General features: G+C 61.8%; 54 protein-coding genes, 2 tRNA genes and 1 pseudogene (1 of these 57 only partly in view). 22 read left to right on the top strand and 35 right to left on the bottom strand.

The annotated features are described in order from the left end of the window. Positions 1 to 257 precede the first annotated feature (257 nt). The 5 genes from ACF8R4_RS13885 to ACF8R4_RS13905 all read left to right on the top strand — a co-directional run bounded on the left by ACF8R4_RS13885 (position 258) and on the right by ACF8R4_RS13905 (position 6,747). Positions 258 to 1,871: an APC family permease gene (locus ACF8R4_RS13885; protein ID WP_060498649.1), complete on the top strand. Its 1,614-nt coding sequence runs from the start codon at positions 258 to 260 to the stop codon at positions 1,869 to 1,871. Between the two features lie 23 nt (positions 1,872 to 1,894). Further along, positions 1,895 to 2,821: a 4-hydroxyproline epimerase gene (locus ACF8R4_RS13890; RefSeq protein ID WP_060498648.1), complete on the top strand. Its 927-nt coding sequence runs from the start codon at positions 1,895 to 1,897 to the stop codon at positions 2,819 to 2,821. 41 nt (positions 2,822 to 2,862) lie between these two features. After that, the gene (locus tag ACF8R4_RS13895) at positions 2,863 to 3,810 is read left to right on the top strand and encodes a dihydrodipicolinate synthase family protein (protein ID WP_060498647.1); all 948 of its coding nucleotides are present in this window, start codon (positions 2,863 to 2,865) and stop codon (positions 3,808 to 3,810) included. Positions 3,811 to 3,919: 109 nt separating this feature from the next. After that, entirely contained in the window at positions 3,920 to 5,497 is a 1,578-nt protein-coding gene (locus tag ACF8R4_RS13900) for an aldehyde dehydrogenase (NADP(+)) (protein ID WP_104833272.1), read from the top strand. 2 nt (positions 5,498 to 5,499) lie between these two features. After that, positions 5,500 to 6,747, top strand: a complete 1,248-nt coding sequence (locus ACF8R4_RS13905) for an FAD-binding oxidoreductase (RefSeq protein ID WP_060498645.1) — start codon at positions 5,500 to 5,502, stop codon at positions 6,745 to 6,747. A gap of 121 nt (positions 6,748 to 6,868) precedes the next feature. Here the strand turns inward: ACF8R4_RS13905 and xenA are convergent, their stop codons facing one another. Beyond that, positions 6,869 to 7,960, bottom strand: a complete 1,092-nt coding sequence (gene xenA / locus ACF8R4_RS13910) for a xenobiotic reductase XenA (RefSeq protein ID WP_060498644.1) — start codon at positions 7,958 to 7,960, stop codon at positions 6,869 to 6,871. Between the two features lie 85 nt (positions 7,961 to 8,045). On the opposite strand from xenA, the gene ACF8R4_RS13915 reads away from it, so the two are divergent. Beyond that, complete coding sequence (locus tag ACF8R4_RS13915; protein ID WP_060498643.1) at positions 8,046 to 8,345, top strand: helix-turn-helix transcriptional regulator; 300 nt, start codon at positions 8,046 to 8,048, stop codon at positions 8,343 to 8,345. 56 nt (positions 8,346 to 8,401) lie between these two features. On the opposite strand, the gene mqo is transcribed toward ACF8R4_RS13915, so the two are convergent. Further along, the gene (gene mqo, locus ACF8R4_RS13920; RefSeq protein WP_060498642.1) at positions 8,402 to 10,039 is read right to left on the bottom strand and encodes a malate dehydrogenase (quinone); all 1,638 of its coding nucleotides are present in this window, start codon (positions 10,037 to 10,039) and stop codon (positions 8,402 to 8,404) included. Between the two features lie 332 nt (positions 10,040 to 10,371). Between mqo and ACF8R4_RS13925 the strand changes: the two genes are divergently transcribed. From ACF8R4_RS13925 to ACF8R4_RS13935, 3 genes are all read left to right on the top strand, one after another. Continuing rightward, complete coding sequence (locus ACF8R4_RS13925) at positions 10,372 to 10,902, top strand: sigma-70 family RNA polymerase sigma factor (RefSeq protein WP_060498641.1); 531 nt, start codon at positions 10,372 to 10,374, stop codon at positions 10,900 to 10,902. A gap of 4 nt (positions 10,903 to 10,906) precedes the next feature. After that, positions 10,907 to 11,872, top strand: coding sequence for a FecR domain-containing protein (locus tag ACF8R4_RS13930; RefSeq protein ID WP_060498640.1), 966 nt, complete (start codon positions 10,907 to 10,909; stop codon positions 11,870 to 11,872). A 120-nt stretch (positions 11,873 to 11,992) separates the two neighbouring features. After that, positions 11,993 to 14,434 carry a TonB-dependent siderophore receptor gene (locus ACF8R4_RS13935; protein ID WP_164524208.1) on the top strand — a complete coding sequence of 814 codons (2,442 nt, stop codon included), beginning with the start codon at positions 11,993 to 11,995 and terminating at the stop codon, positions 14,432 to 14,434. 89 nt (positions 14,435 to 14,523) lie between these two features. Here ACF8R4_RS13935 and ACF8R4_RS13940 read toward each other — a convergent pair whose 3' ends face one another. Beyond that, a complete protein-coding gene (locus ACF8R4_RS13940) occupies positions 14,524 to 14,715 on the bottom strand; it encodes a YhfL family protein (protein ID WP_003254720.1) in 192 nt (63 codons plus the stop codon). Positions 14,716 to 14,904: 189 nt separating this feature from the next. Here ACF8R4_RS13940 and ACF8R4_RS13945 point away from each other — a divergent pair, with 189 nt between their 5' ends. Beyond that, positions 14,905 to 15,522, top strand: coding sequence for a LysE family transporter (locus ACF8R4_RS13945; RefSeq protein WP_060498638.1), 618 nt, complete (start codon positions 14,905 to 14,907; stop codon positions 15,520 to 15,522). Here ACF8R4_RS13945 and ACF8R4_RS13950 read toward each other — a convergent pair. Beyond that, entirely contained in the window at positions 15,500 to 16,450 is a 951-nt protein-coding gene (locus ACF8R4_RS13950; RefSeq protein ID WP_082426371.1) for a LysR family transcriptional regulator, read from the bottom strand. The genes ACF8R4_RS13945 and ACF8R4_RS13950 overlap by 23 nt on opposite strands. Before the next feature lie 106 nt (positions 16,451 to 16,556). On the opposite strand from ACF8R4_RS13950, the gene ACF8R4_RS13955 reads away from it, so the two are divergent. After that, on the top strand, positions 16,557 to 17,555 hold the full coding sequence (locus tag ACF8R4_RS13955) for an aldo/keto reductase (protein ID WP_104833274.1): 999 nt from the start codon (positions 16,557 to 16,559) through the stop codon (positions 17,553 to 17,555). Positions 17,556 to 17,820: 265 nt separating this feature from the next. Here ACF8R4_RS13955 and ACF8R4_RS13960 read toward each other — a convergent pair whose 3' ends face one another. The 6 genes from ACF8R4_RS13960 to dapA form a co-directional block, all read right to left on the bottom strand. Beyond that, on the bottom strand, positions 17,821 to 18,240 hold the full coding sequence (locus ACF8R4_RS13960; RefSeq protein WP_392492717.1) for a hypothetical protein: 420 nt from the start codon (positions 18,238 to 18,240) through the stop codon (positions 17,821 to 17,823). A gap of 619 nt (positions 18,241 to 18,859) precedes the next feature. Beyond that, a tRNA-Ser gene (locus tag ACF8R4_RS13965) sits at positions 18,860 to 18,949 on the bottom strand. A gap of 91 nt (positions 18,950 to 19,040) precedes the next feature. Then, complete coding sequence (gene purC / locus ACF8R4_RS13970; RefSeq protein ID WP_011535129.1) at positions 19,041 to 19,751, bottom strand: phosphoribosylaminoimidazolesuccinocarboxamide synthase; 711 nt, start codon at positions 19,749 to 19,751, stop codon at positions 19,041 to 19,043. Positions 19,752 to 19,781: 30 nt separating this feature from the next. Beyond that, positions 19,782 to 20,540 carry an MBL fold metallo-hydrolase gene (locus ACF8R4_RS13975; protein ID WP_060498635.1) on the bottom strand — a complete coding sequence of 253 codons (759 nt, stop codon included), beginning with the start codon at positions 20,538 to 20,540 and terminating at the stop codon, positions 19,782 to 19,784. Beyond that, on the bottom strand, positions 20,541 to 21,662 hold the full coding sequence (gene bamC / locus ACF8R4_RS13980; RefSeq protein ID WP_060498634.1) for an outer membrane protein assembly factor BamC: 1,122 nt from the start codon (positions 21,660 to 21,662) through the stop codon (positions 20,541 to 20,543). A 15-nt stretch (positions 21,663 to 21,677) separates the two neighbouring features. Beyond that, positions 21,678 to 22,565, bottom strand: a complete 888-nt coding sequence (gene dapA / locus ACF8R4_RS13985) for a 4-hydroxy-tetrahydrodipicolinate synthase (RefSeq protein WP_060498633.1) — start codon at positions 22,563 to 22,565, stop codon at positions 21,678 to 21,680. A gap of 259 nt (positions 22,566 to 22,824) precedes the next feature. Between dapA and ACF8R4_RS13990 the strand changes: the two genes are divergently transcribed. Together ACF8R4_RS13990 and ACF8R4_RS13995 are read left to right on the top strand one after the other, a co-directional pair. Then, complete coding sequence (locus tag ACF8R4_RS13990; RefSeq protein WP_003254741.1) at positions 22,825 to 23,385, top strand: glycine cleavage system protein R; 561 nt, start codon at positions 22,825 to 22,827, stop codon at positions 23,383 to 23,385. Positions 23,386 to 23,395: 10 nt separating this feature from the next. After that, on the top strand, positions 23,396 to 23,869 hold the full coding sequence (locus ACF8R4_RS13995) for a peroxiredoxin (RefSeq protein ID WP_060498632.1): 474 nt from the start codon (positions 23,396 to 23,398) through the stop codon (positions 23,867 to 23,869). Positions 23,870 to 23,903: 34 nt separating this feature from the next. On the opposite strand, the gene ACF8R4_RS14000 is transcribed toward ACF8R4_RS13995, so the two are convergent. Both ACF8R4_RS14000 and ACF8R4_RS14005 read right to left on the bottom strand, forming a co-directional pair. Then, positions 23,904 to 24,974: an AI-2E family transporter gene (locus ACF8R4_RS14000; protein WP_019098477.1), complete on the bottom strand. Its 1,071-nt coding sequence runs from the start codon at positions 24,972 to 24,974 to the stop codon at positions 23,904 to 23,906. Between the two features lie 20 nt (positions 24,975 to 24,994). After that, positions 24,995 to 25,234 carry a sulfurtransferase TusA family protein gene (locus ACF8R4_RS14005; RefSeq protein ID WP_008097503.1) on the bottom strand — a complete coding sequence of 80 codons (240 nt, stop codon included), beginning with the start codon at positions 25,232 to 25,234 and terminating at the stop codon, positions 24,995 to 24,997. A gap of 121 nt (positions 25,235 to 25,355) precedes the next feature. On the opposite strand from ACF8R4_RS14005, the gene ACF8R4_RS14010 reads away from it, so the two are divergent. Continuing rightward, positions 25,356 to 26,792: a M48 family metalloprotease gene (locus ACF8R4_RS14010; RefSeq protein WP_016711983.1), complete on the top strand. Its 1,437-nt coding sequence runs from the start codon at positions 25,356 to 25,358 to the stop codon at positions 26,790 to 26,792. Positions 26,793 to 26,901: 109 nt separating this feature from the next. Here the strand turns inward: ACF8R4_RS14010 and nadA are convergent, their stop codons facing one another. Beyond that, the gene (gene nadA / locus ACF8R4_RS14015; RefSeq protein ID WP_016711984.1) at positions 26,902 to 27,960 is read right to left on the bottom strand and encodes a quinolinate synthase NadA; all 1,059 of its coding nucleotides are present in this window, start codon (positions 27,958 to 27,960) and stop codon (positions 26,902 to 26,904) included. 233 nt (positions 27,961 to 28,193) lie between these two features. Continuing rightward, positions 28,194 to 29,702, bottom strand: a complete 1,509-nt coding sequence (locus tag ACF8R4_RS14020) for a YdgA family protein (protein WP_060498631.1) — start codon at positions 29,700 to 29,702, stop codon at positions 28,194 to 28,196. Between the two features lie 441 nt (positions 29,703 to 30,143). Between ACF8R4_RS14020 and ACF8R4_RS14025 the strand changes: the two genes are divergently transcribed. The 4 genes and pseudogenes from ACF8R4_RS14025 to ACF8R4_RS14040 all read left to right on the top strand — a co-directional run bounded on the left by ACF8R4_RS14025 (position 30,144) and on the right by ACF8R4_RS14040 (position 34,743). Then, positions 30,144 to 31,496 (top strand): APC family permease, encoded by a 1,353-nt coding sequence (locus ACF8R4_RS14025; RefSeq protein ID WP_060498630.1) that lies wholly within the window; start codon positions 30,144 to 30,146, stop codon positions 31,494 to 31,496. A 285-nt stretch (positions 31,497 to 31,781) separates the two neighbouring features. After that, a pseudogene (locus ACF8R4_RS14030) lies at positions 31,782 to 32,771 on the top strand (HAMP domain-containing protein); the annotation flags it as partial. A gap of 102 nt (positions 32,772 to 32,873) precedes the next feature. After that, positions 32,874 to 33,629, top strand: a complete 756-nt coding sequence (locus ACF8R4_RS14035) for a methyl-accepting chemotaxis protein (protein WP_374754789.1) — start codon at positions 32,874 to 32,876, stop codon at positions 33,627 to 33,629. Positions 33,630 to 33,783: 154 nt separating this feature from the next. Further along, positions 33,784 to 34,743: a cation diffusion facilitator family transporter gene (locus tag ACF8R4_RS14040; protein ID WP_060498628.1), complete on the top strand. Its 960-nt coding sequence runs from the start codon at positions 33,784 to 33,786 to the stop codon at positions 34,741 to 34,743. Positions 34,744 to 34,818: 75 nt separating this feature from the next. Here the strand turns inward: ACF8R4_RS14040 and ACF8R4_RS14045 are convergent. The 18 genes from ACF8R4_RS14045 to ACF8R4_RS14130 all read right to left on the bottom strand — a co-directional run bounded on the left by ACF8R4_RS14045 (position 34,819) and on the right by ACF8R4_RS14130 (position 48,482). After that, positions 34,819 to 34,894: transfer RNA gene (locus ACF8R4_RS14045), tRNA-Lys, on the bottom strand. A 63-nt stretch (positions 34,895 to 34,957) separates the two neighbouring features. Then, positions 34,958 to 35,632, bottom strand: a complete 675-nt coding sequence (queC, locus tag ACF8R4_RS14050; protein WP_060498627.1) for a 7-cyano-7-deazaguanine synthase QueC — start codon at positions 35,630 to 35,632, stop codon at positions 34,958 to 34,960. Positions 35,633 to 35,649: 17 nt separating this feature from the next. Beyond that, complete coding sequence (gene queE, locus ACF8R4_RS14055; RefSeq protein ID WP_392492723.1) at positions 35,650 to 36,297, bottom strand: 7-carboxy-7-deazaguanine synthase QueE; 648 nt, start codon at positions 36,295 to 36,297, stop codon at positions 35,650 to 35,652. A 168-nt stretch (positions 36,298 to 36,465) separates the two neighbouring features. Further along, positions 36,466 to 37,272 carry a tol-pal system protein YbgF gene (ybgF, locus tag ACF8R4_RS14060; protein ID WP_016711991.1) on the bottom strand — a complete coding sequence of 269 codons (807 nt, stop codon included), beginning with the start codon at positions 37,270 to 37,272 and terminating at the stop codon, positions 36,466 to 36,468. Positions 37,273 to 37,278: 6 nt separating this feature from the next. Next, entirely contained in the window at positions 37,279 to 37,779 is a 501-nt protein-coding gene (gene pal, locus ACF8R4_RS14065; RefSeq protein WP_012273762.1) for a peptidoglycan-associated lipoprotein Pal, read from the bottom strand. Positions 37,780 to 37,833: 54 nt separating this feature from the next. Next, positions 37,834 to 39,105, bottom strand: coding sequence for a Tol-Pal system beta propeller repeat protein TolB (tolB, locus tag ACF8R4_RS14070; RefSeq protein WP_019098470.1), 1,272 nt, complete (start codon positions 39,103 to 39,105; stop codon positions 37,834 to 37,836). 26 nt (positions 39,106 to 39,131) lie between these two features. Next, the gene (gene tolA / locus ACF8R4_RS14075) at positions 39,132 to 40,250 is read right to left on the bottom strand and encodes a cell envelope integrity protein TolA (RefSeq protein WP_016711993.1); all 1,119 of its coding nucleotides are present in this window, start codon (positions 40,248 to 40,250) and stop codon (positions 39,132 to 39,134) included. Then, positions 40,250 to 40,702 (bottom strand): protein TolR, encoded by a 453-nt coding sequence (gene tolR / locus ACF8R4_RS14080; RefSeq protein ID WP_003254760.1) that lies wholly within the window; start codon positions 40,700 to 40,702, stop codon positions 40,250 to 40,252. Before tolR ends, tolA begins: the two co-directional genes overlap by 1 nt. A 14-nt stretch (positions 40,703 to 40,716) precedes the next feature. Then, entirely contained in the window at positions 40,717 to 41,412 is a 696-nt protein-coding gene (gene tolQ, locus ACF8R4_RS14085) for a protein TolQ (RefSeq protein WP_010952367.1), read from the bottom strand. A gap of 2 nt (positions 41,413 to 41,414) precedes the next feature. Next, complete coding sequence (gene ybgC / locus ACF8R4_RS14090; protein ID WP_016711994.1) at positions 41,415 to 41,867, bottom strand: tol-pal system-associated acyl-CoA thioesterase; 453 nt, start codon at positions 41,865 to 41,867, stop codon at positions 41,415 to 41,417. A 125-nt stretch (positions 41,868 to 41,992) separates the two neighbouring features. Beyond that, on the bottom strand, positions 41,993 to 43,039 hold the full coding sequence (gene ruvB / locus ACF8R4_RS14095) for a Holliday junction branch migration DNA helicase RuvB (RefSeq protein WP_060498625.1): 1,047 nt from the start codon (positions 43,037 to 43,039) through the stop codon (positions 41,993 to 41,995). Beyond that, a complete protein-coding gene (gene ruvA, locus ACF8R4_RS14100) occupies positions 43,036 to 43,653 on the bottom strand; it encodes a Holliday junction branch migration protein RuvA (protein ID WP_016711996.1) in 618 nt (205 codons plus the stop codon). The genes ruvB and ruvA overlap by 4 nt, the downstream gene beginning before the upstream one ends. A 109-nt stretch (positions 43,654 to 43,762) precedes the next feature. After that, positions 43,763 to 44,287, bottom strand: coding sequence for a crossover junction endodeoxyribonuclease RuvC (gene ruvC / locus ACF8R4_RS14105; RefSeq protein WP_003254769.1), 525 nt, complete (start codon positions 44,285 to 44,287; stop codon positions 43,763 to 43,765). A gap of 122 nt (positions 44,288 to 44,409) precedes the next feature. Then, entirely contained in the window at positions 44,410 to 45,156 is a 747-nt protein-coding gene (locus ACF8R4_RS14110; protein WP_060498624.1) for a YebC/PmpR family DNA-binding transcriptional regulator, read from the bottom strand. A 113-nt stretch (positions 45,157 to 45,269) separates the two neighbouring features. Next, entirely contained in the window at positions 45,270 to 47,045 is a 1,776-nt protein-coding gene (aspS, locus tag ACF8R4_RS14115) for an aspartate--tRNA ligase (protein ID WP_019098464.1), read from the bottom strand. Positions 47,046 to 47,138: 93 nt separating this feature from the next. Then, positions 47,139 to 47,360, bottom strand: a complete 222-nt coding sequence (locus ACF8R4_RS14120) for an FmdB family zinc ribbon protein (protein ID WP_003254776.1) — start codon at positions 47,358 to 47,360, stop codon at positions 47,139 to 47,141. A 92-nt stretch (positions 47,361 to 47,452) separates the two neighbouring features. Continuing rightward, complete coding sequence (locus ACF8R4_RS14125) at positions 47,453 to 47,782, bottom strand: ribbon-helix-helix domain-containing protein (protein ID WP_060498623.1); 330 nt, start codon at positions 47,780 to 47,782, stop codon at positions 47,453 to 47,455. 226 nt (positions 47,783 to 48,008) lie between these two features. After that, positions 48,009 to 48,482, bottom strand: a complete 474-nt coding sequence (locus ACF8R4_RS14130) for a Dps family protein (protein WP_003254783.1) — start codon at positions 48,480 to 48,482, stop codon at positions 48,009 to 48,011. A gap of 281 nt (positions 48,483 to 48,763) precedes the next feature. On the opposite strand from ACF8R4_RS14130, the gene ACF8R4_RS14135 reads away from it, so the two are divergent. After that, complete coding sequence (locus ACF8R4_RS14135; protein WP_104833283.1) at positions 48,764 to 49,357, top strand: cold-shock protein; 594 nt, start codon at positions 48,764 to 48,766, stop codon at positions 49,355 to 49,357. A 60-nt stretch (positions 49,358 to 49,417) separates the two neighbouring features. Here ACF8R4_RS14135 and ACF8R4_RS14140 read toward each other — a convergent pair whose 3' ends face one another. After that, positions 49,418 to 49,624, bottom strand: coding sequence for a SlyX family protein (locus ACF8R4_RS14140; RefSeq protein ID WP_016712002.1), 207 nt, complete (start codon positions 49,622 to 49,624; stop codon positions 49,418 to 49,420). A 1-nt stretch (position 49,625) separates the two neighbouring features. Then, positions 49,626 to 50,045 (bottom strand): HIT domain-containing protein, encoded by a 420-nt coding sequence (locus ACF8R4_RS14145; protein ID WP_060498621.1) that lies wholly within the window; start codon positions 50,043 to 50,045, stop codon positions 49,626 to 49,628. 693 nt (positions 50,046 to 50,738) lie between these two features. Between ACF8R4_RS14145 and ACF8R4_RS14150 the strand changes: the two genes are divergently transcribed. The 3 genes from ACF8R4_RS14150 to ACF8R4_RS14160 all read left to right on the top strand — a co-directional run bounded on the left by ACF8R4_RS14150 (position 50,739) and on the right by ACF8R4_RS14160 (position 54,856). Next, complete coding sequence (locus ACF8R4_RS14150) at positions 50,739 to 52,007, top strand: OprD family porin (protein ID WP_060498620.1); 1,269 nt, start codon at positions 50,739 to 50,741, stop codon at positions 52,005 to 52,007. A 159-nt stretch (positions 52,008 to 52,166) separates the two neighbouring features. Continuing rightward, entirely contained in the window at positions 52,167 to 53,882 is a 1,716-nt protein-coding gene (locus tag ACF8R4_RS14155; RefSeq protein ID WP_060498619.1) for a proline--tRNA ligase, read from the top strand. Positions 53,883 to 53,902: 20 nt separating this feature from the next. Further along, positions 53,903 to 54,856 (top strand): hypothetical protein, encoded by a 954-nt coding sequence (locus ACF8R4_RS14160; RefSeq protein WP_060498618.1) that lies wholly within the window; start codon positions 53,903 to 53,905, stop codon positions 54,854 to 54,856. A gap of 27 nt (positions 54,857 to 54,883) precedes the next feature. Here the strand turns inward: ACF8R4_RS14160 and dinB are convergent, their stop codons facing one another. After that, positions 54,884 to 55,479: the 3' portion of a DNA polymerase IV gene (gene dinB / locus ACF8R4_RS14165; RefSeq protein ID WP_164525228.1), read on the bottom strand. It continues 463 nt past the right edge of the window; 596 of the gene's 1,059 nt are visible here — the last part of the coding sequence; the start codon falls outside the window, past its right edge; the stop codon is at positions 54,884 to 54,886.

Here is a 55,479-nt window from a genome sequence, read left to right on the forward strand (position 1 = left end):
GCACTACCAACACATCTCTACAGCCCTTATTCGCTAAGGCCTACAGCCTATCCAGCACCCCACCCTCGCCGCCAGCATTTTTTGCAACTGTGCCGATTTCGTCATTCCCTCTGCAGAAAACCATCAAGAACCGCCGCCCTGACCGGTTCACTCTATGCCCCACGCAAGCCGCCCAAGTCCTACAAGCGCGCGGCCCACAAAGCCGCATCTCGTGACATCAGACCTGCCTATCCAATAACCAACAAAAAGGCGAACCCATGTCAGGCAAATTCAAGAAACAGTTATCACTGCTGGACCTCACCTTCATCGGCCTGGGGGCCATCTTTGGCTCCGGCTGGCTGTTCGCCGCCAGCCACGTCTCGGCCATCGCTGGCCCGGCCGGCATCCTGTCCTGGTTCCTCGGCGGGTTCGCCGTACTGCTGCTGGGCATCGTCTACTGCGAACTGGGCGCCGCCCTGCCCCGCGCCGGTGGCGTGGTGCGCTACCCGGTTTACTCGCACGGCCCGCTGCTGGGCTACCTGATGGGCTTCATCACCCTGATCGCCTTTTCCAGCCTGATCGCCATCGAAGTGGTCGCGTCACGCCAGTACGCCGCCGCCTGGTTTCCCGGGCTGACCCAAACCGGTTCAAGCGACCCGACCGTGCTTGGCTGGCTTGTGCAGTTCGCGCTGTTGGGGCTGTTCTTCTTCCTCAATTACCGCAGCGTGAAAACCTTCGCCAAGGCCAACAACCTGGTCAGCGTGTTCAAGTTCATCGTGCCACTGCTGGTGATTGGTGTGCTGTTCACCTTCTTCAAGCCAGAAAACTTCGAGGTCCACGGTTTTGCCCCGTTCGGCCTGTCCGGGGTGGAAATGGCCGTGTCGGCGGGCGGCATCATCTTCGCCTACCTGGGCCTGACACCGATCATTTCGGTGGCCAGCGAAGTGAAGAACCCGCAGCGCACCATCCCGATTGCGCTGATCCTTTCGGTGCTGCTGTCCACCGCCATCTACGCCCTGCTGCAACTGGCCTTCCTCGGCAGCGTACCGACCGAAATGCTCACCAACGGCTGGGCTGCGGTCACCAAGGAACTGGCCCTGCCCTACCGTGACATCGCCCTTGCCCTGGGGGTGGGCTGGCTGGCCTACCTGGTGGTGGCGGACGCGGTGATCTCGCCCAGCGGCTGCGGCAACATCTATATGAACGCCACCCCGCGCGTGATCTATGGCTGGGCGCAGACGGGCACCTTCTTCAAGTACTTCACCCGCATCGATGCAGAGTCCGGCATTCCGCGCCCGGCCCTGTGGCTGACGTTTGCCCTGTCGGTGTTCTGGACCCTGCCATTCCCATCGTGGGAAGCGCTGATCAACGTGGTTTCCGCTGCCCTGGTACTGAGCTACGCCGTGGCCCCGGTCACCGTCGCCGCCCTGCGCCGCAATGCGCCAGACATGCCACGCCCGTTCCGGGTCAAGGGCATGGGCGTGCTCGGGCCGCTGTCGTTCATCATCGCCGCGCTGATCGTGTACTGGTCCGGCTGGAATACCGTGTCGTGGCTACTGGCCCTGCAAATCGTGATGTTCGTGCTGTACCTGCTGTGCGGTCGCTTCGTGCCCACCCAGCACCTGTCACTGGCCCAGCAAGTGCGCTCGTCGGCATGGCTGATCGGCTTCTACGCAGTAACCATCCTGCTGTCGTGGCTGGGCAGCTTCGGCGGCCTGGGGGTCATCGGCCACCCGCTCGACACCGTAGCCGTGGCGGCTTGTGCCCTGGGCATCTACTACTGGGGAGCGGCCACTGGCGTGCCTGCACACCTGGTGCGCCTGGAAGGCGAGGACGAAAGCGAAACCACCGCTGACACCTATGCCGGCCGCCCTGCTGCCGTCGCCTCCTGATCTTTTACGTAAGGGACAAGCCCATGAAACAGATTCACGTCATCGACTCCCACACTGGCGGCGAACCGACCCGCCTGGTGATGAAGGGCTTCCCGCAACTGCATGGCCGCAGCATGGCCGAACAGCGCGACGAACTGCGCGAGCTGCACGACCACTGGCGCCGTGCCTGCCTGCTGGAGCCTCGCGGCAACGATGTGCTGGTGGGCGCGCTGTACTGCCCACCCGTGTCGGCCGACGCCACGTGCGGGGTGATCTTCTTCAACAATGCCGGCTACCTGAACATGTGCGGCCACGGCACCATCGGCCTGGTCGCCTCGTTGCAGCACCTGGGCCTGATCGCGCCCGGCGTGCACAAGATCGACACCCCGGTCGGCCAGGTCAGCGCCACTCTGCATGAAGATGGCGCCATCACCGTCGGCAATGTGCCCTCTTACCGCTACCGCCAGCAGGTGGCGGTGGATGTGCCCGGGCACGGCGTCGCGCACGGCGACATTGCCTGGGGCGGCAACTGGTTCTTCCTGGTTTCCGAACACGGCCAGCGCATCGAGCTGGACAACCGGGAAGCGCTCACCGAGTACACCTGGGCCATGCTCAAGGCCCTCGAAGCCCAGGGCATCACCGGTGAAAACGGCGCCCCCATCGACCACGTCGAGTTGTTCGCCAACGACGCCAACGCCGACAGCCGTAACTTCGTGATGTGCCCAGGCAAGGCCTACGACCGTTCACCTTGCGGTACCGGCACCAGCGCCAAGCTGGCCTGCCTGGCCGCCGACGGCAAGCTTGCCGAAGGCCAGACCTGGGTGCAGGCGAGCATCACCGGCAGCCAGTTCCACGGCCGCTACGAGCGCGACGGCGAACACATTCGCCCGTTCATCACCGGTCGCGCCTACATGACCGCCGACAGCACCCTGCTGATCGACGAACAAGACCCGTTCGCCTGGGGCATCTGACCCCGACTTTTTCCGACTGAACATTGCGAGGAGTGACAACAATGACTGACAACATCTTCACCGGCACCATGCCCGCCTTGATGACCCCATGCACCGCCGACCGCAAGCCGGACTTCGACGCCCTGGTGCGCAAGGGCCGAGAGCTGATCGAGGCCGGCATGAGCGCCGTGGTGTACTGCGGCTCGATGGGTGACTGGCCGCTGCTGACCGAAGCCGAGCGCCAGGAAGGCGTCGCGCGCCTAGTGGCCGCCGGCATTCCGACCATCGTCGGCACGGGTGCGGTGAACACCCGCGAAGCGGTTTCCCACGCTGCCCATGCCGCCAAGGTCGGTGCCGCCGGCCTTATGGTCATCCCCCGCGTGCTTAGCCGTGGTGCCTCGTTGATCGCCCAGAAACACCACTTCTCGGCCATCCTGGCTGCTGCGCCGAAGCTGCCGGCAGTCATCTACAACAGCCCCTACTACGGTTTTGCCACCCGTGCCGATCTGTTCTTCGAACTGCGCAGCGAGTTCCCCAACCTGATCGGCTTCAAGGAGTTCGGCGGGGGTGCCGACCTGCGTTATGCCGCCGAGCACATCACCTCCAAGGATGAGGCTGTGACCTTGATGGTTGGCGTGGACACTCAGGTGGTGCACGGCTTCGTCAACTGCAACGCCACCGGTGCCATCACCGGCATCGGCAACGCCCTGCCGCGTGAAGTGCTGCATTTGGTGAGCCTGAGCAAGCAGGCGGCCAAGGGCGACGCCAAGGCCCGCCGCCTGGCGCGTGAACTGGAGGCGGCACTGGCGGTGCTGTCGTCGTTCGATGAGGGTTGCGACCTGGTGCTGTACTACAAGCACCTGATGGTGCTGAACGGTGACAGCGAGTACAGCCTGCACTTCAACGAGACCGACGTGCTGACCGATGCCCAGCGCAACTATGCCGAGCAGCAGTACGCGCTGTTCCGTAGCTGGTATGCGAGTTGGTCGGCTGAGCAGAACGTCGCCTGACTTTAGTCCTGCGCGGACTCTTGTAGGACCGGTCCGGCGCCCCGGCAAGGCCGCTCCTACAGGGGCTGCGGTTTCCCTTGATACCCGTATTTGATTCCAAGGAGGCTACATGCCCCTCACAGGCAACCTGCTGATCGGCCAGACGCCGGTAACCGGCAGCCGCGAAGCCATCCGCGCCATCAACCCGGCTACCGGCCAAACGCTGGAACCGGCCTACCTCGGCGGCACCGGCGAACACGTGGCCCAGGCCTGTGCCCTGGCCTGGGCGGCATTCGACGCCTACCGCGAAACCTCGCTCGAACAACGGGCACAATTTCTCGAAACCATCGCCGCGCAGATCGAAGCCCTCGGCGATGCCCTGATCGACCGCGCCGTGGCCGAAACCGGCCTGCCCAAAGCACGCATCCAGGGCGAACGTGGCCGCACCTGCACCCAGTTGCGCACTTTCGCCCGGGTGGTGCGGGCTGGTGAATGGCTGGATGTGCGGGTCGACAATGCCCAGCCCGAACGCCAGCCCCTGCCCCGCGCCGACCTGCGTCAGCGCCAGGTGGCCCTGGGGCCGGTGGCCGTGTTCGGCGCCAGCAATTTTCCGCTGGCGTTCTCGGTGGCCGGTGGCGACACCGCGTCAGCATTGGCCGCTGGCTGCCCGGTGGTGGTCAAGGCCCACAGCGCCCACCCTGGCACCAGCGAACTGGTCGGCCAGGCCGTGGCGCAAGCGGTGAAGCTGTGCGGTTTGCCGGCCGGCGTGTTCTCGCTGCTGTACGGCTCTGGCCGAGAAGTGGGCATCGCCCTGGTCAGCGACCCGCGCATCAAGGCAGTGGGTTTTACCGGCTCGCGCAGCGGTGGTGTCGCACTGTGCCAGGCCGCTCAGGCACGCCCGGAGCCGATCCCGGTGTACGCCGAAATGAGCTCGATCAACCCGGTATTCCTCTTCGAGGCGGCTCTAGAGGCCCGCGCCGAAGCGCTGGCGCAAGGCTTCGTTGCGTCGTTGACCCAAGGTGCTGGCCAGTTCTGCACCAACCCCGGCCTGGTGATCGCCCGGCAAGGGCCCGCGTTGCAGCGCTTCATCGCTGCCGCCAGCGAGCACGTACAACAGGCCGCCGCGCAGACCATGCTCACCCCGGGCATCTTCAGTGCTTACCAGGCCGGTGTCGGTGCCCTGGCGGTAAACGCCAATGCCGAGGCGGCAGCCAGTGGTCAGGCCGGGCAAGGCCCCAACCAATGCCAGGCCCAGTTGTTCGTGACCCAGGCCGAAGCCTTCCTGGCAGACCCGGCGTTGCAGGCCGAAGTATTCGGCGCCGCGTCACTGGTAGTGGCGTGCAAGAGCGATAAGCAGGTACGCCAGGTGGCCGAGCATCTGGAAGGCCAACTGACCGCTACCTTGCAACTGGACGATGCCGACATCGCCAGCGCCCGCGCCCTGCTGCCAACCCTTGAACGCAAGGCCGGGCGCATTCTGGTCAATGGCTGGCCGACGGGCGTTGAGGTGTGCGATGCGATGGTCCACGGCGGACCGTTCCCGGCCACCTCCGATGCCCGCACCACCTCGGTGGGCACGGCGGCGATCCTGCGCTTCCTGCGCCCGGTGTGCTACCAGAACTTCCCCGAAGCCTTGCTGCCGTCGGCGTTGCAGCACGGCAACCCGCTGCAGCTGCGGCGCCTGCTTGACGGTAAACGGGAAGGCTGAGCATGCTCAAAACCGCTGAAACCGATATCGCGGTGGTTGGCGCCGGCATTGTCGGCGTCGCTTGCGCCCTGCAACTGGCCCGTCAGGGCCGCCGAGTGCTGCTGGTCGACCGTCAGGCGCCCGGCCAGGGCGCATCCTATGGCAATGCCGGGCACCTGGCGACCGAGCAGGTGTTCCCGATTGCCGACCTGTCCATCCTCAAGCGCCTGCCGCGCATGCTGCTGGACCCGATGGGCCCCCTGCGCCTGGACTGGAAGTACCTGCCCAAGGCCATGCCGTGGTTCACCCGACTGCTGCTCAACCTGCGCCCGGCGCCGTTCCAGCGCAGCGTGGCCGGCATCCGCACACTGAACGAAGGCAGCCTGAGTGCCTGGCAGCGCCTACTGGGCTCGATCGGGCGCAGCGAGCTGTTCCAGGAAGATGGCTCACTGCTGGTGTTCGAGAAGCCTGAATCACGCCAGGCGCTGGAGGCCTTGCGCGCACGCATGCAACAACAAGCGGTGCCGGTGGACTTCTGGTCGGCCGAGACCGTACGCGAAGCGGCACCTCAGTTGAATCCGTCATTGCTCGGCGGGCTGTTCTTTCCGAAGACCGGTCATTTCATCGATCCATACAGGGTGGTGTGCGAGCTGTTCGAAGCGGCCAAAGCCAGTGGCGTACGGTTTGCCCAGGCGCAGGTCGAGGGTGGCCGGTTGCACAGCGGCGGGGTCACCCTGGTCAGCGACCAGGGCACGTTCAATACCCGTCAGGTGCTGATCAGCTGTGGTGCGCACTCTGCGAAACTGACCGCCGCACTGACGGGCAAACGGGTGCCGCTGGACACGGAGCGCGGTTACCACCTGATGCTGCCGAGTGAGCACCAGCGCCTGCCGTTTGCGGTCACGTCGCTGGAACGCAAGTTCATCATGACGCCCATGGCCGACGGCTTGCGCCTGGCCGGCACGGTAGAATTCGCCGGGCTGGAGGCACCGCCGAGCATGCAACGCGCCTGGCAGTTGCACCATTTGAGCAAGGGGTTGTTCCGGCAAGACTTGAGTGCCGAAGGGGCTACGCCGTGGATGGGCTTCAGGCCTTCGCTGCCAGACTCGTTGCCGGTGATCGACAGGGTGTGTGACGGGCGGGTGCTGTTGGCGTTTGGGCATCAGCATTTGGGGCTGACCCAGGCAGCGGTGACGGCGGAGTGGGTGGGGCGGTTGGCTGAGCAGGCCAGTAGGCCTGAGAGGGAGGCCTACCGGTTGGATCGGTTTTAGCCTGTTCTGGCCCATTCGCGGGCAAGCCCGCTCCCACAGTATGGCGCAGGGTCTGAAACCTGTGGTGTCCTGTGGGAGCGGGCTTGCCCGCGAATAGGCCAGCAAGGCAGCCCGTCAAACCTCAGCGATAGCGCTCAAGCCAGTGCGCATACGGCGCCGGCAAGGTCCAGGAAGCTTTCTCCACCCCCAGCTCCTTGGCCGCAAAGTACGCCCAGTGCGGATCAGCCAAATGCGCACGCCCTACCGACACCAGGTCCAGCTGGTTGGCCTGCAACGCGGCCTCAGCCAGTTGCGGCGTACCAAAGCCCCACGCCGAGGTCACCGGCAGCTTCGCCTCACGGCGCACGCGTTCGGCAATCGGCCCCATGAATGCCGGTCCCCACGGAATGTTGGTCTCAGGGATGGTGAAACCGACGCTCACGCTCAGCAGGTCCAGGCCACCGGCCTTGAAGCGGCGCGCCAACTCGATCGACTCTTCCAGGGTCTGCTCATCGCGGCCATCGTACTCCAGCACACCAAAACGCGCGGTCAGCGGCAGGTTCTCCGGCCATACTTCACGCACTGCAGCCAGGGTTTCCAGCAGGAAACGGCTGCGGTTGTCGAAGCTGCCGCCGTAGGCATCGGTACGCTTGTTGGCATGCTCGGAGAAGAAGCTCTGGCCCAGATAGCCGTGGGCAAAGTGCAGTTCGATCCACTCAAAGCCGGCATCACGCGCACGGCGGGCGGCATCGACGAAGTCCTGCTTGACCCGGGCGATGTCGTCCAGGGTCATTGCGCGCGGCACGTTTGGCAGGTGCGCGCCAAAGGCAATGGCGGACGGGGCGATAGTCTCCCAGCCACGCGCGTCATCAGCACCCATGTGGTCGTCCCCCTCCCACGGGCGGTTGGCGCTGGCCTTGCGGCCGGCGTGCGCAATCTGGATGCCCGGCACCGAACCGGCCGCCTTGATGGCCTGCACCACCGGCACGAAAGCCTGGGCGTGGGCATCGCTCCAGATACCGGCACAACCGGGGGTAATGCGCCCTTCCGGTGCCACCGCCGTGGCTTCGACCACCAGCAGGCCGGCACCGCCACGGGCCATGCTGGCGTAATGCACCTGGTGCCAGTCGTTGATCAGGCCATCCTCGGCCATGTACTGGCACATGGGCGGAATGGCGATGCGGTTGCGCAGGGTGACGTCTTTTAGGGTATAGGGTTCGAACAGTGCGGACATGGGAAACTCCGGGTTTATCTGAATACTGTTGTTCGATCATAATCGAACTATGGCAATTAATGAAACCGCCGTTATCATGTGAGCCATGCGAGCCTACAAACACCCCACCGCTGAAGACCTGATCCTCGAACGCCTGCTCTATGCGCTGAGCGACCCCGTGCGCCTGGAAATCGTCCGACACCTGGCCGGTGTCACCGAAGCCAGCTGCGGCGAGCTGGACGGCGGCCGGCCAAAGTCCAGCATGTCCCACCACTTCCGTGTGTTGCGCGATGCGGGGTTGGTGCATACCCGCAACGTGGGAACAACCCACATGAATTCGCTGCGTAGCGAAATGCTGGGTGAGCGGTTTCCCGGGTTGCTGGAGTGCATTCTTCGGCAACAGTGAAAGGCAAAAAAAAGCCACGAGGTCTCCCCCGTGGCTTCTTTCACAACAATGGCCGATTACAGCGCCATGTCGTTCTCCGGCTTGCTCTCAACCGGCTTGCTCACATCGCCACCGAAGTCGACGCTGGCGTCAATCACCGGCGGTTTCTCCAGTTGCAGCACTTCAGCGGTGTAGTTCCACTCTTTCTGGGTGGCCGCCGCCGAATCGTTCAGCTTGGTGCCGTAGCTTGGCACGATTTCCTTGATCTTGGCCTGCCACTCAGGGGTAGCGACCTTCTCCTTGAACACGGTTTCCAGCACGTTCAGCATGATCGGTGCAGCCGTCGAGGCGCCTGGCGATGCCCCCAGCAGGCCAGCGATGGTGCGGTCTTCGGACGCTACCACTTCGGTACCCAGCTTCAGCACGCCGCCCTTCTCGGCATCACGCTTGATGATCTGCACACGCTGGCCGGCCTGCCACAGGCGCCAGTCTTCTTTCTTGGCGTTCGGGAAGTAGGTGCGCAGGGCTTCGAAGCGGTCGTCATCCGACAGCATCAGCTGGCCAGCAAGGTACTCGACCAGCGGGTACTGCTCGATACCCACCTTGGTCATTGGCCACACGTTGTGGGTGGTGGTGCTGCTCAGCAGGTCCAGGTACGAGCCGTTCTTCAGGAACTTGGTCGAGAAGGTGGCGAACGGGCCAAACAGGATCACGCGCTTGCCGTCCAGCACGCGTGTGTCCAGGTGTGGTACCGACATGGGTGGTGCGCCAGTCGAAGCGATGCCGTAGGCCTTGGCCATGTGCTGCATGGCCACGGTCGGGTTCTCGGTCACCAGGAACGAACCGCCCACCGGGAAGCCTGCGTATTCCTTGGCTTCAGGAATGCCCGACTTCTGCAGCAGCTTCAGTGCGCCGCCGCCGGCACCGATGAACAGGAACTTGGCGTCGGTGGCCGATTCGGTACCGTCCTTCAGGTTCTTGTACTCGACGTGCCAGGAGCCGTCCTTGTTGCGGGTGATGTCCTGCACTTCGCTGGACAGCTTCAGGTCGAAGCCTTTCTGGGTTTGCAGGTGGCCAACGAACTGGCGGGTGATCTCGCCGAAGTTCACGTCGGTGCCGATCGGCGTCCAGGTCACGGCCAGCTTCTGGTTCGGGTCGCGCCCTTCCATCATCAACGGGACCCACTTGGCGATCTGCGCGTGGTCCTCGGAGTACTGCATCGGGCGGAACAGCGGGCTGGCCTGCAGCGCGTCGTAGCGTTTCTTCAGGAACTTGATGTTGTCATCGCCCCACACGAAGCTCATGTGCGGGGTGGTGTTGATGAACGAGTGTGGGTTCTTCAACACGCCCTGGCGTACCTGCCACGACCAGAACTGGCGGGAAATCTGGAAGGCTTCGTTGATTTCGATGGCCTTGGCGATGTTGACGTTGCCGTCTTTGTCTTCCGGGGTGTAGTTCAGCTCGGCCAGCGCGGAGTGGCCGGTACCGGCGTTGTTCCAGCCGTTGGAGCTTTCTTCGGCCACGCCGTCCAGGCGCTCGACCATTTCCATCGACCAGCTTGGCTCCAGCTCATGCAGCCACACGGCCAGGGTGGAGCTCATGATGCCGCCGCCGACCAGCAGCACGTCTACTTTCTTGGTTTCTGCGGCGTGCGCTTGCATGAAGCTTGCAGCGACAGCCAGACCCAGCAAGGTCTTGCCAGCTTTCTTGAACATTGATCAATTCCAGTCAGGAGAACAGAGGGCGGGCCTGTGGCTGGCCCAGGTAAAGCGTGTTCTTCAGCGCAGGCTTGTTGTTGATCATTGTTCAGCAGCCAGAGAACCAGAAAACGACTCGGCCTTTTGTCGAATTGACCGACAACGCTGAATCGTTTTTTTGATTGTATATGAAATGCCAGCACAAACAAATTGCCGGTCCTCGCGTCAAGGTGACGGGTTGTCCCAGGGGATAACAGCAAGCATTACGACGATTGCAGTATTTTTCTGGCACCCCTACTATCGCGATCACTTCTCATTTACACCAGTATGCGCTCGCGCCGGATGCCGCCGTGGTTTCGATCCCAGAGTTGAACACCTCGCTCCATACCCTGTACCACAGCCATTCACGCTGGTTGCTGGGTTTTCTATACCGTCGGCTGGGCAGCCGTTGCGATGCTGCCGACCTGGTGCAGGACACGTTCGTGCGCATCCTCAACCGCCCGAGGCAGTTCGACGGTGAACGCGGTGAGCGCTCGTACCTGGCCACCATCGCTCGCGGCCTGTGTGTGGACCACTGGCGGCGGCAGAAGCTGGAACAGGCCTGGTTGCAGCAGTTGGTCTTGCAGCCCGAGGCATTGCAGCCCTCCCCCGAACAGCGCGCAATCATTGTCGAAACCCTGCACGAGGTGGACGCGATGTTGCTGCGTTTGCCCGGCAAGGTGCGCCAGGCATTCCTGCTGGCGCAGATCGATGGCCTGGCCTATCGCGATATTGCTGCGCATATCGGCGTGAGCGAACGCATGATCAAGAAGTACCTGGCCCAGGCGTTTCTGCATTGCGCCATTCTTGAAGCCGAACTCGACGGGTTGCTGGTGGAGTGACGCCATGACCCCATCCGCACAAAAGCTCAGCCATGCCAGCCTGCAACAAGCCGCGCGGTGGTATGTGCAGTTGCAGGACGACAACGTCAGCCCTCACCTGCGCGCACAGTGGCAGCATTGGCTGGGCCAGCACAGTGACCATCAGGCGGCCTGGCACTATGTGCAACGTGTCGGTCAGCGCTTTACCCCCTTGCAGGGCGAAGGCGCGGCGGCGGGCCGGGCACTGCGTGAGCACGACGCACACCGCTTCAGCCGGCGCACCGGGCTCAAGTCGCTGCTGGTGCTGGGCGCCAGCTCGTTACTGGGCTGGCGGGCCTGGCACGGTGCCCCCTTATCGGGCTGGGGCGCCGACATGGCCACGGGCATTGGGGAAATCCGCGAGACGCGCCTGGCCGATGGCAGCCAGCTGTGGCTGGGCGCACAGAGTGCCGTGGACATGGAGTTCTCCACCTTCAGCCGGGTGCTGAAACTGCGTTTTGGCGAACTGTTGGTGGAAACCGCCCACGACCCGCGTCGCCCCTTCTTCGTCGACACCGCGCAAGGGCGCATGCAGGCGCTGGGAACCCGCTTTGCGGTGTGCCAGCAAGGCGAGAACACCAGGCTGGATGTGTACGCCGGCGCCGTGGAGGTGAGCACCGCGCTCAGCGGAGAGCGCTGCATCGTCCAGGCCGGCCAGCAGGTGGACTTCAGTGCCGAAGGCATCGGCAGTACCCGCCCGGCACAAAGCGCAGGCGAGTCGTGGATTCACCACCGCCTGAATGCCGAAGACATGCCCTTGGCGCACTTGCTGCAAACGCTCGGGCGCTATCGCCATGGGCATCTGGGCTGGCACCCGGAGGTGGCGAATTTGTCAGTGATGGGGGCGTTTCCGCTCAACGATACCGATCGGGCGCTGGAATTACTGCAAGCGGCACTGCCAGTGCGGGTGCAGCGGCTGACGCCGTGGTGGGTCACAGTCGAGCCTGCCTGACCCGCTACACACCCTCCTGTGGGAGTAAAAATATCTGCCAAGCCAGTTCCCTTTTTCCAATCTCGTTCGGTTAACCCGGCATAGCCCTTCCAACTCACCTTACCGACTCCAGAGACCCGCATGCCGACGCCCTTCCACCCCGCGCTTCGCCTGGCGCTTGCCGCCCCGCTTTCACTGTGTGCCGCCACACCGCTGATGCTGTCAGCAAGCCTGGCCCACGCCGAACAGGCGGCCAGCGCCGAAACCAGCTTCAACATCGCCCCCGGCTCGCTCACCCGCGCACTCAACCAGTTCAGCAGCCAGGCCGGCATCTACCTGGCCGGCAGTAACGAACTGGCCGCCGGCAAGACCAGCCCTGGGCTGCAAGGCCGCTACAGCGTCGCCCAAGGCCTGGCCCGGCTGCTGCAAGGCAGCGGCCTGCAAGCCGTGCCGCAAGGTAGCGCCGGCTACGTGCTGCAACCCCTTGCCGATGGCACGGCACTGCAACTGGACGCCACCTCGATCAACGCCGCAGCCCTGCTCGCCAGCAACGGCCAGGGTGATAGCGGCTACCGCGCGGTATCCAGCGCCACCGCCAGCAAGACCAGCAGCGCCCTGGCTGACACCCCGCGCTCGGTTTCGGTAGTCACCCGCCAACGCATGGACGACCAGCAATCGCAAACCCTCACCGAAGTGCTGGGCTACGTCCCAGGCATTTTCTCCCCGCCCTTTGCTGGCGGTGATGGCCAGGCGGGTGACCTGTTCTTCATCCGTGGTTTCAATGCCACTGACTATGGCTACGGCCTGTTGCGCGATGGCCTGCGAGTGCAGGGCAACCGCTACGACACCAGCAGTGAACCTTACGGCCTGGAGCGGGTAGAAGTATTCCGTGGCCCGACGTCGATCCTGTATGGCGAAAACGCCCCCGGCGGCGTGGTCAACCTGGTCAGCAAGCGGCCTACTGCCGAAGCGCGCGGCGAAGTGCAACTGAGCTACGGCTCGCATAACCGCCGCCAGTTGGGCGTGGATGTGTCCGGCCCGCTCACCGATGAGGGCAATGTGCTTGGCCGGCTGGTGATGATGGGCCGCAATTCCGATACCCAGGTTGACCATCAACCTGATGATCGCCTGTACCTTGCGCCGTCCCTGACCCTGAACTTCGACGATTTCAACAGCCTGACGGTGCTGGCCACCTACCAGCGCGACCGCACCTTGATGGAGCTTGGTTACCCGGCCGCCGGTACCCTGCTGCACAACCCCAACGGCAAGATCGACAAGGACCAGTTGTCCGGCAACCCGGACTGGGACAACTTCGAACGCGAAACCTGGAGCCTAGGCTACGCGTTCAGCCACCGTTTCAACGACACCTGGCAGTTCCGCCAGAACTCGCGCTACATGCAATCGCGCATCGACCGCCAGGAAATGTGGCCAGGCAGCCTGAATAACGGCGGCTTCGGTACCACCCTGAGCAACACGGCCTACGACCGCTACAACAAGTCCATCGCCTACTCGCTGGACAACCAGTTCGAAGGCCACTTCACCCAAGGTGCGTTCGACCACACCTTCCTGGTGGGGGCAAGCCTGGACCGCACCTCATTCAACCAGGACTGGGACGCGGGCAACGGTGGCACCATCAACGTGTTCGACCCGGTGTGGAACGGCAAGCCGAGCACACCCCTGCATGTGCAGAACGCCCTGCTTGAACAGACCATGTACGGCCTTTACAGCCAGATGCAAACCAAGGTGGACAACTGGGTATTGCTGCTGGGCGGGCGCCTGGACCGGGTAAACAGCCAGTTCCGCAACAAGGCCGGCACCCTGAACGCACAAGCCGACATGGACAGCTGGGACAGCAAGTTCACCTGGCAGACCGGCGTGATGTACCCGTTCGAAAACGGCCTGTCGCCGTACTTCAGCTACTCCACCGCCTTTGCCCCGACCCAGCAGACAGAAAGCAAGAGCGGCCCGCTGGACCCGACCACCAGCGAGCAGTACGAAGTGGGTATCAAGTACGAGCCCAAAGGCTGGAACACCGCCTTCACAGCGTCGGTGTACGACCTGCGCAAGAAGGACGACGTGTTGTTCGATTCCACCGTGGGTGACTACCGCCAGATCGGCGCCAGCCGAGCCAAGGGCGTGGAGCTGGAGCTGAACAGCGACCTGAGCGAAAACCTCAACCTCACGGCCGCCTACACCTACACCGATTCGCGCATCACCAAGGACGTGGCCGGCTCACTGTACGAAGACCACCAGATGACCGGTGTACCCCGTAACCAGGCGTCGGTGTGGAGCACGTACCGCTTCCGGGACGGCCTGCTCAAAGGCCTGCAGATCGGCGGCGGCGTGCGCCACTTCGACAGCACCTTCGCATACACCCCGGCGAGCCTGTACGGCAAGCTGGATACCGGCGACGTGACGCTGGTGGATGCCAAGGTCGGCTATGACATCGACGAGAACTGGTCGGTCGAGGTCAATGCCCGCAACCTGTTCGACAAAGAGTATGTGGCAGGCTGCAACAACGCAGGCCGTTGTTACTGGGGTGAAGAGCGCACCCTGCTGGGAACAGTGTCGCTGCGCTGGTAAGTGGCCCATCAACAAAAAACCCCCGGCCATGTACATGACCGGGGGCCTTGGATCACGCCGCAAGCGTCGCGATCAGGGTACCGCCAAGATTACTGCTGCTGAGGCAGTTTATCGATCGGGCCGCAGCCACCGATGATCTTGGAGATGGAAACCGAAGGGTGGAACAGGTAGTCGTAGGTGCAGTTTTTCGGCTGGTTGTAAACCTGGCCAGTGCAACCCGACAGCAGGGCAACACCCGAAACTACAGCAACGGCTACGGTGGCCTTGAACAGCTTTTTCATTACTAAGTCCTTTAAATGAATCATCTTCGACCATCGTCTGATGGCGGCGGGATGATACAGAAAACAGGCATTGGATCCAAGTCGCGCTTGGCAATGATGGATTGCGAATGTGCAACAACAGGTTGTAAAGCACGCGGTTGGCGACGATAGTCATGACTCTGCCTTTGCACTGCTCTACAGGAGCTCACCATGCTCGGCGTCACCGACTACGGCGCATTCGTCATCGCCTTCATCATTCTTCTGGCCATCCCGGGCCCGGGCAATTTTGCCCTGATCACTGCCACCGGCAAGGGCGGCATCAAGGCAGGCCTGGCCGCGACCTGTGGGGTGATCGTCGGTGACCAGGTCCTGTTGTGGCTGGCGGTAGCTGGCGTCGCCACCTTGCTGGCCACCTACCCTGCAGCCTTCCACATCGTGCAATGGGCCGGCGCCGCGTACCTCGCCTACCTGGGCCTGCGCATGCTGTTGAGCAAACCGGGTGACGCGCCGCGCACCAGCCGCATGGACAACGGCCAATACCTGCGCCAGACCCTGCTGATCACCCTGCTCAACCCCAAGGCGATCATGTTCTACATGGCGTTCTTCCCGCTGTTCATCGACCCGGTGAAGCACCAGGGGCTGGTGACCTTCGGTTTCATGGCCGCGACGGTGGCTGTGGTGACGTTCCTGTACGGGTTGATTGCCGTGGTACTGACGCACCGGCTGGCCGAACGCATGCGCGCCAACCCCCGGATTACCAACCTGTTCGAGCGGCTGGCAGGGGCTTGCCTGGTAGGGTTTGGCATCAAGCTGGCGGCAATGCGCTGAGTGGTTCGGGCGCAAGCTCGGGCCGCCAGGGTGCCAGGTGCTGGTAATACTGATTGCACCACTCAATGAAGACCCGCAGTACGGCGGAGTTGTGTCGGTGGCGGGGATAGTACAGGTAGTAGCCCGGGATGGGGTTACACCATTCTTCTAGCACGCTGACCAGCGCGCCGCTTTCGAGGTGCTCGGTGGCATAGGTCCGGTGCACGTAGGCCAGGCCGACGCCGCTGATCGCCGAACGGATCATCAACTCGTCGTCATCCAGCGTTAGCGGCCCCTGTACGCGCACGGTCATGAACGCGTCGCGGTGCTGGAACTCCCAGCCATACAGCACGCCGCTGGGAAAGCGCCTGCCAATGCACGGAAACTGGCGCAGGGCTTCAGGGCTGGCCGGGCGGCCATGGGCTTCGATGAAGGCCGGCGAAGCCACCACCGCGAAGCGTTGAGGCGGGCCAATGGGGATAGCAATCATGTCCAGCGCCACACTCCCGCCAAAACGCAAGCCGGCATCGAAGCCCTTGTCGACGATGTCGATGATGCTGTCATCGCTGACCATCTCAATCTGCACATCCGGGTATTGCGCCAGAAACCCGTTGATGATCGGTTCGATCAATACACGGCCGCCTGGGCGCGGCACGTTCAGGCGCAAGGTGCCTTTGACCGAAGCGGTGAACGCATGCACCTCATCCAGGGTTTGTGACAAGTGACGCAAAATGGGCTCGACTTTCCCAAACAGCAAGCCACCGGCCTCGGTCAGCACTACACTGCGGGTCGTGCGATTTAGTAATTTGACCCCGAGGCGGTCTTCCAGCGTACGCATCGAGTGGCTGAGGGTGGAAGGTGTAACGTTGCGCTCTTCGGCAGCCTTGCGAAAGCTGCGGTGCTTGGCGACGGCCAGAAAATTGATCAGTTCATTGATGTCAGCAAGCATGGGATTGATGATTTTTTTTCACTGAGGCATGCCCGGGAATTTCAGTTCTTGCCCGTTTAACCGTACGTTAAGGTTTACGCATCAACCACTTACAGGGGGCTTGGGCGTGAAAAGACGTGTATTGGGCAAGGAAGGACTGAACGTTTCGGAATTGGGCCTTGGGTGTATGGGCATGAGCTTCGCCTACGGCGGCGCTCCCGAGCAGGAGTCGATAAACACCATTCACCAAGCGGTGGAACGGGGCATCACATTTCTGGATACCGCCGAAGTGTATGGTCCCTATACAAATGAAGAACTCCTTGGAAAAGCGATAAAGCCTATCAGGTCGAAAGTTCAGATCGCCACCAAATTTGGCTTCAAGATCCTCCCTCACGGCAGCGGCCTGAGCCGCATGGCTGGCGTTGACAGCCGCCCCGTGCACATTCGCCAGGCCGTGGATGCCTCGTTGCAGCGCCTGGGCATCGAAACCATCGACCTGTTGTACCAGCACCGCGTCGACCCTGCCGTGCCCATCGAAGATGTCGTCGGCACCCTGTCGGAGCTGGTGGCCTGTGGCAAAGTCCGCTTTATCGGGTTGTCCGAAGTCTCCACCGAAACGCTGGAGCGTGCCCACGCTGTGCACCCCATCGCGGCAGTACAAAGCGAGTATTCGCTGTGGTCCAGGGAACCGGAGGCCGGCATGTTGGCGCTGTGCAAACGCCTGGGGGTGGGTTTTGTGCCTTACAGCCCGCTGGGGCGCGGCTTTCTGACCGGGGCCATCAAGACCGCGCAGACCTTGGCCGAAGACGACTTTCGCAAGACCCTGCCACGCTTCCAGGAGCAGGCCCTGCAAGACAACCTGACGGTCTTGCAGCAGTTGCAGACGCTGGCAACGCAAAAAGGCTGCAGCCTTGCGCAGTTGTCGCTGGCCTGGCTGCTCAGCCAGGGTGAGCACATTGTGCCGATTCCGGGAGTACGCAAACTGGCGCACCTGGAAGACAACGTAGGAGCTACGCAGGTAGTGCTGAGCGCCAGCGACCTGTCCGCCATCGATCGTGTATTCGCGGCAGCGCCAATCAGCGGCGCGCGCTACCCCGATGCAGAGCTGGCACTGGTCAACCAGTAGCTTCGAACCTGCATCTTCAGGGCGGTGTGCCTGCTCCACCGCCCGCCTTCTAATTTCAAGGGAATGACGGAACATGGTGAATACCCCTACCGGACGCGCTCGCATGACGATTGCGATCTGGGCCGACCATGGTGCGCAAACACTACGGCCGCTGGATTTCTAAAGATACTAAGAGCATGGCAGATATTGTATCCAAGATGATGGGATTTGAGATCATCTTAGCAATCCAAAAAAAATGATCACTTTCGACCCTGCCTGATACGCTCTACAAGCGCTTCAAACTCATCAAACGAAAAGTAAGGCTTCTTAAGCGAATCAAACAACGTCGGATCAATTTTTTCATATTTGAAACTAGAGGTGCCATTGATTGAAATTTTTTATCCAAGGCGCCACCTATTTCAGTCAATGCCAAGTCTAATGTTTGTATAGACTCATCAATAACCGTAACACTCAATTCGCTAATTCTGTACAGCGCTAACAATCTTCCAGGCTCAACCGCGCCGACCACTTGCTGAAAGGTGCAGTTCATTTCGGTATTTAAACCAGCAGAGCTCACTGCTTCGCGATAACCCTCTAGCAACTTATTTCTCTCTTTAAAATTTGAGAAACATGCAAAGTAACGTTGATCGCCTAGCAGAATTGATTCTATAGCTTTGGCCGCTTTCTCGTTAGCGAGCAAGTCCAATATTTTATTATCTACGAAGTCCCGAATTCCTGGGGACTCGGGAAGAGGTTCGATTGCAAGAAAACGAAATTGATTATCATCAAAAGGAAGCAGCGAAGTTTTTTACAGATACCAGCTCACTCAACTTATGTAAAAGTTGAAATTTGACTATCCGCAAAACCCTAAGCGAATCATTAAATTCTCTAGTTGCCTCGGAATTCTTTTGAAATGCGTAAGCAGCGAAAGCACCAAGCATTGCACCGCCGAGACCTGTAAAAATTGGGCCCACTACATCCTTAGAATATGAAATTAACACCTGGTCAACGAGGCTGGTGGCTGGCGGGTAGAACGCAAAAAAAAAAACAAGACCAATTGAAACGCGAAGAAGAGACCAAATAAAACACCGATGCCGATATCTTTCCACATCATACAATTTTGCTACCACCGCAGGGCAGCCCTCCTCCATAAGTGAACCGCCCAGCCAGCCTCCCCAAGAAACGACCCGGCGTCTTGGACTGACAAGGTCCAACGCGGCCTATCGAGGCCAAATTATGCCCTAAATCTGCCCTAAACATCTGCTCGAAAACGACGAAGCCCCCGAAAACATCAACGTTTTCGGGGGCTTCGGCTACTTCGCGTATGGCGGAGAGATAGGGATTTGAACCCTAGGTACTGTTGCCAGTACAACGGATTTCGAATCCGTCCCGTTCGACCACTCCGGCATCTCTCCAATGCCGCGCATCTTACCAGCGTTTTTTTAAAACGCAAACCTTTTTTTCAAAAAAATCGCGTGGTATCAGGCGCTTGCGTGAACGCGCCGCTTACAGCGGCACGCCCAGGCGCTTGGCAACTTCTTCGTAGGCTTCGATCACGTCGCCCAGGCCCTGGCGGAAGCGGTCCTTGTCCATCTTCTTGCGGGTTTCTTTGTCCCACAGGCGGCAGCCGTCCGGGCTGAACTCGTCGCCCAGCACGATCTGGCCGTGGAAGACACCGAACTCCAGCTTGAAGTCGACCAGCAGCAGGCCGGCGTCATCGAACAGCTTGCTCAGCACTTCGTTGACTTTCAGCGACAGCTTCTTCATTTCGACCAGCTGCTCGGCGGTGCCCCAGCCGAACGCGACAACGTGGGATTCGTTGATGAAGGGGTCGCCCTTCTCGTCGTTCTTCAGGAACAGCTCGAAGGTGGACGGCTCCAGCTTGATGCCCTCCTCCACGCCCAGGCGCTTGACCAGGCTGCCGGCAGCGTAGTTACGCACTACGCATTCGACCGGGATCATGTCCAGCTTCTTCACCAGGCACTCGTTGTCGCCCAGCAGCTTGTCGAACTGGGTCGGCACGCCGGCTTCTTCCAGTTTCTGCATGATGAAGGCGTTGAACTTGTTGTTCACCATGCCTTTGCGGTCGAGTTGTTCGATGCGCTTGCCGTCGAACGCCGAGGTGTCGTTACGGAACAGCAGGATCAAGCGGTCGGCGTCGTCGGTCTTGTAAACCGATTTGGCCTTGCCGCGGTAGAGTTCGTCGCGTTTTTCCATGATTGGGCTCCGCTTGCTTGAGGTGTTGGGCTAGGCGATTTCGCGCCAGTCGAGCCCGTGTTCCTGATTCGCCACCTGGAGCCAGTCCGGGTCGCACCCTAGGGTGTCGACGAAGCACTGGCGGGCCAAGTGTGGCAGGTTGTTCTTGCTGCTGAGGTGGGCCAGCACCAGGTGCTGCAGGTTGTTCCAGCCCAACTCGTGCACCAGGCGCGCGGCCTGGTGATTGTTCAAATGCCCTTGCATGCCACCCACCCGCTGCTTCAAGAAGGCCGGGTAGTGACCGCGTGCCAGCAGGTCGCGGCAGTGGTTGGCCTCGATCAGCAATGCATCCAGGCCCTGGTAACGCTCCAGCAACAGCGCGTCATAAGAGCCCAGGTCGGTCAGCATGCCGAAGCGCCGCTGGCCATCGCTGATGACGTATTGCAACGGCTCGTAGGCATCATGCTCGACCCGCGCGGCGGTCACTTCCAGGCTGCCGATACGCAGGCTTTGGCCACAAGCGAGAAAACCGGCCACCTCCACCGGCCTGCGCATACCGCGCAGCGTGCCTTGGCTGAGGTAGACCGGTACATTGTAGCGCCGCGACAGCAAGCCCACCCCATGCACGTGGTCGGCATGTTCGTGGGTCACCAGCACCGCACTGAGCTGAGCCGCCGACACACCGAGCAGCGCCAGGCGCCGCTCGGTTTCGCGCAGGGAAAAGCCGCAATCGACCAGGATGAACGTGTCACCACTGGCGATCAGCGTGCCGTTCCCTTGGCTGCCGCTTCCGAGTACCGCGAAGCGCACTTAGCCCAGGTGGTCCTGAATGGCGCTCAGCACGCGGCGGGCAACATCGGCCGGGGCCACGGTGTTGATGTTTTTCTCGACCGTGACCTGCACGCTCTCACCCACCTTGCTCAGGCGAACCTGATAGCGCTCGGCACGGGCTTCACGCTCTTCCTTGGTTGGCTCGCTGCCGAACATGCGGCTGAAGAAGCCAGGCTGGTTCTGCTTGTCGTCCGGTTTTTCCGACAGGTTGATGTAGTACAGGCCCAGGCTGCGGTTGATGTCTTCAACACGCCACTCGCCCCCCTGCTCCAGGGCACGGCCTACGCCAGACCAGGCACGGTCCAGGTCGGAACCCAGGTACAGCACCGGGTTGCCGCTGCCGTCTTCGCTCAGGCTGACGCGGCTTGGCGCGTCGAAATCGCGCGCAGCCAGGAGCGATACCGAACCGCCTTTCTCGGCGCTGCGGTTCATGCTGGCAAGCATTTCGTCGACCAGCAGGGCATCGGCGCCCGTGTTGCTGGAGGTGGACGGGAAGTCAGGCTCGGCGGTGCTGCCGGCCGGGCGCTCGACGCTAACCACATACACCTCGGAGGTGTTGCGCTGCACGCCCGGCTCCATGCGCACACGTACGCGCACTTCGCTGTCACCGCTGCTGGCGGTGCTCGCCAGGCGCTGGCCAAGCGATGCCGACAACTCGTCGAAACGCTGCCAGGTGGTGTTGAACTCACCGGTCTGCGGGCGCTCTTCAGCGATGCGGAAGCCGTTGTCCTCGAAGAACTGGCGAGCCACCGGCCACACTTCGGCTGGCGAGTGCTGGGCCAGCACCCAACGGCTGCTGCCGCTGCGTTGCAGGCTGTAGTCGGTGACCTGGGCGGCACCGCCAGTCATGGGTTGCGGGCGCGGCACTTCGAACTCGCCCGTGACGTGATCGTCGGCGACGTTACGCGGAATGGGCAGCAGCGGGTCAAGGCGCTTGACGTTGCTGGCGTCCGGCGGCAGCTGCATCGGCGCAGTCGGGTGCGCCTGCAGGTAGTCGCTGCCGCGGTCGCGGAAATAGCCATCCTCGCCCCACAGCCAGCCACACCCACTGGTGCTGGAGATAATCAGGGCAAGGGCGGAAAGACCAGCCAGTCGCTTCATGCGGTGTACTTCCTCTTAAACCAGTACGCCGGACTGGCGCAAGGCAGTACGGACTTTTTCGTGGCAGCCTTCGCTCAGCCAGGTCAGTGGCAGGCGAATACCCTTTTGCATCAGGCCCATTTCGACGAGCGCCCACTTCACCGGGATCGGGTTGGCTTCGCAGAACAGGTCCTTGTGCAGCGGCATGAGTTTTTCGTTGATTGCGCGGGCCTTCTCGGCATTGCCCTCAAGGGCGGCCTCGCACAGATCGGCCATTTCGCGCGGGGCGACGTTGGCGGTAACAGAAATGTTGCCCTTGCCGCCCATCAGGATCAGCTCGACGGCAGTCGGGTCATCGCCGGACAGGACGATGAAGTCCTTGCTGACGCCATCGAGGATGGCCTTGGCGCGGACCAGGTCGCCGGTGGCTTCCTTGATGCCGATGATATTCGGCACGGTCGACAGGCGGATCACGGTCTCGGCCTGCATGTCGCAGGAGGTGCGGCCGGGTACGTTGTAGAGGATCTGCGGAATCTCGACGGCTTCGGCGATGTGCTTGAAGTGCTGGTACAGGCCTTCTTGCGTCGGCTTGTTGTAGTACGGTACCACCAGCAGGCAGGCGTCGGCGCCGGCATTTTTGGCGTTCTGGGTCAGGTGCACGGCTTCGGCAGTGGAGTTGGCACCGGTGCCGGCGATGACCGGGATCGGTTTGTTGCTGCGCTTGACGCGCTCGACCACGTGCTTGATGACCAGGATGTGTTCTTCGACATCCAGCGTGGCGGACTCACCAGTGGTGCCGACAGCGACGATCGCATGGGTGCCGTTTTCCAGGTGGAAGTCTACAAGTTTGTCGAGGCTGCCCCAGTCCACACGCCCTTGTGCATCCATGGGTGTGACCAATGCCACCATACTGCCCGCAATCATGTAACTGCTCCTGCCGGAAAAAGAGAGCCGTAATGGTACTGGGGGCATCGGCCTTGCACAAGCGAAGCAGGCAGGCGGAGCATTCCCCTCGGCGCCTTATTTCGCTACCCTTGATCCTTTGATCGGTGCAGCGCGGCCCGCCGGGCCGTCGACCTTGCTCCCCGCCAGCGTCCACGACCTCGCATGCGAGCCCCGGGCCCTGCCGACAGGAGGCTTTCGCCCGTCCTGTACCGACCGCTCATCGCTTTAGGAACGCTGCATGTCCACCCCCACCGTCCGCGAACAATTCCTTGTCATCAGTGCCCTGGGCCCAAACCCCATGGAACTGGCCAACGTCCTCAGCCGCGCTGCCTTCGAAAACCGCTGCGCGGTGGTCACCTCGCGCCTGAGCCGCCACGGCGAGACCAGCGCCCTGGTGCTGCAAGTGGGCGGCAGCTGGGACGCCCTGGCGCGCCTGGAGTCCACCCTGCCGGGCCTGGGCAAAAAACATGGCCTGACCCTGGACGTGGTGCGCAGCGCCGACCAGGAAGTGCGCCCGCAGGCCCTGCCGTACGTGGCCTACGTCAGCGCCGCCTACCGCCCGGACATCATCAACGAGCTGTGCCAGTTCTTCCTCGACCACCGCGTCGAGCTGGAAGCCATGACCTGCGACACCTACCTGGCCCCGCAGACCGGCAGCAGCATGCTCAACGCCCAGTTCACCGTGATCCTGCCAGCCGGCACGCAAATCAGCTGGTTGCGTGACCAGTTTCTGGACTTTGCCGATGCGCTGAACCTGGACGCGCTGATCGAACCTTGGCGCCCACAGAACCCCATGTAAGGAAATCACCATGGCTGTAGCACTCGACCAACCTGTTGCCGACTTCCAGGCCCAGGCCACCAGCGGGCAAACCGTCAGCCTGGCCGAACTCAAGGGCCAGCAAGTGGTGGTTTACTTCTACCCGAAGGACAGCACGCCGGGCTGCACCACAGAAGGCCAGGGGTTCCGCGACCAGTATGACGCCTTCGCCGCCGCCAACACCGTGGTGTTCGGCGTGTCGCGCGATGGCATGAAGTCGCACGAGAACTTCAAGGCCAAGCAAGGCTTCCCGTTCGAGCTGATCAGCGACAAGGACGAAGCCCTGTGCCAGCTGTTCGACGTGATCAAGCTGAAGAAGCTGTACGGCAAGGAATACATGGGCGTTGACCGCAGCACCTTCCTGATCGACAAGAAGGGTGTACTGCGCCAGGAATGGCGTGGGGTGAAAGTGCCTGGGCATGTGGATGCCGTGTTGGCAGCAGCCCAAGCGCTGAACAAGGCTTGAGATCGTTTGGGGCCGCAACGCGGCCCCAATCACATCAAAGCATCGGTGAAACGCTAGGCTCCTGCCGCGGCCAGGCATCCAGCACGGCCTTGATCAGAGTCGCCAGCGGGATGGCGAAGAAAATCCCCCAGAACCCCCACAACCCGCCGAACAGCAGTACCGCGCAAATGATCGCCACCGGGTGCAGGCTTACCGCCTCGGAGAACAGCAGCGGTACCAGCACGTTGCCATCCAGCGCCTGGATGATCGCGTACACCGTCATCAGGTAGATGAACTGGTCGCCCCAGCCCCACTGGAACAGCGCAATCAGCGTCACCGGCACCGTCACCACCACTGCCCCCACGTAGGGCACCACCACCGACAGCCCCACCAGCAGCGCCAGCAGTGCGGCGTAGTTGAGCCCCAGGCTGATGAAGGCAATGTAGGTGGCAATACCGCAAATCAGAATTTCGATGCCCTTGCCACGGATGTAGTTGGCGATCTGCCGGTTCATCTCGCTGCCCACCCGGTTCAGCAGGGTGCGCTGGCGCGGCAGATAGCCGCTCACCCAGCGCCCGATCAGTTCGCGGTCCTTGAGGAAGAAGAACACCAGGATCGGCACCAGCACCAAATAGATCATGGCATTGACCAGCAACGGCAGGCTCGACAGCGAGAAGGTCAGCGCCCACTGGCCAAACTTGCCGATTTCGCCACGCACCGACTCGATGGCATGCAGCACCTGCTCGTCCGATACCAGATGCGGGTAGCGCTCGGGCAGCAGCAGCAACAGCGACTGCCACTTGCCGAGCATGCCCGGCAGCTCGTTGAACAGGGTAATAAGCTGGTGCCACAGCAGCGGCACCAGCACGAGCATGAACAGCGCCAGCGCGCCCATGAACAGGGCGAACACCAACATTACCGCCAGCCGCGTCGGTACCCGCACACGCTCCAGGGCGTTGACCAGGCCCTGCATCAAGAACGCCAGCACCATACCCGCCAGCACGGGCGCGAGCATGCCGCCCAAGGTGAGAACGGCCGTGAAAGCCAGAAACAGAAGGACCGCCAGCACCACTGCTTCTTCATCGGAGAAGTAGCGCTGCATCCAGTCGCGAAGCACTTTGAACATTGACGATCCTTGGTAAAGACTCAGGCCTTGCGCAGCCAGTACGTATAGGTGCCGGCCTCGGCCGTTTCCCGCAGCAGGGTATGACCGGCCAACTGGGCGAAAGTGCGAAAGTCACGCTGCGACCCGGCATCCGTGGCGATCACCTTGAGTACCGCGCCACTGGCAAGGCGGTTGAGCTCCATCTTGGCTTTGAGCAGCGGTAAAGGGCAATTCAGCCCGCTGGCGTCCAGTTCGGCATCGCAGGTCAGGGTGTCACTCATCGCAGGGTCTCCAAAAGCGTTGCCAGACTGCTTGCTGACAGGGTCGGCTAGGATAGCGCCACTGGTCGCCAACGTGTGAGCCCGCTACAGTAGGTATCTTTGACCGACGCGAGCTTCATGCATGAATCTACTGCGCCCTACCCTGCTGACGCTGGCCTGCCTGATGGCCCTTCCCGGCCATGCTGACGACCTGCCATCACTGGGTGACGCCAGTTCCGCGATCGTTTCGCCGCAACAGGAGCACCAACTGGGCCGCGCCTGGCTGAGCCTGCTGCGTGGCCAGGTCAACCAGCTGAACGACCCACAGCTCAAGGACTATGTCGAAACCAGCGTGTACAAACTGGCCGAAACCAGCCAGCTGCAGGACCGGCGCCTGGAATTCATCTTGATCGACAGCCGCGAGCTAAACGCCTTTGCCGCCCCGGGTGGCATTGTCGGGGTCAACGGCGGGCTGTTCCTCAACGCCCAGACCGAAGGCGAGTACGCCTCGGTACTGGCGCACGAACTGGCACACTTGTCGCAGCGCCACTTCGCCCGAGGCGTCGAGGCGCAGCAGCGCATGCAGCTGCCGATGATGGCGGCGTTGCTGGCCGGTATCGTGCTGGCCGCCGGTGGCGCCGGCGATGCGGGCATCGGCATGATTGCCGGTACCCAGGCGGCGGCAATCCAGGAACAGCGCCGCTTCTCGCGCCAGAACGAACAGGAAGCCGACCGTATCGGTATCCAGAACCTGGAAAAGGCCGGCTACGACCCGCGCAACATGCCGACCATGTTCGAGCGCCTGGCACGCCAGTACCGCTATGACGCCAAGCCGCCTGAGTTCCTGCTGACCCACCCGGTGACCGAATCCCGTATCGCCGATACCCGCAACCGGGCCGACCAGGCGCCCAAGGGCGGCATTGAAGACAGCATGCGCTACCAGCTGATTCGCGCCCGGGTGGCGCTGACCTACGAAGGTACACCGGGGCTTGCGGCCAAGCGTTTCCGTGCCCAGCTGGACGAAGACCCGAAGCTGGACGCCGCGCGTTACGGCCTGGCCTTGGCTCAGATCAAAGGCGGGCAGCTGAACGAAGCACGTGAAATGCTCAAGCCGCTACTGGCCAAGGCACCCAACGACATCACCTACAACCTGGCGCAGATCGACTTGGACATCACCAACAATCGCCTGGCCGACGCGCAGCAGCGGGCCGAGCGGATGCAGGGGCTGTACCCGGGCAACTACCCCCTGAAACAGGTCCGCGCCGATTTGCTGGTGAAGCAGAACAAGCCTGCCGAAGCGGAGAAGGTGCTGAACGAACTGGTCAAGAGCCGGCCGGATGACCCGGACGTGTGGTACGACATGGCTGAAGTGCGGGGCTTGTCGGGCAATACCATTGGCCTGCACCGCGCACGGGCCGAGTATTTCACCCTGGTGGGGGACTTTGACCAGGCGATCCAGCAACTGGATTACGCCAAACGCCGGTCGGGCAGCAACTTCCCGCTGGCTTCGCAGATTGACCAGCGCCAGCGCGAGATCATGGAGCAGCAACGCATGGTTCGGGAAATGATGGGGCGCTGAGGGCCCTTTCGCGGGCTCGCCCGCTCCCACAGGGATTGCACCGCCTGCGAGCGCGGCGCTGTATCTGTGAGAGCGGGCGAGCCCGCGAAGAAGACGACGCGGTCTGTCGTCAGGCGTTACCGGACAGTTTCAGCCTTGCAGCCTGGGTAAAGTCCAGCATTCGGTTCAACGGTTTGATCGCCTTGGGCACCAGCGCCGGGTCGACGAAAATCTCATCACCGCCATTACGCAAGCAGTGCAGCACGCGCTCCAGGGTATTCATCGCCATCCACGGGCAATGCGCGCAACTGCGGCAGGCCGCGCCATTGCCGGCAGTAGGCGCTTCGACGAATTCCTTGTCCGGGCACAGCTGCTGCATCTTGTAGAAGATGCCACGATCGGTGGCGACGATGAAGGTCTTGTTCGGCAGGGTCTGCGCTGCCTTAATCAGCTGGCTGGTAGAGCCCACTGCGTCGGCCAGTTCGATGACCGCTTCCGGCGACTCAGGGTGCACCAGGATCGCGGCGTCCGGGTACAGCGCCTTCATGTCGGCCAGCTGACGCGATTTGAATTCTTCGTGAACGATGCAGGCACCGTCCCACAGCAGCATGTCGGCACCGGTCTGCTTCTGGATGTAACGGCCCAGGTGCTGGTCCGGCCCCCAGATGATGGTCTCGCCGTTATCCATCAGGCTCTCGACAATTTCCAGCGCGCAGCTTGAGGTCACGACCCAGTCAGCACGGGCCTTCACGGCGGCGGACGTGTTGGCGTAAACCACCACGGTGCGTTCAGGATGCTGGTCGCAGAACGCAGAAAACTCTTCCACCGGGCAACCCAGGTCGAGCGAGCAGGTCGCCTCCAGGGTCGGCATCAGCACGCGCTTTTCCGGGGTGAGGATTTTTGCCGTTTCGCCCATGAAACGCACGCCAGCCACGATCACGGTCTCGGCCGGGTGGTTCTTGCCGAAGCGGGCCATTTCCAGCGAGTCGGACACGCAGCCGCCGGTTTCTTCAGCCAGCGCCTGGATGACCGGGTCGCAGTAATAGTGGGCAACCAGCACTGCGTTCTGGGCCTTGAGCTCGGCAGCGATGGCCGCACGGTATTCGGCCTCCTGCTCGGCTGTCAGCGGGTTGGGCTGCTTGGCGTCGAGGTGGGCCTGAACCAACAGGCGTTCGGAAATCTGGGTCATGATCGCTGGACCTGCAGGCGCGCGTGCGCGTCAAATCGAGTGTATCACCCGGCCCTGACAGATCGGCTAAGGGTGCCGGACGGCATACTGCCCGCCACGGCCCTCTGCGGGCACGGATTATTATCGGAGGCCGAAGGCTACAGACAATCCAGCGAATTCTAAAGTGGTTTTTGTGTTGGCTGCACCAGCCCTTTCGCGGGTTTACCCGCGAAGAGGCCAGTACAGGGTGGCGATCAACCCTGCGGCGACAACGCAGCCAGGTGCGCCGCCATCAGCATGGCGAACTCTTCCACGGTCATTTTCCTGCCGTTGAAGTCAACCATGCCATCGGCATAGTGCAGGCTGCTCACCACATCATTACCTTCGACAGTCGCCATGCCACTCTGCAGCGCCATCATGCCAACCATCTCCCCCGCCTGACTCGACTGCATGGCAATCGCCTGAGCGTCAGTCTGACCCTCCAGCAGGGCCTGCAAGGTCGCCAGGTCACCCATCATCGGCTTGGACAACGAGAGCTTGCTCTTCACCTCGGTGATCATCTGCTTGCTCAGCTGGTCCGGCGGCAGGTCGAAACTGACCGGGGCAGCAAAGTCCATCGACAGGTTGAAGCGGCTCTCGCCATTGGCGGTCTTGAACGACAGGTTTTCTATCGCCACCTTCGGTTTTGCCGCCAGCAGTTGCTTCAGATCCCCTTGGAACCTTGCCTTTTCCGCGTCATCCATCTGGATCTGCGGCACGGGTTGGCCCGCAGCAGAGGCAGCTTCAAATTCCGGCAGATGCGCCTGGTACCACTTCGACAATGCCTGCAGCGCCGGTGCATTGACCGAGGTAATGCTCACCGCCATCTGTGCCTTACCCACTGCACGACCATCCCAGGTGATGTCGCCAACCTTGTACTCCACGCGACCGCCCACGGTATCCGGGCCATCAAGGGTCTGCAGGGCATTTTGCTCAAAGCCCTTGATCAGCAGCACCTGCTGTTTGGGCCCCAGAGTGACCTTGGTTTCAGCCAGCACCAGGTCGGCATTACCGACATAGATGGCGTCGTGCGCGGTGGCTGTCAGGTTACCGCCAAGCTTCAGGCCTTTGAGCTCGAACGTGGCAGGCGGCTGGTCGTCACGCACCAGTTTCATCACAAAGCGGTCGGCCTGGCCGTGGAATCTGGATGCCTTGCCTTCCTTGTCGCCACTGACCTCCAGCTGCATACCCGAGAAGTCGAGGCTGTTGCCGTCCGCTTCGTCGAGCTTGACCGGCGCCAGCCGCACCTGGCTGACCACATTACCGCCGTAGCCCAGGCTGGTTTGGGCGCTGACCGGCGCCTGCTCACCCGCTGCGGCAAACCACGCTGCGGTGGCTTCGTCCTTTTGCAAACTACTGTTGCTGACCGCCAGCACCGGCATCAGCTTGAACGCCTTGACCCGCGACCAGGGGAACGGGCCGTGCTCGATCTGGTCGGTCACGCCCACGTCGAAACTCAACACCTCGCCGTCACCCACATTGATGTCGCGTGCCTTCAGGCGGTACTGGGCGGTACTGCTGAAGAAATGCTGCTCCAGCGACACCCGCTCGATGCTCATGCTGCCACCAGTGGTCACCAGGGCTTTCTTCAGCTCGGCGTTACTGCGGGCAAGGGCATTGTCCAGCTCGGCCGGCAGCTGCTTGCCGGTGTACCAGGCGCCAGCGGTGGTTGCGACGGCAATGGCGATAGCCAGGCCGGAAAGGATGCCAACTGATTTCTTCATGAATAGAACCGAATGCTGTCCGTAAGGGCTTGTTGGGCGACCAAAGGCCGCGCAGCGAAGATTACCACTGCAACAGGTGACACAGGCGGGTGCGGATCGAGAAATGGCATTTTTGGGAAGCGTCTGACACCCAGCCCAACGACGCTGCCCAATCGTTAATTTTTACGAACATTCAAGTTGATCAAAATCGCAAAAAACTGCGCAAAAACCGAACAAAACAGCCTTTAAATCGATAAATGTTTCAATTCAGTAACATCTTGTCATGTTTAACTTGACACCCACCTACCCATCGTTTTTTATTTTCACCACTTTGCGCGTCCCCCGCGCCTTCCGCCGCTCCAACATAAAAGGTGAACAACATGGAGCCCACCCGCTCGCCCTTGCCGCATGCGCAATACACCGTGCCCGCCGTTTACGCCCAGCCGCAGGAGCCATGCCAGCATGCAGCATGACCACAGCGCTACCGGCAACGGCCAACTTCGCAAAACCCTGCGTCTCTGGCATGTGATCATCATCGGCCTGGCCTACCTGACGCCGATGACCGTGTTCGACACCTTCGGCATCGTCAGCGGGATTACCGCCGGCCACGTACCCAGCGCCTACATCCTGGCGCTGGCCGGCATCCTGTTCACCGCCGTGAGCTACGGCACCCTGGTAAAGCGCTTCCCGCAGTCGGGCTCGGCCTACACCTACACCCAACGCGCCATCAACCCGCATGTAGGCTTCCTGGTCGGCTGGTCGTCGCTGCTGGATTACCTGCTGCTGCCGATGGTCAACGCGTTGCTGGCCAAGCTTTACCTCTCGGCCATGTTCCCGGAAGTACCAGAGTGGCTGTGGGTGGCCGGTTTCGTCACCCTGATCAGCCTGATCAACATGCGCAGCGTGAATCTGGTGGCGCACTTCAACCTGTTGTTCGTGGGTGTGCAGGTAGCCATCATCGCGGTGTTCATCTACCTGTGCGTGCGCGGCCTGGACCACGGTGAAGGGCTGGGTACCGCCTGGAGCCTGGTCCCCTTCGGCGACAGCCAGACCCAGTTCAGCGCCCTGGCCGCTGGCGCGACCATCCTGTGCTTCTCGTTCCTGGGGTTTGACGCGGTTACCTGCCTGTCCGAGGAAACCCGTGACCCGAGCAAGACCATCCCACGTGCCATTTTCCTCACTGCGCTGATCGGCGGCGTGGTGTTCATCACCGTGTCGTACTTCATCCAGGCTTATTTCCCGACCATGGCGCGCTTCCACGACCATGAAGCGGCCCTGCCGGAAATCGCCCTGTACGTGGGTGGCAAACTGTTCCAGTCGATTTTTATCGCCTGCACCGTGATCAACACCATCGCCTCTGGCCTGGCCTCGCAAACCAGCGTGTCGCGCCTGCTGTACGTGATGGGCCGCGACAACGTGATCCCGGCCAGCGTCTTCGCCCGCCTGCATTCACGCTACAAGACACCCGTGCTGAACATTGCGGTAGTGGGGCTGATTTCGCTGTCGGCAATCTTCTTCGACCTGGTGACCGCCACCTCGATCATCAACTTCGGCGCCCTGGTCGCGTTCAGCTTCGTCAACCTGTCGGTGATCAACCACTGCTACCTGCGCGAAGGCAACCGCAAAGGCCTGGCCAACCAGCTGAAATACCTGGTACTGCCTACCGTCGGCTTCTGCATCATCGTCTCGCTGTGGCTGGACCTGAATGCGCATTCGCTGATGTTTGGCGGCATCTGGGCTGCGCTCGGGCTGATCTACCTGGGCTGGCTGACCAAAGCCTTCCGGTCGGCACCGCCCAACTACGTCGCCGAATGACCCACGCTGCCAACAACGCCCGCGCCTGACTGCGGGCGTTGTACTTGTTCGAAAAGGAAAGCCCTCATGCCGCTGCGTCGCCTCTCCATCCAATGGAAGATCACCCTGCTCGCCGGCTTGTGCCTGCTGGCCATCGTCGCCTTGCTGGTGGCCACTTCGCTGACCCAGGCACAACGCAGTGCCGCGCTGGTCAACCAGGCCAACACCGCCATGCTCGACAGCAGCGCCCGCCAGCGCCTGCAGGCCCACGCTGAAACCCAGGCCCTGCGTATCCAGCGCTACTTCATGGACGCTTACCAGTACGGCAATGGCTTTGCCCGCCTGGTACAGGTACTGAAGGACCGTGGCGGCAGTGACCTGCGCGCCGAGCTGACCCGCCAGGCGCATGCCAGCCTGGCCGGCAACCCGGACGTGATAGGCCTGTACCTCGTATTCCAGCCCAACGCGCTGGACCAGCAGGACAGCCAGTTCGTCGGCCAGGATGCCGCAGGCAGCAACGACAGCGGGCGTTTCTCGTTGTACTGGTCGCAGCCAAGCCACGGCGCACTGGAACGTGAGGCCATGCCGGAATCGATGCTCGGCGATGCCAGCATCGGCAGCAACGGCGCGGCGAAGAACCGCTGGCTGACCTGCCCGCAGGACACCGCCAAAACGTGCATGCTCGAGCCGTATCTGGACGACGTCAACGGCCGCCAGGTGCTGATGACCAGCATCGCCCTGCCGCTGCTGGAGCACGGCAAGGTGATCGGCGTGGTCGGCCTGGACATTGGCCTTGCCAACCTCCAGCAACTGAGCGTGGAGGGCCGACGCGAACTGTTCGATGGCCAGGGCCAGGTGAGTATCGCCAGCGCTGCCGGCCTGCTGGCAGGCAACAGCCGCGACGACAGCGCGCTCGGCCAGCCCATGGACAAGGCGGTAGCCGACGGCCTGCTGCGCGTGGCCCACCCCTTCACGCCAATCCCTGATGCAGCGCCGTGGCAGGTTTTGCTGGAGTTGCCAGAAAGCGTGCTGCAGGCACCCGCCGTGGCCCTCAATCAACGCCTGGACGCACACAACCAGAGCGCCAACCTCACCAGCCTGCTGATCGGCCTTGGCGCGGCGGTGATGGGTTTGCTGCTGGTATGGCTGACCGCACGCGGCGTTACCCGGCCCATCCTGGCCGTGGCTGCGCGTCTTAAAGACATCGCCAGCGGCGAAGGCGACCTGACCCGCCGCCTGGAATACGCCCGCGACGACGAACTGGGCCAGCTCACGGGGTGGTTCAACCGCTTCCTCGACAAGCTGCAGCCGATCATCGCCCAGGTCAAAGGCTCACTGCAGGAGGCCCGCAGCACAGCCGACCAGTCAGCCGCCATCGCCAGCCAGACCAGCAACGGCATGCAACAGCAGCACCGGGAAATCGAGCAGGTGGCCACGGCTGCCAACGAGATGAGCGCCACCGCGCTGGATGTCGCCCACAACGCCTCGCAGGCGGCTCAGGCCGCGCGCGCCGCCGACCAGGCCAGCCGCGAAGGCCTGCAGCTGATCGACAGCACCCGCCAGGGCATCGACCGCCTGGCCGCCGGCATGGACACCGCCATGGACGAGGCACGTGCCCTGGAAGACCGCAGCGGGCGGATCGGCTCGGTGCTGGAAGTGATCCGCACCATCGCCGAGCAGACCAACCTGCTGGCGCTGAATGCCGCCATCGAAGCGGCCCGTGCTGGCGAGGCCGGGCGCGGTTTTGCCGTGGTCGCCGATGAAGTACGCGGGCTGGCCCAGCGCACGCAGGTGTCGGTGGAGGAGATTCGCCAGGTCATCGAAGGCTTGCAGCAAGGTACCCAGGATGTCGTGGGCGCCATGCACGAAGGCCAGCGCCAGGCACAGGACAGCGCAGCGCGCATGGAACAGGCACTACCGGCACTGCAGCGCATTGGCGAGGCGGTGACCGTGATCAGCGACATGAACCTGCAGATTGCCTCGGCCGCGGAGGAGCAGAGCGCGGTGGCTGAGGAAGTGAACCGCAACGTCGCCGGCATTCGGGATGTGACCGAGTCGCTGGCGGGCCAGGCCGACGAATCGGCACGCATCAGCCAGGCGCTGAACCGGCTGGCCAATCAACAACAGGCGCTGATGGAGCAATTCCGCGTCTAGTCTGTGAAGGCCAATGCACCTTCTTCGCGGGCTTGCCCGCTCCCACAGGTCCGCTGCCGACTTCAAGGTCTGTGCAAATCCTGTGGGAGCGGGCGAGCCGGCGCAGAGGCCACCACAGACTCCACAGCATTATCGTTTTTACTGAGCACACTTCATGCAAACCGCAACCCGATCCACCTTTTTCGACATCACCAGCGAACAGGGCCTGTTACGCACCTCGATTGCCGTCACCCTGTTCATCGCCAGCATCGGTATCGCCTTCGGCGTGGCCTCCGGCTCCTACTCCATCGTCTTCGACGGCGTCTATTCGCTGGTCGATGCCAGCATGAGTGGCCTGTCGCTTGTTGTGGTCAAACTGATCACTTCGCATACCACCAGCGTGCAGATGTCGCGCAAGCTGCGCGAACGCTTCACCATGGGTTTCTGGCACCTGGAACCCATGGTGCTGGCACTGAACGGCATTCTGCTCAGCGGCGTGGCCATCTACGCATTGATCAACGCCGTCAGCAGCCTGCTGCAGGGCGGCCGTCACCTCGAATTCGGCATTGCCATGATCTATGCGGTGCTGACCGTGATCACCTGCGTGACCATCGCCGTGGTCGAAGCCCGCGCCAACCGCAAGCTGAAATCAGACTTCGTGCGCATGGACGTCAAGGGCTGGGTGATGTCGGCCAGCATCACCGCCGCGCTGCTGATTGCGTTCTGCTTTGGTTACGCGGTGCAGGGCACGTCGCTGGAGTGGGTATCACCGTACATCGACCCGGCCGTGCTGGCGCTGGTGTGCCTGGTAATCGTGCCGTTGCCGATGTCGGTGGTGCGCCAGGCGCTGTCAGAAATATTTCTGGTCACTCCCGGCGACCTCAAGCTGCATGTGGATGAGGTGGCCAAGGCCTTCGTTGCCCGCCACGGGCTGCAGTCATACCGCGCCTATGTGGCCAAGGTCGGGCGCTCGCGGGAGATCGAGCTGTACTTCATCGTGCCAAAAGCCATGGCGGCGAAGACCATCGATGAATGGGATGCATGGCGCAACGAGATTGGTGATGCCGTAGGTGGCGAAGGGCCGGACCGCTGGCTGACGGTGGTGTTCACCGGGGATCCGGAGTGGGCTGAGTAAGCTGGGAGCGCATGACGCGCCGAGAACGAAAAAGCCCGCGACCGTTGCCGGTAGCGGGCTTTGACGTACAGAGTATGGTGGGTCGTGTAGGATTCGAACCTACGACCAATTGGTTAAAAGCCAACTGCTCTACCAACTGAGCTAACGACCCGTTGGATGGCGCGTATAATACTGATTTCTAACGGGAAATCAACACTCCATCAAAGGTTTTTTGTCAAACATACCGTGTCGGGTCTTCGACACCGGCTGCCTTGAAGCCATCTGCACGCAGGCGGCAGCTGTCACATTTGCCACAGGCACGGCCGTCATCGTCGGCCTGATAGCAGGAAACAGTCAAACTGTAGTCCACACCGCGGGCGATACCAGCCTGCACGATCTGCGCCTTGCTCATGTTCTGCAGCGGCGCCTGAATGCGGAAGCCCTGCCCCTCTACACCCGCCTTGGTCGCCAGGTTGGCCATACACTCGAAGGCCTCGACGAACTCGGGGCGGCAATCCGGGTAACCGGAGTAATCCACGGCATTGACGCCGATAAAGATGTCGCGCGCCTCCAGCACTTCTGCCCAACCCAAGGCCAGCGACAGGAATACGGTGTTGCGGGCCGGTACGTAGGTGACCGGGATACCTTCACTGGGGGCTTCCGGCACGTCAATGCTGCTGTCGGTCAACGCCGAACCACCAATACCGTCAAGGTTAAGGCCAATCACCTTGTGCTCGACCGCACCCAGGTCGCGGGCCACGCGTGCGGCAGCGTTCAACTCGGCACGGTGGCGCTGGCCGTAGTCGAAGCTCATGGTGTAGCAGCTATAGCCTTCTGCTTTGGCCATGGCGACCACGGTGGCGGAGTCCAGGCCGCCGGACAACAGGATTACTGCGCGCTTTTCTGTCATGTGTGCTTGCTCCTCAATCAACGTCCGGGTTCGTCGTTCCACAGCAGCTTGTGCAACTGCAACTGGAAGCGTACAGGCAGGTTGTCCGCTACGATCCAGTCTGCCAGGTCGCAGGCATTCACCTGATGGTGGCTCGGCGAGAACAACACCTCGCCAGCACGCTCGGCCAGGTTGTACTGGATCAGCTTGGACACCGCCCAGTCGTAGTCCTCTCGGGAACAGATGACGAACTTGACCTGGTCATTGCGGGTCAGCAGCTCGATGTTCTCGTAGCGGTTACGGTGCGACTCCTCAGAGCCCGGGGTCTTCAGGTCGACTACGCGGCTAACGCGCGTGTCGGTGCCAGCGATATCCAGCGCGCCGCTGGTTTCCAGCGACACCTCGTAACCGGCGTCGCACAGACGCTGCAGCAACGGCAAGGCATTCGGCTGGGCCAACGGCTCGCCGCCGGTGACACAGACATAACGGGGCTTGAAGCCGGCAACCTGCTCAAGGATCGAATCGAGGGTGCGAATGGTGCCGCCGGTGAAGGCATAAGCACTGTCGCAGTATTGGCAGCGCAGGGGGCAACCGGTGAGGCGCACGAAAACCGTGGGCAGCCCAGCCGTTCGCGTTTCACCCTGCAAAGAGTAAAAGACTTCGGTGATGCGTAGTGTGTCTTGCATGCTCGCCACGGGCGTGACAGCTAAACAGGCTGTCCGCCTCCGTCAGGCACTGTCGCGGACTCGACATAGCGTTATCCGCGGCAGCGTGTTTACGAAAAAAGGGCAGTGATTCTAACGAAAAAACCCGCGACTGGCGCGGGTTTCTTTCGAAAGGTACAGCTACAGCGCTTAGAGCTTCTGCAGGTCACGCTGAGCCAGTTGCGCGGCAGAGGTGCCGGGGTACTGGGTGATGACCTGTTGCAGGATGCCCTTGACCTTGTCGGTGTGGCCCATGCGGCGCTCGACATCGGCCAGCTTATAGAGCGAATCCGGCACTTTGCTGTGTTTCGGGTACTTCTGGCTGACCTGGGCAAAGGCCTGGCTGGCACCTTGCAGGTCGCCCTTGGCCAGGTTCACTTCACCCAACCAGTACTGGGCATTGCCGGCGTACTGGCTGTTGGGGTACTTGCGCAGGAAGGCATTGAACGCCTGGCTGGCCTTGTCGAAGTCTTTCTGCTTGATCAGGTCGAAAGCGGCATCGTAGTAGAGCTTTTCTTTCGCCGGATCACCGGGCTCGCTACTGGCGGCCGGTTGTTGCGCAGCAGCACCTGCTGCTGCATCGGGGGCGGCATTGGAAGCACCACCACCGGAGGAATTGTCAGGGGTTGCGGCAGGCGCAGCGCCACTGTTGATGCGACGGTCCAGGTCCTGGTATCGCTCCAGGTTTTCCTGCTTCATGCGCGACACATCGTTTTGCAGCTCTTCGATGATGCCTTGCTGGCGGGAAAGCTGGTCCTGCATCTGTTGCAGCTGCATGAACAGCTGGCCCTGTGCAGAGGCAGGGGCCGAAGCCCCCGACCCGGCATAGGCGCCGCTCGTGCCATAACCCGCAGGCGGATAAGCGCCTGCGTTGTCATCTACTACAGGGACCTCAGCCCAGGCCGCAAGCGGCAGGCTGAGTGCGAGGACGGTTACTACACGGCGGCACATACGCATAAGAACTTACTTACGCAGTTCTACGCGACGGTTCTGAGCCCAGGACTGCTCGTCGTTGCCGGTGGCAACTGGACGCTCTTCGCCGTAGGAAACCAGTTCCAGCTGAGCAGGGGAAACGCCCTGCAGAACCAGGTAGCGCTGAACGGCTTTCGCACGACGCTCACCCAGAGCCATGTTGTACTCGCGGGTGCCGCGCTCGTCGGTGTTGCCTTCCAGAACAACGCGGTTGCCGTTGGACTTCAGGTCCTTGGCGTGAACGTCCAGAGCGCGCATGGCTTCTGGCTTCAGGTCCGAGCTGTCGTATTCGAAGTAGAAGGTGGTGATTGCGCGCAGGGCAGCTTCTTCGCTCAGGGAGCCGTCAACTGCGCCAGTGTTGGCACCGTAGCCAGCGTTCGGGTCTACAGCAGCGCCTTCGCCTGCGTTGTCACCGCCCTTCGAGGAGCAACCTACAGCTACGGCCATGGCCAGAGCCAGCGCAGCAAATTTACCAAACTTCAGCATTTCCATCGTGAAACTCCTAATGAAACCCCAGTGTGTTAAGCAAAATGTATTACGCCGCAATCAGTTCAGGTAAGGGGACCAGGACGGTTCTCTGACTTCGCCTTGAGCGGTAGGAAGTGGGAGCCTCACGCGGCCATTAAGCGACACGAGCATCAAGACTCCCCGGCCCTGCTGGCGGGTGGCGTAGATTAGCATGGTGCCGTTAGGCGCAACAGTGGGAGACTCATCAAGACTTGTTTCAGACAGAATCTTTACACTTCCGCGCTGCAAGTCCTGTGCCGCCACTTTAAAGTTGGTAAAGCCCTGTTGGCGATGGATCATCACCAGGGTTTTTTCGTCTGCCGAAAGCTTCGGGTTGGCGTTGTAGTTACCCACGAAGGTTACGCGCTCGGCACCACCGCCACCGACCGACTGTTTGTAGATCTGCGGTTTGCCGCCACGGTCGGAAGTGAAGTAAAGCGTGTTGCCATCTTTACCCCAGAATGGCTCGGTATTGATACCCGGGCCTGCGGTAACACGGCTGATCTGGCGCGAAGCCACGTTCATCACGTAGATGTCCGGGTTGCCGTCTTTCGACAATACAAACGCCAGGCGCGAACCGTCCGGCGACCAGGCTGGCGCACCGTTCAGGCCTTCGAAGTTGGTCACCTGCTCGCGGCGGCCGGTATCGATGTTCTGGATGAAGATGCGCGGGCGCTTCTGCTCGAACGACACATAGGCGATACGCTTGCCATCTGGCGCAAAGCGCGGCGACAGGATCGGCTCACGCGATTGCAGCAGGGTAACTGCACGCGCACCGTCGTAGTCCGAACGCTGCAGGGTGTAGCGGGTGTTGTTAGTGGAGAAACGCTCGGCCGTCACGTACAGCATGCGGGTGGAGAACGCCCCCTTGATGCCGGTGAGTTTCTCGAACGACTGGTCGGCAATGTAGTGCGCCATGTCGCGCAACTGGTCGGTGCTACCCGCGACGCTGCCGGTCAGCACTTGCTGCTCGGTAGCGACGTTGAACAGCGCGTACTGCACCTGCAGGCGACCGCCTGCCGGCACGATGCTGCCCACCATCACGTACTGTGCACCCAGTGCTTTCCAGTCGCGGAAGATCACTTCGCTGGCCTGCGACGGCTGGCTGATCATGTTCTGCCGCGGAATTGGCGAGTAGTAGCCTGAGTTGCGCAGGTCGTTGCCGATGATATCGGCAATGTCTTCTGGCAACACGCTGCCGCCCTGCAGACCGAACGGCACTACCGCGATGGGCGTTGCCCGGTCGCTGCCGCTGGTGACCAGGATGTTCTTTTCCTCTGCCACGGCCATGCCTGCCACGCAGCACAGCATGACCAGCAGTCCTCTAAGACGTTTAATCACAACGCTAGATCCTCAGGTGTAAATGTCATCTTGAACGAACGATATTGGTTGAAATCGCTCGGCTTCATACCCTGCATCTCGGTCAAACGACCAATGTTCTTCACCGCAGCCACCGCCGAACTGTCGTACGGGCCGTCACCACTGGAACGGGCCACGCTGACACTGGTGATGGTACCGTCCGGCAACATGTTGATCTGCAGGACCACCGTCATGCCCTTGCGCGCGGAAGGCGGACGCGCCCAGCCTTCGGCCGCGCGCATGCGGATCAGGTCGTCGAAGTCGCCGGCCACCTGGTCACCCTGCTCGTCGGCCAGCGCTTGCTGCCGCTCGGTGGTGTCGGACAACAGCTCGGCCAGGGCCTGGGCTTTCTTGTCTTCTGCCGCCTTACGGGCCGCTTCCTGTGCCTTTTTCTTCTGGGCGTCTGCAGCGGCCTTTTTCTTGGCCTCTTCAGCTGCCTTCTTCTTCGCGTCCTCGGCCGCCGCTTTCTTCTTGGCGTCCTCGGCTGCTTTCTTCTTGGCCTCTTCGGCTGCCTTTTTCTTGGCGTCCTCGGCGGCTTGTTTCTTCGCCTCTTCAGCGGCCTCTTTCTTGGCCTCTTCTTCGGCTTTTTTCTTGGCTTCTTCCTCGGCCTTCTTCTTGGCGATGTCGGCCTGCTGCTTCTCGGCGGCCTTCTTCGCCTCGTCGGCCTTCTTGGCTTCGGCGGCTTTCTTGGCCTCGGCAGCCTTGGCGGCTTCGGCGGCCTTGGCAGCGTCCTCGGCTTTTTTTGCCTCGGCGGCTTCGCGGGCCTCTTCGGCCTTTTGAGCAGCGTCGGCTTTCTTTTGTTCCGCGGCCTTCACGGCTTCCTGCTCGACCTTCTTCTGCTCCAGCTGCTCGACCTCGGTCTGGCGCGAAGCCGTTTTCTTCGCTTCCCCGGCAATCTTCTGATTGGTCTGGGTAGTCGCCTGGCTCTTGGACTTGAGCTGGTAAAGGGTAGCCTGAACAATCGGCTTGGATGGCGGCAGCTCAGGCGTCATGGCAAAACTGACGAACAGCAGGGCGAACACCAACACATGCAGGCCGATGGCCCAGACACTGGGCCAGAAGTAGCTTTCCGAGGCGGATGGCTCTCGCTGTTGCATCAGGGCGCCTCGGTAATCAGGCCAACGTTACCGACACCGGCCTTCTGCAACCCGCCCATGGCACCCATGACCGCGCCATAGTCGACAGCCTTGTCGCCACGAATGAACACCTGGGTCTGCTTGCCCTGGTCACGGCCGGCAGCAATGATCTTGGTCACGGCGTCGGTCATGGCGGGCAAGGTCATGGCCTTGTCCATCTGCTTGTCGGTATCGACTTCGCTGCCGAGGTTCCAGTAATAGGTTTTATCGGCCTTGATGGAGATGGTGAGGATCTGGACGTTGTTGTCCTGCGGCAAGGCTTCGCTGGAAACCTTGGGCAAGTCGACCTTCACGCCCTGGTTGAGCATGGGCGCCGTCACCATGAAGATGACCAGCAGCACCAGCATCACGTCGATGTAGGGCACCACGTTCATCTCGGCGACGGGCTTGCGTTTGTGGCGAACTCGGGCCATGGGCTTCTACCTGATTACTCTTCGCTGGTGTGCACTTTGCGGTGCAGGATCGCCTGGAACTCGTCGGCGAAGGTGTAGTAACGACCGATCAGCACTTCACTGCGCGCGGCGAAACGGTTGTAGGCGATGACCGCCGGGATTGCCGCGAACAGGCCAATGGCGGTAGCGATCAGCGCTTCGGCGATACCCGGGGCAACGGTGGCCAGGGTGGCCTGCTGGGCGCTGGCCAGGCCACGGAAGGAGTTCATGATGCCCCACACGGTACCGAACAGGCCGATGTACGGGCTGGTCGAACCAACCGTGGCCAGGAATGGCAGGCTCTGCTCGAGTTTTTCTTCCTCGCGCGAAATGGCCACGCGCATGGCACGGCCAACGCCTTCCATGACCGCATCCGGGTCAACGCCCGGCTGCTGGCGCAGGCGCGAGAACTCCTTGAAGCCGGCACGGAATACCTGCTCTACACCGGAGTCCGGGTCTGGGTTGCTGCCTGCCTGGCGGTACAGCTTGGACAGGTCGATGCCCGACCAGAAGCGCTCCTCGAAGGCATCCAGCGCACGACGACCGGCGCGCAGCATGGTGCTGCGCTGGAAGATCATGATCCATGAAGTGACCGATGCGGCCACCAGGGTCAGCATTACCAGCTGTACCACCACGCTGGCATTGCTGACCAGACTCCACATGGAGGTATGGTCGACGACGTTAGCTTCCACGCTTATTCTCCTGCATTCGATTGATTACCCGAGCCGTCCGCCGCAAAGGCGTCGCGCAGCTGGGGGGGTATGGCTCGGGGTTTGAAAGTGTCGGCGCGCACGGCGGCCACCAGGAACTGCCCTTCGCAAAGCAGCGTTTCATCCTTTTCCCGCCAGACCTGCTGCACGAAACGCAGGCTGGCGCGATTGAGTTCAAGTACTTGCGCGGTTACCCGCAATTCGTCATCCAGCCGCGCCGGCGCGTGATAGCGCGCTTCGCTGGAATGGACCACGAACAGCAGGTTGTCTTCGGCCAGTTGCGACTGGGAAAAGCCCAGGTGCCGCAGGCGTTCGGTGCGCGCGCGCTCCATGAATTTCAGGTAGTTGACGTAATACACCACGCCGCCCGCATCGGTGTCTTCGTAATAGACGCGACAACGGTGTGCGAACGGTTCGAGCTGATTTTGCGCGCGCATACTCTAGTGCTTACTCCTCAGCTTGCCAATCCGCTGTGGCAACTGTTTTTTCTTCATTAATGTCTTATTGCCAGCGCACCCTGGGCATGCCAGCGGTAGGACCACGAAAAGTCGCATTCGATCTGTCATTCATCGCCTGGTTCCGAAAAATCACCGCCCTCCCCCAGGCGCCCGGGAATATTCAGGCCAAAGTGCAGGTAGGCATGCCGGGTAACCACGCGGCCGCGTGGCGTGCGCATGATATAGCCTTGCTGGATCAGGTACGGTTCGAGCACATCCTCGATGGTGTGGCGCTCTTCGCTGATCGCCGCCGCCAGGTTGTCCACGCCTACCGGGCCACCATCGAACTTCTCGATCATGGTCAACAGCAGGCGGCGGTCGGAATGGTCGAAACCGCGCTCGTCGACGTCCAGCAGGTTCAGCGCCATGTCGGCCACGGCCTTGGTGATCTGGCCCTTACCGCGCACCTCGGCGTAGTCGCGCACGCGGCGCAGCAGGCGGTTGGCGATACGCGGAGTGCCACGGGCACGGCGGGCAATTTCGTAGGCGCCCTGATCGTCGATGACCAGGCCAAGGATGTTGGCCGAACGGCTGACGATGGTGGCCAGGTCCTTATCGCTGTAGAACTCCAGGCGCTGGACGATGCCGAAGCGGTCCCGCAGCGGGTTGGTGAGCATGCCGGCACGGGTGGTGGCCCCCACCAGGGTGAACGGTGGAAGGTCGAGCTTGATCGAACGGGCGGCCGGGCCTTCGCCGATCATGATGTCGAGCTGGAAGTCCTCCATGGCCGGGTACAACACCTCTTCGACGACCGGTGACAGCCGGTGGATCTCGTCGATGAACAGGACGTCGTGCGGTTCGAGGTTGGTCAGCATGGCCGCCAGGTCACCGGGGCGTTCCAGGATCGGGCCCGAGGTGCTTTTGACCGAAACGCCCATTTCCTGGGCGATGATGTTGGCCAACGTGGTCTTGCCCAACCCGGGCGGCCCGAAGATCAGCGTGTGGTCGAGCGACTCGTTGCGCCCACGGGCGGCCTGGATGAACAGGGCCATCTGCTCGCGCACGACCGGCTGGCCGATGTACTCGTCCAGCCGCAGAGGGCGGATCGCCCGGTCCTGGACTTCTTCACGGTCGCGGCCACTGGCGGCGATCAGGCGGTCGGCTTCGATCACTTGGTAATCATCCCTTTCAGGCTGCGGCGGATCAGCTCTTCACTGCTCAGGCCGGCCTTGTCCTTGATCGCGGCGATTGCCTTGCTGGCTTCCTGCGGCTTGTAGCCCAGCGAGACCAGTGCGCTGACCGCATCGGCCTCGGCAGTGGACTCGCTGGCAACCGGCAACGGACCATCGGACACCAGGGTAAACATGGCGGGCGAGGTTTCCCAGGCCTTGAAGCGGTCTTTGAGCTCGACCAGCAAACGTTCGGCGGTTTTTTTGCCGACACCAGGCACGCGCACCAAGGCCGAAGTATCCTGGGCTTGCACGCAGCGCACCAGTTCGTCGACTTCCAGGCCGGACATCAGCGCCAACGCCAGCTTCGGGCCCACGCCGTTGAGGCGGATGAGCTCCCGGAACAGCTCGCGCTCGCGCTTTTCGGCAAAGCCGTATAGCAAGTGTGCATCTTCGCGCACCACCAGATGCGTGTGCACGGTGACGCTTTCGCCCACCTTGGGCAGACGGTACAGCGTGGTCATGGGAACTTCCAGTTCGTACCCCACGCCGTTGACGTCGATAATCAGGTGCGGCGGCTGTTTTTCCGCCAAGGTGCCGCGCAAACGTCCAATCACGTTCCGATCCTTCCTCTCGGGGAGCCGGTCAAAGACCGCTCAACCCTATCAGCAAATGCAGCGGGTGAACGCATCACCCGAACAAAATGTGTATCAGCGCATGAAGCGCCTACAGACGCAAGCGCCCGCCGCGTCGCCGTGCCGTGCTCAGGCCGTGCGGCACCAGGCTTGAGCGGGTATGGGCATGGCACAAGGCGATGGCCAGCGCGTCGGAGGCGTCGATCTGCGGCTTCTGCGTCAATTTCAGCAGGTGCATGACCATCATCATCACCTGTTCCTTGTTGGCCCCGCCCGTGCCGGCTACTGCCTGCTTGACCTGGGTGGCGCTGTATTCGGCGATTTCCAGGCCGGCTTCGGCGGCCGCGACGATGGCCGCACCGCGGGCCTGGCCGAGCTTGAGCGCCGAGTCGGCGTTACGGGCCATGAACACCCGCTCGATGCCCATGGTCACCGGGCCGTGCTGGGCGATGATTTCACTGACACCACGAAAAACAATCTGCAGCCGTTCGTGCAGCTCGCCGCTGCCGGTGCGGATACAGCCCGACGCCACGTACTCGCACCCACGGGCGGTCTGGCGTACCACGCCATAGCCGGTGATGCGCGAGCCGGGGTCGATACCAAGAATCAGAGTCATAGTACCTGTTTGTTCAAAATGTACCGGCCCTTTCGCGGGCAAGCCCGCTCCCACAAAGACCGCACGGCCCCTGTGGGAGCGGGCTTGCCCGCGAATAGGCCCTCAAGGCCAACGAAAGAACCTTAGCCGAGGTTTTCCATGATCTCATCGGAAATCTGGGCATTGGAGTAGACGTTCTGCACGTCATCCAGGTCTTCGAGCATGTCGATCAGCTTGAGCACCTTCTCGGCACCCTCCTGGTCAAGCTCGGCGCTGGTGGTCGGCTGCATGACGATTTCCGCGTCAGCGGCCTTGAAACCCGCCTCTTCCAGGGCGTTGCGCACGGCATAGAAGCTGTTGAACGAGGTGAACACTTCGAACGAGCCGTCGTCGTTGGCCACAACGTCGTCGGCATCAGCCTCCATTGCTGCTTCCATCAACGCGTCTTCGTCCACGCCCGGCGCAAAGCTGATCTGGCCTTTGCGCTCGAACAGGTAGGCCACCGAACCGTCGGTACCCAGGTTGCCACCACACTTGGTGAAGGCATGACGCACGGCGGCGGCAGTACGGTTGCGGTTGTCGGTCATGGCTTCGACCATGATCGCCACGCCGCCCGGACCGTAACCTTCATAGCTGAGCTCTTCGACGTTGTCGCTTTCGTTGGTGCCGGCACCCCGGGCCACAGCGCGATCGATGATGTCGCGGCTCATGTTGGCGCCCAGGGCCTTGTCCAGCGCCAGGCGCAGGCGCGGGTTGGATGCCGGGTCAGCACCGCCTTGCTTGGCCGCAACGGTCAGTTCGCGGATCCACTTGGTAAAGATCTTGCCTCTCTTGGCATCCTGGCGCTCTTTGCGGTGCTTGATGTTCGCCCACTTGGAATGACCAGCCATAACGACTCCGAATCCTTTGTTTCACAAACAGCCCCGCCCCTGTACGGGGCGGGACGGAAAAATACCTGCGCCGAAACGCAAAGGCGCATCCATGTGGATGCGCCCGGGACTGCTTACTCGACCTTGGTCTGTTCGCGCAGTCGGATGTGCAGCTCGCGCAGGGCCTTGGCGTCGACCATGCCAGGGGCCTGGGTCATGACGCATGCAGCGCTCTGGGTTTTCGGGAAGGCGATCACTTCACGGATCGACTGGGCGCCGGTCATCAACATGACCAGGCGGTCCAGGCCGAAGGCCAGGCCACCGTGAGGCGGTGCACCGAACTTCAGGGCATCGAGCAGGAAGCCGAACTTCTCTTCCTGTTCTTCTGCCTCGATACCCAGCAGGCGGAATACCGCCTGTTGCATCTCTTTGCGGTGAATACGGATCGAACCGCCACCCAGCTCGGTACCGTTCAGAACCATATCGTAGGCACGCGACAGGGCCGTGGCCGGGTTGGCCTCGAGCTCTTCCGGGGTGCACTTCGGCGCGGTGAACGGGTGGTGCAGCGCGGTGAAGCTGCCGTCTTCGTTTTCTTCGAACATCGGGAAGTCGACAACCCACATCGGTGCCCACTCGCAGGTCAGCAGCTCGAAGTCGTGACCCAGGCGAATACGCAGCGCGCCCAGGGCTTCGCTGACCACCTTGAACTTGTCGGCACCGAAGAACACGATGTCGCCGTCTACGGCACCGACGCGGTCGAGGATGGTGTTGAGGTTGGCCTCAGGAATGTTCTTGACGATCGGCGACTGTAGGCCTTCAACGCCCTTGGCGCGCTCGTTGACCTTGATGTAGGCCAGGCCCTTGGCACCGTAGATGCCAACGAACTTGGTGTACTCGTCGATCTTGCTGCGCGGCATGCTGGCACCGCCTGGCAGGCGCAGGGCAGTCACACGGCACTTCGGATCGTTGGCCGGGCCGGCGAACACCTTGAAGTCGACGTCTTTCAGTTGGTCGGCAACGTCAACCAGTTCCAGCGGGTTACGCAGGTCTGGCTTGTCGGAGCCGTAGCGGCGCATGGCTTCTTCGAAGGTCATGTGCGGGAATTCACCGAACTCCAGGTCCAGCACTTCCTTGAACAGCTTGCGGATCATGCTTTCGGTCAAGCCCATGATCTCGCTTTCATCAAGGAAGCTGGTCTCGATGTCGATCTGGGTGAACTCCGGCTGACGGTCGGCACGCAGGTCTTCGTCACGGAAGCACTTGGCGATCTGGTAGTAGCGGTCGAAGCCGGCCACCATCAGCAGCTGCTTGAACAGCTGGGGCGACTGCGGCAGGGCGAAGAAGCTACCGGCGTGGGTACGGCTTGGCACCAGGTAGTCACGCGCACCTTCCGGCGTGGCACGGGTGAGGATCGGGGTTTCGACGTCGAGGAAGCCGTTTTCGTCGAGGAAGCGGCGGATGCTGCTGGTGATGCGCGAACGCAGGCGCAGCTTGTCGGCCATTTCCGGGCGACGCAGGTCGATGAAGCGGTAGCGCAGGCGGGTTTCCTCGCCAACGTCGGAGTACTCGTTCAGCGGGAACGGCGGGGTTTCCGCTTCGTTGAGCACGTTCAGCTGGTAGCCGAGGATCTCGATGGCGCCGGAGGCCATGTTGGCGTTCACCGCACCGTCAGGGCGCTTGCGCACCTTGCCGGTGATCTGCACGACGTATTCGCTGCGCACGCGGTCGGCGGCGGCGAAGGTTTCGGCGCGATCCGGGTCGAACACGACCTGGGCCATGCCTTCGCGGTCACGGATGTCGAGGAAGATCACCCCGCCGTGGTCGCGGCGACGATGGACCCAGCCGCAAAGGGTGACTTCCTGGCCGTCCAGGCTCTCGTTCAGTTGGCCGCAATAATGGCTGCGCATCATGATGGTGGTTTCGCTTCTCGTGATTCGTGTATTCGGTGGAGGCCTTGGCCGCCCGGAGGGCTAATACTGCAAGACCCGGTCACAGCATTCAACTCAGTCGGCCTTGTCGCCGCCTGCCAGATTCTTTTTTGCCCCGGTCTTGAAGTCGGTTTCGTACCAACCATTACCGCTCAGGCGAAAGCCTGGCACCGACAGCAGCTTTTTCAGCGCTGGCGCCTGACAGGCCGGGCAATCGGTCAGCGGCGCGGCGCTGATCTTCTGCAGCACTTCCATGCGGTGCTCGCAGGATGCACATTGATAGTCATAAAGGGGCATGGGTGTCTCTCGTCAACCACAACGCTGGCTGCCGGGGCAGCAAAAAGCGGGATTATATATGGTTAACAGGCACTGCGCAGCCCGCCCGGCGATCAGCGCACACTTGGCGGGTTTTGCAGCCAGGCGACGCAGATGACCCGGATCAGCCCACTGAAGTTACGCACCCCACCCTGGCGCAAGTGCACTTCGCGGTCCACGTAGGACAACACCGCACTGACCGAACAGCGGTTAGCAGCGGCGATACGCTCCAGGATACCCCAGTAGACGGCCTCCAGGCGCAAGCAGGTGGAAAACCCGTTCAACCGCACCGAGCGCGACACCGGCTGGATCTGCAACATGTCGAAATCCGCCTTGAACGGATCAATGCACTGTTTTCCTGGCCAACCACCCTGACCAGCCACACGCTTGCTTGCTTGCGTCATGCGCCCAACTTCCTCGTCACCGGTAACAGGCGATCAATGAAGCGCTGACGGGCGATCTTAAAGCAGCGGCAAAATCTTCCTGCACAAACACCTAACCACTTGGCGCGACATAGAGCCTGTGGGAGCGGGCTTGCCCGCGAAGCAGGCAACGCGGTGGATGGCACCGGCTGCGCCGGTGTTCGCCGGCACGCCCGCTCCCCCGGGTTTATGTCACGGCTCAGGGCAATTATTTGCCGTCGAGCAATACCCGCAGCATCCACGCGGTCTTTTCGTGAACCTGCATGCGCTGGGTCAGCAAGTCGGCGGTAGGTTCGTCACTGACCTTGTCCACCACGGGGAAAATGCTGCGCGCCGTGCGCACCACGGCCTCCTGCCCCTGCACCAGCTGGCGGATCATCTCGTCTGCCGGGGGTACACCTTCCTCCTCCTTGATAGACGAGTGCCGCGCATAGAATGCATACGACCCCGGCGCCGGGAAGCCCAAGGCCCGGATCCGCTCGGCGATGGAGTCGACCGCCAGCGCCAGCTCGTTGTACTGCTCTTCAAACATCAGGTGCAGGGTGCGGAACGACGGGCCGGTGACGTTCCAGTGAAAGTTATGGGTTTTCAGATACAGCACGTAAGTATCCGACAACAGGCGGGACAGCCCGTCGACGATGGACTTGCGATCCTCTTCGCTGATACCGATATCGATTGCCATGAAGCTCCCCTTTCCATAAGGCTTGAGACTCAAGCGGACGTGGACCACTGTAGCAACACTTCCCCCCTGCCGCATGTGACATGGCGCAACACATTGCCCGCCGGGCGGCCTGCGGTTTGAGTAGCCTGCGGCTTTACTGTTAAATAGGCACCGTGCCACCCGTGCGGACTGTCATTGCCGGGTGCATAGGCTGGCCTGCCACGTGTTCGCGCTCTACACCTCATGCGCACCGTGCTGCCCGCTCTTCCTGTGATCGGCCTTATCAACTGTGAGCCAACCCCATGTTCAAGATCGTCCATCTGGTGACGGGCGTGGCAGCCTTGCTGCTATCGCTCATACCCAGCCTGAAAACCGACGCGACACCCTTCCTGCAACAACCTGACGCGGTCTACCTGACACTCCTCGGCCTGCTCAACCTGGTCCTGGCCCCGGTCGTGCCCCTGTACTACCGCGGCGCGCGGCAGCAGTTGCAGCACCTTGCCTGCGCCCTGCTGGTGGTGGCGGTGGTGCTGCAAACCCTGACATTGCTGGCCCGCCCGGAAATGGGCAACCTCGCGGCACTGGTCTGCGCGGCACTAGCAGTGGCAGTGCACCTGGCCGTGGGCTTTGCCCGCAGCCCGCGCAAGGCACGCAACAGCCAGCATGCCGTTCAGGATGCCGGCAACCGCGATACCGGCACCGTCAAGTGGTTCAACACGTCGAAAGGCTTTGGCTTCATTTCCCGAGATTCGGGTGATGACATCTTCGTGCACTTTCGCGCCATTCGCGGCGAAGGCCATCGCATTCTGGTCGAAGGCCAGCGCGTTGAGTTTTCGGTAATGCACCGCGACAAAGGCCTGCAGGCCGAAGATGTGGTTGCGGTCACCCGCCGCTGATTGCCGCTTCATCCAGAGGCATATTTACCGGCATACCGGTGAATATGCCTCAGCAACGCATCAATAATGAGGCGGTGGCGCCTCCTCCCCTTCGCTGCCGTACTGGCCGACCATCTCTTCATAACGCTTGATCAGCTCGGCCATCTGCGACTGCAGCCGCTCGATCACTCGCGCCTGCTCGACCACCACGTCATTCAACGCCTGGATAGTGTCATCCTGGAACGCCTGGCGGGTTTCCAGTTCGACAATACGTAACTCCAGCGACATCTCAGGCCTCCTGATAACCAGCAAGTTGCAGCCCACGCAGGCGCTGGCGAATGGCATTCAGCTGATCGTCGCTGTAGGCCACCGCCGGGCACTTGCCCCACACCGGTGCCGGCCAGGCAGCGTCGTCGCGCTGGCGCACGATCACGTGCATATGCAACTGACTGACCACGTTGCCCAAGGTGGCCACGTTCATCTTGTCGGCGCTGTAGCTGGCTTTCAGCGCCTCAGCCAACAGGGTTGTTTCCTGCCACAACTGCTGCTGCTCCGCCGCATCCAGCTCGAACAGTTCGCTGATACCGGCGCGCTTGGGCACCAGGATGAACCATGGGTAGTTGGCATCCCTGCTCAGCAGCAACTGGCACAGTGCAAACTCCCCCAGCACCAGGGAATCCTGCTGCAAACGCGAATCGAGGACGAACACGGCATATCTCCTTCAGGCAAAACCAACCCGCTTTAAGCGGAAATCAGGCCTGCAAGGATACCTTGCACACTCCCGGTAACACAGCGCTACTTTTCGCACCAAAATGAGGCCTTCTGCCCACGCTCTCCACACCTGTCACCCCACAAACGACTCTGGATGAACAATTTACGGTAACACATTGACTTTAATGGCAGCTTTTTAAATTTTAATGATTCTCGACTCCAACATGAGCGCAAGCCGGCTTCACCCCGTGTTTACGGGACTTTCCGACCCTCGGTAGTAGGTTTTGTGAAAATTTCATGAAGTGTTGCGAATTTTGAGCACGCTTGTTGCATTCCCTTCACGCCAAGTCGGCACGACATCTGCAATGGCAGGTGAACGCGACAAATAACAACAGCGGCATTGGTTACCAGGGAGTTCCCCTAACCGGAACCGGTAGTTACAGGTTTGTTACGGTGACAGGAACAGCGCTGGCGTTGTACGACCCTTAAACCGGGGGCGTGATTTGCGACATGGAAATACCTAAAAGCGACAGGGTGAAAAAGTTCCGAAAAGAGTGCTTATAGCCATATCGCCAACAACAGTCAGCGTGCTATACATTTTCGCCGACATAACAAGAAAGAGCTGCACCCTATAACTAAAAGATTTGGGACGCAGCAGTACTCTTCCTAAAAACCAAAGGAGCAAGTCACGATGCGCGTGATGAAGTGGAGCATGATCGCCCTGGCCGTTACGGCGGGGACCTCGCAGTTGGCAATGGCCTCGGCACAAGACGAGTCCAAAGGTTTTCTCGAAGACAGCAAGCTGAGCGTCAAAACCCGCATGCTGTACTTCAGCCGTGACTTCCGAAACAACCCTGCGGGCACCCAGAGCCGTCGCGAAGAAACCGGTCTGGGCTTCCTCGGCACCTTCGAGTCCGGCTTCACTCAAGGCACCGTGGGTGTGGGTGTGGATGCCATTGGCATGCTCGGCCTGAAACTGGACAGTGGCAGAGGCCGCGTCAATACCGGCCTGTTCCCGAACGACTCCGACGGTCGAGCGCAGGATGATTACTCCAAAGGCGGCGGCGCGGTTAAGTTCCGCATCTCCGATACCGTGCTGAAAGTAGGTGACCAGTTCACCGCTCTGCCGGTCTTCGCCACCGACGACAGCCGCCTGCTGCCAGAAATCGCTCAGGGCACTCTGATCACCAGCAACGAGATCAAGGGCCTGACCCTGCACGCTGGCCATTTCACCAGCCTGACCGGCCAGGAGCAGACCAACCGCGACAGCCTCCGCCTGAAGGAAGCCAACGTTGTAGGTGGTACTTACGCCTTCACCGACAACCTCAGCACCAGCCTGTACTACTCGAAGGTCGAAGACTACTGGCGCAAGTACTACGCCAACGTAAACTGGGCACTGCCGATCTCGGACAAACAAGGCCTGGTGTTCGACTTCAACATCTATGACACCAAGAGCGAAGGTTCGGCCGAGTATCGCGCATTCGATGGAGACAAACTGGACAACCGCGCGTTCAGCCTGTCGGGCGCCTACAACATCGGCGCTCACACCTTCACCCTGGCCTACCAGAAAGTCACCGGTGACGGCGACTATGGCTATGGCGTGGACGGTGGCGGCACCATCTTCCTGGCCAACTCCGTGGCGCGTTCCGACTTCAACGCCGAAGACGAGAAATCCTGGCAGGCTCGCTACGACCTGAACTTTGCCGAATACGGCATCCCAGGCCTGACCTTCATGACCCGTTATGTACGCGGTTCCGACGCCAACGTCGCCGGCACCAGCAACGGCAAAGAGTGGGAACGCGACGTCGATATCAAGTACGTGCTGCAGAGCGGCCCGGCGAAAGACCTGAGCTTCCGCGTGCGCCAAGCCACCTACCGCTCTTCCGATGGCACCTACTACGATTCCCCATCGATCGACGAACTGCGTCTGATCGTGGAGTACCCGCTGAGCATCCTGTAAGCCTGGCTTGCAGTGCCCCGCACCTGAAAAGCCCGGCGATCACGCCGGGCTTTTTCTTGGCTGACAAGTGTCACGCCCTGGGGCATCCTGTACGCCTTCGTTTCACCCCCGTACAATGCGGGGCTATTTCAACGTCTTAGGCAATCGACACGGCTAACCATGCGCACCAGTCAATATTTGCTCGCCACCCAGAAAGAAACCCCTGCCGACGCAGTGGTCATCAGCCATCAGCTCATGCTGCGCGCCGGCATGATCCGCAAACTGGCCTCCGGCCTGTACACCTGGCTGCCGATGGGCCTGCGGGTAATGCGCAAGGTCGAGGCCGTGGTACGCGAGGAAATGAACGCCGCCGGCGCCCTGGAAGTGCTGATGCCGAGCATCCAGCCTGCCGAACTGTGGCAGGAGTCCGGCCGCTGGGAACAGTACGGCCCAGAGCTGCTGCGCCTGAAGGACCGCCACCAGCGGGATTTCTGCGTTGGCCCGACCCACGAAGAAGTCATCACCGACCTGGCCCGTAACGAGCTGTCCAGCTATAAACAGCTGCCGCTCAACATGTACCAGATCCAGACCAAATTCCGTGACGAGATCCGCCCGCGCTTCGGCCTGATGCGTGGCCGCGAGTTCATCATGAAGGACGCCTACTCGTTCCATGCCGACCAGGCTTCCCTGCAGGAAACCTACGACCGCATGCACCAGGCGTACAGCAACGTGTTCACCCGCCTGGGCCTGGACTTCCGCCCAGTGCAGGCCGACACCGGCTCGATCGGTGGCAGCTATTCGCACGAATTCCACGTACTGGCCGAGTCCGGCGAAGACGACGTGATCTTCAGCGACAGCTCCGACTACGCCGCCAACATCGAGAAGGCCGAGGCCATCCCGCGTGAAACCGTGCGCCCTGCCCCTACCGAGGAGCTGCGACTGGTCGACACGCCAAACGCCAAAACCATCGCCCAGCTGGTGGAAAACTTCGGCCTGGCCATCGAAAAAACCGTCAAGACCCTGATCGTGCGCGGCGCCGAAGAAGGCAAGCTGATTGCCCTGGTCGTTCGTGGTGACCACGAGCTGAACGAAATCAAGGCCACCAAGCTGGAACAGGTTGCCGACCCACTGGTCATGGCCACCGAAGCCGAACTGCGCGACGCCATTGGCGCCGGTGCCGGCTCGCTCGGCCCGTTGAACCTGCCACTGGAATGCATCATCGACCGTTCGGTTGCCCTGATGAGCGACTTCGGCATCGGCGCCAACATCGACGACAAGCACTACTTCGGCGTCAACTGGGAGCGCGACCTGCCAGTTCCACAAGTTGCCGACCTGCGCAACGTGGTCGAAGGCGACCCAAGCCCGGACGGCCAGGGTACCCTGGTGATCAAGCGCGGCATCGAAGTGGGCCACATCTTCCAGCTGGGCACCAAGTACAGCGAAGCGCTGAAGTGCCAGGTACTGGGCGAGAACGGCAAGCCGGTAACCCTGTCCATGGGCTGCTACGGCATCGGCGTGTCCCGCGTGGTCGCCGCTGCCATCGAGCAGAGCTATGACGACAAAGGCATCATCTGGAACGACGCCCTAGCCCCGTTCCAGATCGCCCTGGTCCCGCTGCGCTACGAAACCGACGTGGTCCGCGAGGCAACCGACAAGCTGTATGCCGAACTGACCGCCGCCGGCTTTGAAGTGCTGCTGGACGACCGCGACAAGAAAACCAGCCCAGGCATCAAGTTTGCCGACATGGAGCTGATCGGCATCCCGCACCGCATCGTCGTCAGCGATCGCGGCCTGGCCGAAGGCAACCTTGAGTACAAGCACCGCACCGAGCAGGACGCGCAAGCATTGCCGCTCAGTGAAGTGCTGAGCTTCCTGCAGGCCCGCGTTCGCCGCTGATAACCAATGCACGAGTGATCATGTTCAAGCGAAGTACCTTTACCCTGGGGGGCGCCGCACTGTGCGGCGCCCTGCTCGTCAGCGGCTGCGCCAACCAAATGTCCCAGCGCAGCGACCATGAGGAGCGCGTCGAGCGCAAACTGCTCGAGCACACCCTGCAGATCGATGTCGGCGAGCCGAAGGTGATGGAGCTTCCGCAACGACGTGTGCGTGTGCATGAGCAGAAGCGCTTCGAAGTCACCGAGTTCGAAGTTACCCGTCGTTACGACCGCTACACGCCGTATCAGCCCTGGCGCGAGATCTACGAGATCCCGCTGGGTGCAGTGGCCGTGGTGGCGGGCGTCGGGGCCAACGTGGTCAACGTCTTCGCCTTGGGCAACCTGCCGCAAAGTATCACTCACGACTGGCTCAGCTACGGCGTGGACGGGCTCAACCCGTTCATGAACGTGCCGTCCAACGGCCGCGCCCAGCAGAACCTGGCCGGGATCAGCGAGGTGCAGAAAGGCAAGCGTGAGGAATCGACCAGCGTGCCCTGGAGCGAACGCCTGGTCGAGGTCAAGGCTGGCAAGATGACCCACGAACTGACTACCGACAGGAACGGCGTGCTGCGCCTGAACCTGCTCGACAGCCCGTTCTCGGAGCAGAACCTCAACCACATCGGCACCCTGCACCTGCAGGTACTCGACGAGGACAACGCGGTGCGTGGCGATGCCAGCCTGCTGGTCAGCGCCACCCTGCGCAACAAGCTGCTCGAAGCCCATGAGCTGATCTTCGATGACCTCGAAGATGACGATGTCGGCCAATGGGTCCACCGGGTCAAGCGCCTGTCCGAGCTCGGCCTTGAAGAAGAAGCCAGTGAAATGGAACAAAGCCTGATCGAGCTGACCCGCAACGATCCAGAACTGCAGCAGGAGTTTCTGCAGTCGCTGACCAAGGCCACTGGCCGTTTGGTGGCTGATCCGGGCGCGCAATAACACACTGGGGCCGCGTCGCGGCCCCTTTCATTTGGGCGGGAACAGTTCCAACTGCTCATGCGCCCCGCGCAAATCGCGCAACCTCACCCCCACGCCCAGCAAGCGTACCGGCTTGCCTCCACGGGCGAACGCCTGCCCCAGCAACTGTCGATAGCTTTCCAGGTCTCTGCCCGCCCCGGCCTGCTCCATGGTTGTCTGGCTGAAGTCGTGGAACTTCACCTTGACGAAGGGTTTGTCCGGCCGGTAACTGCTGTCCATGCGGGCGATGCGTTCGTTCAGGCTTTCCAGCAGCTCGGGCAGCCGCGCCAGGCAGCTGGCCAGGTCTGGAAGGTCGGTGTCGTAGGTGTTTTCCACACTCACCGACTGTCGACGGCTGTCGTTGTGCACCGCACGTTCGTCGATCCCCCGCGCAAGCCCCCACAAGCGCTCGCCAAAACTGCCAAACTCGCGCACCAGCGCCAGGCGCGACCATTCGCGTAGTTCCAGACAGGTTTCAATACCCAGCCGTGCCAGTTTGTCTGCCGTCACCTTGCCCACCCCGTGCAACCTGGCCACCGGCAAGGCAGCCACGAACGCCTCCACTTCACCCGGGGTAATCACGAACAGGCCATTGGGCTTACGCC

This window comes from Pseudomonas sp. FYR_2 (assembly GCF_043106425.1).
Lineage (GTDB): Bacteria > Pseudomonadota > Gammaproteobacteria > Pseudomonadales > Pseudomonadaceae > Aquipseudomonas > Aquipseudomonas monteilii.

What these genes read in the sequence shown, in the direction of transcription:
- ACF8R4_RS13885 (WP_060498649.1), top strand. Translation starts at nt 258, where the DNA reads ATGTCAGGCAAATTCAAGAAACAGTTATCACTGCTGGACCTCACCTTC.
- ACF8R4_RS13890 (WP_060498648.1), top strand. Translation starts at nt 1,895, where the DNA reads ATGAAACAGATTCACGTCATCGACTCCCACACTGGCGGCGAACCGACC.
- ACF8R4_RS13895 (WP_060498647.1), top strand. Translation starts at nt 2,863, where the DNA reads ATGACTGACAACATCTTCACCGGCACCATGCCCGCCTTGATGACCCCA.
- ACF8R4_RS13900 (WP_104833272.1), top strand. Translation starts at nt 3,920, where the DNA reads ATGCCCCTCACAGGCAACCTGCTGATCGGCCAGACGCCGGTAACCGGC.
- ACF8R4_RS13905 (WP_060498645.1), top strand. Translation starts at nt 5,500, where the DNA reads ATGCTCAAAACCGCTGAAACCGATATCGCGGTGGTTGGCGCCGGCATT.
- xenA (WP_060498644.1), bottom strand. Translation starts at nt 7,960, where the DNA reads ATGTCCGCACTGTTCGAACCCTATACCCTAAAAGACGTCACCCTGCGC.
- ACF8R4_RS13915 (WP_060498643.1), top strand. Translation starts at nt 8,046, where the DNA reads ATGCGAGCCTACAAACACCCCACCGCTGAAGACCTGATCCTCGAACGC.
- mqo (WP_060498642.1), bottom strand. Translation starts at nt 10,039, where the DNA reads ATGTTCAAGAAAGCTGGCAAGACCTTGCTGGGTCTGGCTGTCGCTGCA.
- ACF8R4_RS13930 (WP_060498640.1), top strand. Translation starts at nt 10,907, where the DNA reads ATGACCCCATCCGCACAAAAGCTCAGCCATGCCAGCCTGCAACAAGCC.
- ACF8R4_RS13935 (WP_164524208.1), top strand. Translation starts at nt 11,993, where the DNA reads ATGCCGACGCCCTTCCACCCCGCGCTTCGCCTGGCGCTTGCCGCCCCG.
- ACF8R4_RS13940 (WP_003254720.1), bottom strand. Translation starts at nt 14,715, where the DNA reads ATGAAAAAGCTGTTCAAGGCCACCGTAGCCGTTGCTGTAGTTTCGGGT.
- ACF8R4_RS13945 (WP_060498638.1), top strand. Translation starts at nt 14,905, where the DNA reads ATGCTCGGCGTCACCGACTACGGCGCATTCGTCATCGCCTTCATCATT.
- ACF8R4_RS13950 (WP_082426371.1), bottom strand. Translation starts at nt 16,450, where the DNA reads ATGCTTGCTGACATCAATGAACTGATCAATTTTCTGGCCGTCGCCAAG.
- purC (WP_011535129.1), bottom strand. Translation starts at nt 19,751, where the DNA reads ATGGAAAAACGCGACGAACTCTACCGCGGCAAGGCCAAATCGGTTTAC.
- bamC (WP_060498634.1), bottom strand. Translation starts at nt 21,662, where the DNA reads ATGAAGCGACTGGCTGGTCTTTCCGCCCTTGCCCTGATTATCTCCAGC.
- dapA (WP_060498633.1), bottom strand. Translation starts at nt 22,565, where the DNA reads ATGATTGCGGGCAGTATGGTGGCATTGGTCACACCCATGGATGCACAA.
- ACF8R4_RS13990 (WP_003254741.1), top strand. Translation starts at nt 22,825, where the DNA reads ATGTCCACCCCCACCGTCCGCGAACAATTCCTTGTCATCAGTGCCCTG.
- ACF8R4_RS13995 (WP_060498632.1), top strand. Translation starts at nt 23,396, where the DNA reads ATGGCTGTAGCACTCGACCAACCTGTTGCCGACTTCCAGGCCCAGGCC.
- ACF8R4_RS14000 (WP_019098477.1), bottom strand. Translation starts at nt 24,974, where the DNA reads ATGTTCAAAGTGCTTCGCGACTGGATGCAGCGCTACTTCTCCGATGAA.
- ACF8R4_RS14005 (WP_008097503.1), bottom strand. Translation starts at nt 25,234, where the DNA reads ATGAGTGACACCCTGACCTGCGATGCCGAACTGGACGCCAGCGGGCTG.
- ACF8R4_RS14010 (WP_016711983.1), top strand. Translation starts at nt 25,356, where the DNA reads ATGAATCTACTGCGCCCTACCCTGCTGACGCTGGCCTGCCTGATGGCC.
- nadA (WP_016711984.1), bottom strand. Translation starts at nt 27,960, where the DNA reads ATGACCCAGATTTCCGAACGCCTGTTGGTTCAGGCCCACCTCGACGCC.
- ACF8R4_RS14020 (WP_060498631.1), bottom strand. Translation starts at nt 29,702, where the DNA reads ATGAAGAAATCAGTTGGCATCCTTTCCGGCCTGGCTATCGCCATTGCC.
- ACF8R4_RS14025 (WP_060498630.1), top strand. Translation starts at nt 30,144, where the DNA reads ATGCAGCATGACCACAGCGCTACCGGCAACGGCCAACTTCGCAAAACC.
- ACF8R4_RS14035 (WP_374754789.1), top strand. Translation starts at nt 32,874, where the DNA reads ATGCAACAGCAGCACCGGGAAATCGAGCAGGTGGCCACGGCTGCCAAC.
- ACF8R4_RS14040 (WP_060498628.1), top strand. Translation starts at nt 33,784, where the DNA reads ATGCAAACCGCAACCCGATCCACCTTTTTCGACATCACCAGCGAACAG.
- queC (WP_060498627.1), bottom strand. Translation starts at nt 35,632, where the DNA reads ATGACAGAAAAGCGCGCAGTAATCCTGTTGTCCGGCGGCCTGGACTCC.
- queE (WP_392492723.1), bottom strand. Translation starts at nt 36,297, where the DNA reads ATGCAAGACACACTACGCATCACCGAAGTCTTTTACTCTTTGCAGGGT.
- ybgF (WP_016711991.1), bottom strand. Translation starts at nt 37,272, where the DNA reads ATGCGTATGTGCCGCCGTGTAGTAACCGTCCTCGCACTCAGCCTGCCG.
- pal (WP_012273762.1), bottom strand. Translation starts at nt 37,779, where the DNA reads ATGGAAATGCTGAAGTTTGGTAAATTTGCTGCGCTGGCTCTGGCCATG.
- tolB (WP_019098470.1), bottom strand. Translation starts at nt 39,105, where the DNA reads ATGCTGTGCTGCGTGGCAGGCATGGCCGTGGCAGAGGAAAAGAACATC.
- tolA (WP_016711993.1), bottom strand. Translation starts at nt 40,250, where the DNA reads ATGCAACAGCGAGAGCCATCCGCCTCGGAAAGCTACTTCTGGCCCAGT.
- tolR (WP_003254760.1), bottom strand. Translation starts at nt 40,702, where the DNA reads ATGGCCCGAGTTCGCCACAAACGCAAGCCCGTCGCCGAGATGAACGTG.
- ybgC (WP_016711994.1), bottom strand. Translation starts at nt 41,867, where the DNA reads ATGCGCGCGCAAAATCAGCTCGAACCGTTCGCACACCGTTGTCGCGTC.
- ruvC (WP_003254769.1), bottom strand. Translation starts at nt 44,287, where the DNA reads ATGACTCTGATTCTTGGTATCGACCCCGGCTCGCGCATCACCGGCTAT.
- ACF8R4_RS14110 (WP_060498624.1), bottom strand. Translation starts at nt 45,156, where the DNA reads ATGGCTGGTCATTCCAAGTGGGCGAACATCAAGCACCGCAAAGAGCGC.
- aspS (WP_019098464.1), bottom strand. Translation starts at nt 47,045, where the DNA reads ATGATGCGCAGCCATTATTGCGGCCAACTGAACGAGAGCCTGGACGGC.
- ACF8R4_RS14120 (WP_003254776.1), bottom strand. Translation starts at nt 47,360, where the DNA reads ATGCCCCTTTATGACTATCAATGTGCATCCTGCGAGCACCGCATGGAA.
- ACF8R4_RS14125 (WP_060498623.1), bottom strand. Translation starts at nt 47,782, where the DNA reads ATGACGCAAGCAAGCAAGCGTGTGGCTGGTCAGGGTGGTTGGCCAGGA.
- ACF8R4_RS14130 (WP_003254783.1), bottom strand. Translation starts at nt 48,482, where the DNA reads ATGGCAATCGATATCGGTATCAGCGAAGAGGATCGCAAGTCCATCGTC.
- ACF8R4_RS14135 (WP_104833283.1), top strand. Translation starts at nt 48,764, where the DNA reads ATGTTCAAGATCGTCCATCTGGTGACGGGCGTGGCAGCCTTGCTGCTA.
- ACF8R4_RS14140 (WP_016712002.1), bottom strand. Translation starts at nt 49,624, where the DNA reads ATGTCGCTGGAGTTACGTATTGTCGAACTGGAAACCCGCCAGGCGTTC.
- ACF8R4_RS14150 (WP_060498620.1), top strand. Translation starts at nt 50,739, where the DNA reads ATGCGCGTGATGAAGTGGAGCATGATCGCCCTGGCCGTTACGGCGGGG.
- ACF8R4_RS14155 (WP_060498619.1), top strand. Translation starts at nt 52,167, where the DNA reads ATGCGCACCAGTCAATATTTGCTCGCCACCCAGAAAGAAACCCCTGCC.
- ACF8R4_RS14160 (WP_060498618.1), top strand. Translation starts at nt 53,903, where the DNA reads ATGTTCAAGCGAAGTACCTTTACCCTGGGGGGCGCCGCACTGTGCGGC.